Here is a 55,361-nt window from a genome sequence, read left to right on the forward strand (position 1 = left end):
CTTCAAAGGGGGCTGGAAATGCAGCTTGGGAATGCGGCCTGCCCGGGGCCGACCAAACAATGCGGGCGATGACGCATGTCTGTCTCCTACTTTTGCCCTCCCCCTGTGGGGAGGGTCGCGAGCGATAGCGAGCGGGGGGTAATTGCGATGATCGACGGCCCGCCGCTCCCCTCACCGCTCCAGCGGCGCGACCGACACTTCGCCCATGCCGCTGCGCCTGAGCGCATCGGCCACGAAGCCCGAGGCCTTCATGTCCTCGACGAAGCGCTTGAGATAAGCGAGCCCGGCCGGCTTGTTCTTCGGCGTCACCATCGCCTGGCGGATCTGCTGAAAGCTGCCGGTCATGACGCGAACGTCGGGATGATCCTTGGCGTAGGCATCGAGCGCCTGGCGCACGCCGGCAGCGGCTTCAAGCTTCTGCTCGACGAACACCGGCACGCCGGCCGAGGCGCCGCCCACCGCGGCATGAACCAGCGTGGCATGCTTGATCTCGCGCCTCAGGAAAAGATCGTAGACCGAGTTGAGGCCGACGCCGATGCGAACGCCCGGCTTGTCGACGTCGCCGACATCCTTGAGCGGCGAATCCGCCGGCACCATGTAGGTGCCTTCGATGACGACATAGGGCGCGGTGAAATCGATCTGTTGCGCGCGCTCGGGGTCGATGGCGACGAAGCCGATATCGACCGCGCCGCCGGCGATCGCCTCGAACGCCTTGCCGGCGGCCTCGAACGTCACATAGTCGACCGGCACGCCGAGCCGTTTCGCCAGCGCCGCCGCCAGATCGACCGAGACACCGCGCGGCTCGCCGTTCGGGCCGCGCTGCGCCAGCACGGTGTTGCCGAAGTTGATCGCGGCGCGCAGTCTGCCGGTCGGCGCCAGGTCGCGCATCACCTCGTCACTGACGTCGGCCATCGTGTTCTCCGACCGGTGCGGCGGTCGCATGGAAAACCCGGCCGCGACGGGCGCGGCCGGGCCTGTCGCCTCGTCTCAGATCTGCTTCAGCAGCGCGTCGCCGCTGGTCAGCTCGCACTTGCCGGGGCCCTCTTCGACGTTGAGGGCTTTCACCGTGCCGTCCTCGACGAACATCGAGTAGCGCTTGGAGCGCAGGCCAAGCACCGGCATCGCGCCGTCGAATTCCATACCCACCGCTTTGGTGAATTCGGCGCTGCCGTCGGCGAGAAATTCGATCTTGCCGTCGCCGCCGCTCTTCTCGGCCCAGGCCTTCATGACGAAGGGGTCGTTCACCGCCACCACGGCCACGGAGTCGACGCCCTTGGCTTTGAAGTTGGCGATGTTGTTGAGGAAGCTCGGCATGTGCAGGTTCGAGCACGTCGGCGTAAAGGCGCCGGGCACCGCGAACAGCGCCACCTTCTTGCCCTTGAATACCTCGTCGGTGGTTTTCGGCTTGGGGCCTTCGCCGGTCATGACGCGGAACGTTGCCGATGGGAGCTTGTCGCCGACCTTGATAGCCATGGGTTTCCTCTCGCTTGGCGGATTGTGATACCGGGCGACAACCTAGGCCGCCGACGCCCGTTAGTCGAGATGGGTCGTTACTTCCATGGCGCGGCCGCCCTCGACCACGGTGAAGGTCAGGTCGAACGAGCCTTTCGGACTCACGCCCGGCGGCAGGCCGTCGAGATCGAAAGCGAAGTGGCGATGGCCGGTCGGCGCGCCGGGCGCCGGCTTCGGGATCGGCAAGGCCCATTCCGGCCCCGGCCCCTCGACGAAAATCTGCATCGGCCCTTGGTCGCGGGCAATGACATCGATGGCGACCAGCGGCTTTGCCGCGTCGTTGACGCGGCGCGCCGTCAGGCCGATGTCGGCAGCGGATACCTTCTTCGGCACGCGCGCTTCCGCTTCGGTCAGCGCCGTGTCCTCGGTGCCCGGCCCCGGCGCGATCGCAAGCTCCGCCTTGCCTTCGGCGGGAATGCACATCTTCTCGCACACCGCATATTCGATCTTCAGACGGGCGTTGACCGGCCTGGCCGGATCCTTGGCCACGATGGTGACCGGAAAGATCACGCCGTCTTTGTAACCGATCGAACTACCGGTCTCGTCGGTGAACAGGTGCGGCGCCGGAAAGCTTACGGTCGCCAACTTTACATTGTCCGACCCGGAAAAATCGAAGCGCGGCGGCACGCCCGCGTCGCCGGGGTAGCGCCAGTAGGTATGCCAGCCCGGCTGCAGTTTGATTTCGATGCCGGCGCGCAGCGGCGCGCCGCTCTTGCTGGTGCCGCCGATCAGCCGCACCGCCGACTTGGTATCCTGGCTCCATGCCGACGCATTCTCGGCTCGCGCCGGCGCGTGCTGGAGGGTCACAAGGAGAAACGCCGCGGCCCAGAGCGCGGCATGGCAACGATCAAATTTCATATCGTCAGCCTTTATGGAAGAAGTCCGCCCCGCGCCATTGAATTCATCGTGAGCAACCCTGAACAGGTTCTAGGCAATTTCGCGGACGCGACGGCGTTTTTTGCCACATTTCTGCGCCAGAATGCAGTGTCACAGGCCCGCTATTTGCATCGCCGCTTCGTTGGCAAAGAACGGCCGATCGGATAGCATTAAACAATGACAATATCGCGCACCGGCAAAGCACCTCGGAAAGCCTCCCGCCGCTCCACGGCGTCGGCGGCGCCGCAGGCGCGCGGCTATCTCGACGGCCAGATGCTGATCGCGATGCCGGCGATGAGCGACGAGCGCTTCGCCCGCGCGGTGATCTATGTGTGTGCGCATTCGAGCGAAGGCGCGATGGGCATCGTCGTCAATCAGCCGGCCAGCAACATCAAGTTTCCCGATCTCCTGGTCCAGCTCGAAGTCATCCCGGCCGAGGAACGCATCCAGTTGCCGGTCGAAGCCGGCGACGTGAAGGTGCTCAAGGGCGGACCGGTCGAAACCGGCCGCGGCTTCGTGTTGCACTCGGCCGATTTCTTCATTGAGAATTCGACCCTGCCGATCGACGAGGATGTCTGTCTGACGGCGACGCTCGACATTCTCAAGGCGATCGCCCACGGCGAGGGTCCGGAGAGCGCGATCCTCGCGCTCGGCTATGCCGGCTGGGCGCCGGGGCAGCTCGAGCAGGAGATTCAGCAGAACGGCTGGCTGCATTGCTCGGCTGATACCGAACTGATCTTCGGCAAGGACACCACCGGCAAGTACGACAAGGCGTTGCGCAAGATCGGCATCGACCTCAGCCATCTGTCCAACGAGGCCGGGCACGCCTGATCTCGGGAGCTTTACTCCGAGGCGATCTTGAGCGTTCGCGGACGCGCCGGCTTTTCGATCAGCAGGTCCAGCGCCTCTTCCGAGGTCATCGGCTCGCCAAAGGCGAAGCCCTGCGCGTATTCGCAGCCCATCTGATAGAGCTCGACCGCATCGCTGTCGGTCTCCGCGCCTTCGGCGACGACCTCCATCCCTAGGTCGTGGGCGAGCGCGATGATCGAGCGCAGCAGCACGGGGCGCGTCCCCCGCGACGTCGTGCGCACGAAGGACTGATCGATCTTGATGGTGTCGAACGGGAAACGCTGCAGATAGGCCAGCGAAGAATGTCCGGTGCCGAAGTCGTCGAGCGACAGGCCGGCGCCGAGCTCCTTGATACGGCTCAGCATCTGCGCCGCATGCTCGGGATTCTCCATCACCAGCGACTCGGTGATCTCGAGCTTGAGCGTGCCGCGCGTCAGCGGCGTCCGCGACAGCACTCCGCGCAGGTCCTGAATGAGGTCGTGACGCAGAAGCTGACGCGACGAGACATTGACGCTGGCGAAGACCGGCTCATGGCCCTTCGGTAGTTCGGCCTGCCAATGCGACAGTTGCTTGGCGGTGTGATCGAGCACGAACAGGCCGAGGTCGACGATCAGACCGATCTCTTCCGCGATCGAGATGAACTCGGCCGGCGACAACCTCCCCATCTTCGGATGATCCCAGCGCGCCAGCGCCTCGAAGCCGGCAATGGCACGGTCCTCGAGACGGACGATCGGCTGGAACAGCACCTTGATTTCCTGGCGCTCGATGGCGCGGCGCAGCTCGGATTCCATCGTCAGGCGATCCGTCTTGCGCGCGCGCATCGCCGGCTTGAAGATTTCGATGCGGTCGCCGCCGATCCGCTTGGCGTAGTACATCGCCAGTTCGGCGTCCTTGAGCAGTTCTTCAGTGCGATGCGGCGCGCCCTCGGCGAGCGCAAGGCCGATCGATGCGGTGAGGAAGATTTCGCGGTCGTTGAACACGATCGGCGCGCGCAACGCGCGGCGCAGCGTTTCCGAGAAGGCGACAATGCGCGCCGGCTCGCGCTCTGAGAGCAGGATGACGGCAAACTGATCGCCGGACAAACGCGCCAGCGTGTCCTGCGGCTTGAGCAGGCGGCCGAGGCGGCGGGCGATGGTGAGCAGAATTGAATCGCCAACGGCGATACCGACCGAGTCGTTGACCTGCTTGAAGCGGTCGAGGTCGATCACCATCACCGACGGGCGGATATTGCTGTCGGAGCGCGCAAAGGCGAAGGCCGCTTCCATGCGGTCGATGAACAATTCGCGGTTCGGCAGGCCCGTCAGATTGTCATGCACGGCGTCGAACAGTAGCCGCTCTTCGGCATTCTTGAAGTCGTTGACATCGGTCAGGGTGCCGACGACGCGAACGACTTCGCCGTCGGAGCCGACGACTGGACGAGCTTTCAGGGTGAACCAGACATAATGACCGTCGGCGGAGCGCAGACGGAAATCCTGGGTCAGTCGGCCGCGGCGCTGCTCCAGCACGCTGTCGAGCGAGGTGCGGAAGCGGTCGCGGTCTAGCGAATGCAGGATGTCGAGCCAGTTCGCCGCCGGACCTTCTAGCGAGCCGCGCTTCAGCCCAAGCGCCTGCTCGGTCTCGGGACTGGTGAAGATCTTGTCCGCGGAGACGTCCCAGTCCCAGATCATGTCGCCAGCGCCCGTCAGCGCCAGCGCGCGCCGTTCCACATCGGACACGATGCCGTGGGTGATGCCGCCGGCAAAGGCGTGCTGCATCACCGTGAAGCCGATGAGCATGACGATCAGCACCAGGCCGCCGAGCAGCGCGGGGCCGATGATGTCGTTGGTGACCGCGCCGGTCACCGCAAGCCCGGCGGCGAAAGTCCAGACCACGAGCAGGATCCAGGTCGGGATCAACAGCACGGCGCGATCGAAACCGTGGGTCGATAGATAGATGACCAGCGCCAGCCCCAGCACGGCGATGCCGGCCAGCGAGATGCGGGCGATGCCCGAGGCGATGGCCGGATCGAATACCGCGACCGCGACCAGCGCGCCGAGCGCCGCCAGCCAGGCGATGGTGATGTGCGCATAGCGCACATGCCAGCGCGACAAATTGAGATACGCGAACAGGAACACCAGCAAGGTCGCCGACAAGATTGCCTCGCCCGAGGCGCGCCAGACGCGCTCGGCGCCGGCCGACATGTCGAAGACCTTGCCCCAGAAGCCGAAATCGATGCCGATGTAGATCAGCACCGCCCAGCCAAGCGCCGCGGCAGCAGGAAACATCACCGAACCCTTCACCACGAAGAGAATGGTGAGGAATAGCGCCAGCAGGCCGGCGATGCCGATGACGATGCCCTGATAGAGCGTGAAGGAGTTGACCTTGTCCTTGTAGGCGTCGGGCTCCCACAGATAGATCTGCGGCAGCTTGTTGGTGCGAAGCTCGGCGACGAAGGTGATGACGGTGCCCGGGTCGAGCGTGACGCGGAAGATATCGGCCGCGGTGCTCTCCTGGCGCACGGGGCGATCGCCGGAGGATGGCGTGATGCCCACGACACGCGAAAGGCCGAGATCCGGCCAGATCAGCCCGGAGCCGACCATGCGGTAATGCGGGACGACGATCAGGCGGTCGATCTGCTCGTCTGAATTATTGGTGAGCGCGAATACCGCCCAGTTGTTGTTGGCTTCGCGGGCGCGCACTTCGATGCGGCGGACGATGCCATCGGGACCGGGCGCGGTGGAGACCTGGATGCGGTCGCCCTCGGTCCGCTGCTGCTGGGTTGCCGCGGTGAGATCGATGGCCGGAGTATCGAGGCGGACATTGACGGCTTCGACGGCATGCGCGGTGGCGCTCGCCGCCAGCGCGACAGCGAGCACGAGCGCAGTCACCAATCCGTGCACGGCACTCTTCAAAACTTACCCATCCTTCCGGCTGGCCAATCCGCCAGCCCCCCGCCCAGCCATGATGAGTAGCGGGCCATCGGGGTCGCGGGCAAGCACTTAGCGATTAACCATGATTGTGGCGGCCGATGGGCTTACCGCGAAAACGCACGATATTCGCGCGCTTTGCGGCAATACCCGGCTCGGCCGGCCTTTTTCAGCCGCCGATCAGGCCTCGAGCACGATCTTGCCGATATGGGCGCTCGATTCCATCAATGCGTGCGCCGCGGCGGCCTCACGCAACGGGAAGGTCTTGTAGATGATCGGGCGCACCGAGCCCGACGCCAGAAGCGGGAGAACGCGGGTCTCGATGGCGTCCCGGATCGCGCTTTTGTCGGCGACCGCCCGGGCGCGCAGCGTCGACCCGGTGTGATGCAGCCGCTTGAGCATCAGGCGGCGGAAATCCACCGTGGCCTTCGGCGAACCCTGGAATGCGATCTGCACGATGCGGCCTTCGACCGCGGCCGCTTCGTAATTGCGTTCGATGTAGTCGCCGCCGACCATGTCGAGTATGAGTTCAACACCTCGCTTTTCAGTCGCCTTTTTGACCTCGGCAACGAAGTCCTGGGTCTTGTAATTGATGGCCAGGTCGGCGCCGAGCTTGAGGCAGGCCTCGCACTTGTCCTCCGAACCGGCGGTGACGAAGACCCGCGCGCCGAAATGCTTGGCAAGCTGAATTGCCGTGGTGCCGATACCGGATGAACCGCCGTGGACCAGCAGGGTCTCGCCCTCCTTGAGGGCGCCGCGCTCGAATACGTTATGCCAAACGGTGAAGAAGGTTTCCGGCACCGCCGCGGCTTCGACCATCGGCATGCCACTCACCGGCAGTATGTGGGAGACATGCGCGATGCAGTACTCGGCATATCCGCCGCCCGAGACCAAGCCCATGACGCGATCGCCGACCGCCCAGCGTTTGACCGCTGACCCGACCGCGGCGATCTCGCCGGCGATCTCGAGCCCGGGAATGTCCGACGCGCCCGGCGGCGGCGGATAAACGCCCTGGCGCTGCGCCACATCCGGCCGATTGACGCCCGCGGCCGCCACCCTGATCAGCACCTCGTCCGCCGCCGGTTGCGGCACGTCGCGCTGTTCCGGGACAAGCACCTCGGGTCCGCCGGGCGATTTGATGCCGATGGCGGTCATACGGGACGGAATCGAGGACATTCGGGATCCTTTCAGCGGCTGAACGGCCAGACATTCGGCATTCTGTTTAGGCAGGCGACGGCAGTGTGACAACCCGGGCCGCGGCCGCTAGTTTCGGCTCGATCAGGAGACGAGCCATGCCCATTTTCGACGAAGACGAACGGCCGAAGAAAAAAATCGCGCACGAGATCGGACAGGATCTCAGCCTGTTGTCCGTCGACGAGTTGATGGCGCGGGTCGCCCTGCTGCAGGACGAAATAAAACGGCTCGAGGCCGACATGGTGCGCAAGCGCGACAAGCGCGCCGCCGCCGACCAGTTCTTCAAGCGCTGAAATTTATAAACACCAGTGTTTATAAAGAGGTAACCGAAGAGACCGGAAGCCGCGTGTACTGGCGTCTTGGCGGGCTTCTTTAACGCCACATTAAGCTTTCCCGACTATTACTCATTTCTGTCCATCTTCATGGACTTGAGTGGCTCCTGTCCACTCTGTTTGACGCCTCCCTGTTATCTTACTGAGCCGCCAGTATTGGCGGCTCTTTTTTTGATTAACGCCGTCACATTTATAGTTAACGCCTGAAAACCCGCCTGTTCTGTACCGTTTTGGCGCAAGGGACCGATCTGAGCTGTGGTTTAACCAGCCGTGGCAACTATGTCGCAAGCTTTGTGACGCCAGCATATGGACAGGACGGCCACACCCGCGCATGCTTACTCAATCGTGAACGGCGCCGTCTGAACCGATAAAAAGCGGCAACGGCAAAGTGAGGGCGCCCCGAATTACGCGCCCAGCACGAGTGACAGGTGTCGCGTCAGCGTTGAGTGAGGCGTAGGTTATGTCTGAACAAAGCATGGTTAATTCGCCGGCACCGGTGTCGTTCGGCGAGCGGCTCGCCAACTCGCAAGCATTCTCACTTCTGTTTCGCGACGGCATGGCGCTGGTCGAGGAAACCGCGACCTATCTCGACGGACCGGGCCGCGCCGAATCCAAGGATCTCAGCCGCGCCGCGGCACTGGCTTACGCCACCGAGAGCATGCGTCTGACGACCCGCCTGATGCAGATCGCGTCCTGGCTGCTGTTGCACCGCGCGGTGAAGGAAGGCGAGATGTCGCTGGCCCAGGCCAACAAGGAAAAGACCAAGGTGAAGTTGTCCACCATGGACAACCACGACCCGAACAACATGGCGATCCTGCCGGCGCGGCTGCGCGATCTCATCGACCGCGCCCAGAAGCTGAAGATGCAGGTGCGCCGCCTCGACACCACCATTCACACTTTGCCGGCCGAGCAGGCCCCGTCGATCAATCCGGTCGAGCATCAGCTCGGTCTGTTGAAGGCGGCCTTCAATCAGGACAGCTTCTGAACGACGCTCCGTCCGCAGCGCGAACGCACAAAAAAACCCCGGGTCCAACCCGGGGTTTTTCTTTGGCGAGGCGATAGCGCCTTACTTCTTGTCTTCCTTGAGGAAGCCCGAGAACTTCTTCTGGAAGCGCGACACGCGCCCGGCGCGGTCCATGATCTGAGCCTGACCGCCCGTCCAGGCCGGGTGCGACTTGGGATCGATGTCGAGATTCATCGTGTCCCCGTCCTTGCCCCAGGTCGAGCGGGTGGTGAATTCGCTGCCATCAGTCATGACGATCTTGATGGTGTGGTAGTCGGGATGGATATCGGCCTTCATCTTAGGGTTCCGTCAAACTGGGTCGGGGCCGGTCGGCGTCCCGAAATTCGGTCAAAATGGCTTGGAATTGGCGGGCTCTATACATGATTGAACCCACTGCGGCAAGCCGCCGGAATTGACCCATGACAAGACCTCGGGGCATGGTCCGCGGTATCCGGGGCATCCGACGCCAGGGCGAGGCGTTTTAGCGCAAGATTCCGAAAAGCGGGAAGCCGGTTTTCGGGCAAGACTTGCGTCAGAAAGAACGAAAAGGCGTCACGTCTCATGAGTTTTGCCAGTGAAGGACGGGGTTTGGGAACTCCGCTGCCGGGAGCTCCCGCTCAAACCCGCCGGGTCAACGTCAAGCCGCTTCGAAGGCTCGTTCCCTATCTGGGCCGCTACCGCGGCCGCGCCGCGGCCGCCCTGGTCGCGCTGGTCGTGGCCGCACTGACCACCCTGGTGGTGCCGATCGCAGTCCGCCGAATGATCGATTTCGGCTTCTCCGCCCAAGCGGTGGAGATGATCAACTCCTATTTCAGCGTGCTGATCGCTGTCGTCGGCGTGCTCGCGGTGTCGAGCGCCATGCGCTACTACCTCGTCACCACGCTCGGCGAGCGCATCGTTGCCGACCTGCGTGCCGACGTCTTCGCCCATCTGACGCGCCTCTCGTCGAGCTTCTTCGATACGGCCAAGACCGGCGAGATGATCTCGCGGCTCACCGCCGACACCACGCAGATCAAGTCGGCGGTCGGAGCGTCAGTGTCGATCGCGCTGCGCAACCTGGTTTTGTTCATCGGCGGCGCGGCGATGATGGTGGTGACCAGCCCTCGCCTGTCGCTGTTCGTCCTCGGCGCCATCCCGATCATCGTGCTGCCGCTCGTCGGTTATGGCCGCGCGGTGCGCAAGAAGAGCCGTACCGCGCAGGATACGCTGGCCGACGCCTCGAGCTATGCCGGTGAACTGATCGGCGCGATCCGCACGCTGCAGGCCTTCACCAATGAACTGATGGCGCGCAAGCGGTTTTCCCGCGCGGTCGAAGGCGCCTACGAAGCCGCCCGCGGCGCTACCCAGGCCCGCTCGATCCTCACGGCGATCGCGCTGTTCCTGATCTTCGGAAGCATCGTGCTTGTCCTGTGGGTCGGCGCGCAGGACGTGCTGGCCGGGGACATCACGCCGGGCCGGCTCGGCCAGTTCGTGCTCTACGCCGTGTTCGCCGCCGGCGGCCTCGGCGAACTCAGCCAGGTCTGGGGCGAAATCGCGCAGGCTTCCGGCGCCGCCGAGCGGCTGTTCGAAATCCTCGACGTCGAACCTGAGATCAAGGCACCGGCGAAGCCGGTGGCGCTGCCCTCGCCGGCGCGCGGTGCGGTCGCCTTCGACCGCGTGCGTTTTGCCTATCCGACACGGCCCGAGACCGCGGTCCTCGACGACCTGTCATTCACGGTCAAGCCCGGCGAGCGGCTGGCGCTGGTCGGCCCCTCCGGCGCCGGCAAGAGCACCATCTTTCACCTGATTCTGCGCTTCTACGATCCGAAAAGCGGCAGGATCAGCTTCGACGGCGTCGACCTGCCGCAGGCCGATCCCGCCGACCTGCGCCAGCACATCGCGCTGGTGCCGCAAGATGCCGTGGTGTTCGCGTCCAGCGTTGCCGACAACATCCGTTTCGGCAATCCCGACGCCAGCGATGATCAGGTGCGGCGCGCGGCGCAAGCGGCCCACGCCGCCGAGTTCATTGACCGACTGCCCGATGGCTACGATACGCAACTCGGTGAGCGCGGCATTACACTGTCCGGCGGCCAGCGCCAGCGCATTGCGATTGCCCGCGCCATCCTGCGCGACGCGCCATTGCTTCTACTCGACGAAGCGACCTCGTCGCTCGACGCTGAAAGCGAGACCCTGGTGCAAAAGGCGCTGACGCAACTAATGCAGCAACGCACCTCGATCGTCATCGCCCATCGGCTGGCGACCGTGCTGTCCTGCGATCGCATCCTGGTGATCGACCAGGGCCGTATCGTCGAGGAAGGCACCCACGCGCAGCTCTCGGCATCGGGCGGCCTCTATGCGCGGCTGGCCAAGCTGCAGTTCGAGGCGGCGTAACCCTCCGTCACCGCCCCGCCAGAAACGCCCGCGCCGCCTCGCGCGTGTCGAACCGCTTCACCGCGCGCCAATTGGGTCCGCGCTTGGTCACCTTCGTGCATTGCATGACGACAAATCGTGTGCCGTCGCGATCGATCACGCGCGAGAAGTCCTCGCTGCGGTATGGGGCCACGTCGAAGGTCCGGCAATGCGGGCAGTTGGCGGCGTCAGATTCCGCCGCTTCGGCGAGCCAATGGCCTTCGCAGACCGTGCAGACATAATGATTGCGGAACCAGGGCATTGGAACTCTCAACTGTAAAAAACGAATCAGTTGAGAAAATCAGAGCACAAAAGTGGTGGGAGAAAAGGGCAGCGGCCGGGACGAGGCCGGCCATGACGAATTAACGAGTGCCGTTTCTCTACGTCTTGCTCATCGCGCCCTTGGCGCCGGCGCGGGCGGCGACGATGCCTTCGCGCGCCAGTTCATCGGCGCGCTCGTTCATCGGATGGCCGGCGTGGCCCTTGACCCAGTGCCACTCCACTTTGTGCGGCTTGAGCGCCTCATCGAGCCGCTGCCAAAGATCGACGTTCTTCACCGGCTTCTTGTCGGCGGTGCGCCAGCCGTTGCGCTTCCAGCCATGGATCCAGCTCATGATGCCGTTGCGCAGATACTGGCTGTCGGTGTGCAGGTCGACGGTGCATGACCGCTTCAAGGCTTCCAGCGACGCGATCGCCGCCATCAGTTCCATGCGGTTGTTGGTGGTGTGCTCTTCGCCCCCGAACATTTCCTTGCGAGTATCGCCGAAAGTGAGGATCGCACCCCAGCCGCCAGGGCCTGGATTGCCCGAACAGGCGCCGTCCGTATAGATCGTGACACGCTGATCACTCATGGCTCTTCTTTGCCCATGATCTTGTCGGAAAACCGATGACGACTTTCCGGGATCATGCGTCCAATCCATAGTCGCTCGCACTGCGCACCGTCTGGTGGAATCGCAGCTTGCGAAAATATTCGAGCGGATCCTTCGGCTTGACCAGTGCGCCTTCCGGTACCGACAGCCAGTCGACCAGCCGCGTCAGCAGAAAGCGCATCGCCGCGCCGCGCGCCAGGATCGGCAACGCATCGCGTTCGGCTGCCGACAGCGGCCGCACCGCCTGATAAGCCTTCAGCAGCGCGCGGCCCTTGGTGACGTTGTAGGACGAGTCCGGCTCGAAGCACCAGCAGTTGAGGCAGATGGCGACGTCGTAGGCCAGCGTGTCGGTGCAGGCGAAATAGAAATCGATCAGCCCCGACAAGGTCTCACCGAGGAAGAAGACGTTGTCTGGAAAGAGATCGGCGTGGATGACGCCCTGCGGCAGATCGCGCGGCCAGGAGGTTTCCAGAACACCCAGCTCGTTAACGATCTCGTTGCACAGGCCGGGATGCACGTCGTCGCCGCGCGGACCGGCATGCTCGAACAACGGCCGCCAACTCGCCACCGACAGCGCGTTGGGGCGCTTCATGGCAAAATCGCTGCCCGCGACATGCAACTTCGCCAGCGCCTCGCCGACCGCGGCGCAGTTCTTGGCGCTCGGTCGGCGCATCCACGTGCCTTCGAGGAAAGTCACGATCGCCGCCGGTCGGCCGGCGAGCACGCCCAGCGCAACGCCTTGCCTGTTCTTCACCGGCTGCGGGCAGGTGAGCCCACGCGCGGCCAGATGCTCCATCAACGCAAGAAAGAACGGCAGGTCGGCTTCCGCCACGCGCTTTTCATAAAGCGTGAGGATGAAATTGCCCTGCGAGGTATGGACCAGAAAGTTCGAATTCTCGACGCCCTCGGCGATACCCTTGTAGGACAGCAAATCGCCGATGTCGTACGTGGCGAGAAAGCGCGACAGATCGTCGGTCGAGACGTCGGTATAGACGGCCATGCGGCGTTACTCCGCCGCCTGGTTCTCGCGCAACGCGCGGGGCAGCGGGAAAAACACGCCCTCCTCCGCCGCTGAGACGGTTTCGACGCTGACATTGAAGCGCGCGGCAAAGGCGTCGATGATTTCCTCGACCAGGATTTCCGGAGCCGAAGCGCCGGCGGTGATGCCGAGGCTCGCTATGTTGCCGAAATCGTTCCAGTCGATATCGGCGGCGCGCTGTACCAGCGCGGCGTGACGGCAGCCGGCGCGCTCGGCGACTTCGCGCAGGCGCTGCGAATTCGACGAGTTCGGCGCGCCGACCACAATCAGCGCGTCGACGATCGGGGCGACGCGCTGCACCGCTTCCTGCCGGTTGGTGGTGGCGTAGCAGATGTCTTCCTTGTGCGGGCCGACGATTGCCGGGAAGCGCTGCTTCAGCCGCTCGACGATCGCCGCAGTGTCCTGCACCGACAGCGTGGTCTGCGTCACGTAAGCCAGTTGATGGGCGTCGCGCGGCGCGAAGCGGTCGGCGTCTTCGAGCGTTTCGATCAGGCTCACGGCGCCCACAGGCAGTTGCCCCATGGTGCCGATCACCTCCGGATGGCCGGCATGGCCGATCAGCACGATCTCGCGGCCGCGGCGGTAGTGGATCTCGGCCTCGCGGTGCACCTTGGTGACCAGCGGACAGGTGGCGTCGAGCGCGAACAGATTGCGGCCGGCGGCTTCGTCCGGCACCGCCTTGGGCACGCCATGGGCGGAGAAGATCACGGGCGCTTTGGTGCCTTCCGGCACCTCGGAAAGCTCCTCGACGAAAATCGCACCCTTGGCGCGCAGGCTCTCGACCACGTAGCGGTTATGGACGATCTCGTGCCGGACATAGACCGGCGGCCCGTAGATCTTGAGCGCCTGCTCGACCGAATCGATGGCCCGGACCACCCCGGCGCAGAAACCGCGGGGCGAGCACAGGATCACCTTCAGCGCCGGTTTCGCGGCACCGCTGGCTACGCTGTTTTCGCCCTGGATGGCCATCGGAACCTCGATAAAACCCGGCTTTTCCGGCCGGTTCGCCCGCCCCGACATGGGGTTGATGGGCCTTTCCTGTCAAGCCGGAACGGTTGCGCCGCCCGGTCTGGGACCTTATATTCGCGGCACTTTCCGATCATCGCCGATGATCTTTGCTCCGGGCCGCGAGGATTTCTCGGCCGGAGCGCTAGAGGAGATTTGCCTTATGGCCAGCGCAGCCCCCCTGATGCCGAAAGCCACGGCCGTGTGGCTTCTGGACAATACCGCGCTGTCGTTCGACCAGATCGCGGAATTTTGCAAGCTGCACCCGCTCGAGGTCAAAGCCATCGCCGACGGCGATTCCGCTCAGGGCATCAAGGGCCTCGACCCGGTCGCCACCGGCCAGCTGACGCGCGAGCAGATCGCCGCGGCGGAAGCCGATCCGGCGGCCTCGCTCAAGCTGGTCGATCCCAAGGTGCCGCTGACCGGCAGCGCCAGCGGCAAGAAGAGCCCGCGCTACACGCCGGTGTCGCGCCGCCAGGATCGCCCCAACGCGATCCTGTGGCTGGTGCGCAACCATCCCGAACTCAAGGACGCGCAGATCATGCGCCTCGTCGGCACCACCAAGTCGACGATCGCCGCGATCCGCGACCGCACGCACTGGAACGCCGCCAACCTGGCGCCGATGGATCCAGTGACGCTCGGCCTCACCTCGCAGATCGAGCTCGATATGGAAGTCGGACGCGCCAACAAGGAGAAGCCGCAGGCGGCGCATGCCGGCGCGACCTTGCTGCCGGCCGCGGAGACCACGCGCAAGGAAGCCGAAGTCGCCACCGCCGCCGAAGAGAAGGAAAAGGCCAGCGGCGACATGGACGTCAACGCCGTGTTCGCCAAGCTCAAGCAGATCGGCGGCAAGGGGCAGGACGACGACGAGGAGTAAGCTTCTCCGCCGCATCGCCAATTCAAAACGGCCGGGCAAAACCCGGCCGTTTTCTTTTGCGGCGTGGATAGCGCCGAACAAAAAAATTCGGCCGGGCTTCCGCCCGGCCGGTCAGCTTCTGGAGTTCGTGTCAGCTCAGGAATTATGCCGCGAGCTTGGTCTGATCCTGCGCCGCCTTGTGCACCTTGGAAGCGTGGAAGACGTCATAGACGAGGCCCAGCTTCTCGAGTCCGAGAATGATCAGGCCGTTGAGATCGAACTCGTACCAGGCGTGCGACAGATAAGCGTCGCGCGGGAATCGATGATGGTTGTTGTGCAGCCCTTCGCCGAAGGTCAGCGCCGTCATGATCAGGTTGTTGGTCGACTCATCCTTGGCGTCGTCGAAGCGGCGATAGCCGATCTTGTGGCACACCGAGTTCACCGTCGCGGTCGCCATGACCGAGAGATAAGTGCGCAGGAAACCGGCGAACAGGATGCAGCCCACCATCGCGTGCCAGCCGCCGAAGGCATAGCCCCAGATCGCCGGGAAACCGACCATCGACAGGAAGTACCAGAACCAGCGCGTGCGGGTGAAGAACATCACCATCTTGTCTTCGAGCATGTCCTTGGCGAACACGTCGTTGTCGGTCAGCGTGTCGTCGAACAGCCAGCCATTGTTGGCGTACATCCAGGCGCGCAGCTTGTTGGTGAAGCGGCGGCCGTGGCTGTCGATGTGGGGCGAGTGACAGTCGCCGACGTCGTCTGTGTAGAGATGGTGGCGGCGGTGATTGCCGACCCACTTCAACAGCGAACCCTGGCAAGTCAGCTGGCCCATGGCGCAGAGCACGAACTTGGTGATCGGGCCACACTTGAACGAGCGGTGCACCAGCATGCGATGGACGGTGATGCCGAGACCGAGCGTCGTCACGATGTAGCCGAGCGCGAACATCGACCATTCGACCCAGGTCAGGCCTTGCGTCACTGCCCAGTACACGCCGGCGATCGAGCCGGCCATGAAGATGAAGAACAGCAGCATGCTCTCGCGCTGCTTGGCGCGCACTTTCGGACCGCCGACGATGATGCCGCGCGGCAGAGGTGGAAGCGGCTGATTGTGGAGGTTCTCGTTAATAAGCGCGGCGTGGTCGTCGTACGAGGCGACGGACATGACCGTTAACTCCAGGTTACGCTACATACTTAACAAGTCGTTAATGTACCTGAATGTGCGGCGAACGACAATGCGCGCACAACGCAGACGCGTCCTGCGCGCGCCCGTCCCGCGGGTTCCCTCCCGGCAAATTTTCTCTGATATAACAAAGGCTAGGGAGTTTTACGCGGCACCGCGGAGGTTAACCATGCGCGCAGATGGCAGTGCGGAGCGCATCTGGCTGCGCACCCTTTGATCGCGCCCCTCCTCCTGGAAAACGACCTCCCCGGCCCCGACTGCAGTCCAAAGGGTGTGGGCTCGCCATGTCTCCGGGCGACCGCCGCGGCCTCCGGGACGTCGAACGACGCCCCTGCGTCTGCAGCCTGCGCATGCCCCAGGATCGAAACCCTTCGGCGGACCGGCCGGCAGGAAAATTGAGAACGGATTTCGGTCTCGTGAAGACGATCAGGACTTGCGGAGAAACTCGGTGCGCAGCACCAGGCCCTTCACTTTGTCGGTGCGGCCTTCGATCTCGTCTTCGCTGCCGTTGAAGCGGATGTTCTTGATCACCGTACCGCGCTTGATGACGGTGGACGAGCCCTTCAGCTTCAGATCCTTGATGACGGTGACGGTGTCGCCTTCGCTGAGCGGCGTGCCGTTCGAATCCTTGACGACGATGTCCATCGGCGAAGTCTTTCAGTGAAGTGTGATGCGGAATGTTGCGCGTATCTGCGCGGCCGGGCGGGGTGATGTCAATTGGCGGAAGGCGGCGCGGACGGTATCCCCGCGGAATGCCGCACTCCGTCATGAGTTTAAATTAGGCGTTTCGGGCTAATTAACTCCCCACCCCGTGGCCCTTCAGCGCGTCGCCGATTTCGCCGAGCACGGCCGGATCGTCGATCGTCGCCGGCATGGTCCACTGATCGCCGTCGGCGATCTTCTTCATGGTGCCGCGCAGTATTTTACCGGAGCGCGTCTTCGGCAGCCGCTGCACGGTGATGACCAGCTTGAACGCCGCCACCGGACCGATCTTGTCGCGCACCAATTGCACGATCTCCTTCTCGATCGTCGCGTGATCGCGATCGACGCCGGCCTTGAGCACGATGAAGCCGCACGGCACTTCGCCCTTGAGGTTGTCGCGCACGCCGAGCACGGCGCATTCGGCGACATCCTTGTGCGCGGCCAGCACCTCCTCCATGCCGCCGGTCGACAGGCGATGGCCGGCGACGTTGATGATGTCGTCGGTGCGGCCCATGACGAAGATATAGCCGTCGTCGTCCTTGTAGCCGGCGTCCGCCGTCTTGTAGTAGCCGGGAAATTCCGTGGTGTAGGCTTCGCGGAAGCGTTCGTCGTTCTGCCATAGCGTCGGAAACGCGCCGGGCGGCATCGGCAGCTTTATGACGATGGAGCCGATCTTGTTCGCCGGCACCGGGTGACAGGCTTCATCGACGACATCGACCTGATAGCCCGGCATCGGCACGCAGGCCGAGCCATGCTTCACCGGCAACAGGCCGAGGCCGAGCGGATTGCCGGCGATGCACCAGCCGGTTTCCGTCTGCCACCAGTGATCGATCACCGGCACGCCGAGCACCTGTTCGGCCCATTCCAGCGTCGGCGGGTCGGCGCGCTCGCCGGCGAGGAACAGCGCGCGGAATTTCGACAGATCGTGCTGCTTGAGCAGCCTGGCGTCCGGGTCCTCCTTGCGGATGGCGCGGAAGGCGGTCGGCGCCGTGAACAGCGACACAACGCCATGATCGGAGGCGACGCGCCAGAACGCCCCCGCATCCGGCGTGCCGACCGGCTTGCCCTCGTACATCACCGAAGTCGCGCCGTGTAAGAGCGGCGCATAGACGATGTAGGAATGGCCGACCACCCAGCCGATGTCTGAGGCACACCACCACACCTCGCCGGGGTCGATGTCGTAGAGATTCTTCATCGACCATTTCAGCGCGACCATGTGGCCGCCATTGTCACGCACCACGCCTTTGGGAATGCCGGTGGTGCCGGAGGTGTAGAGAATATACAGCGGATCGGTCGCCTTCACCGGCACGCACTCGCTCGTCTTGGCGTAGTTGACGGCGTGCTCCCAGGTCTTGCGCCAGTCGTGATCGCGTCCGTCGGTGAGGCGCGCCTCGCATTGCGGGCGCTGCAGGATCATGCACTTGTCCGGCTTGTGGTTCGCGAGCTTGATCGCCTCATCGAGCAGCGGTTTGTAGGCGATGACGCGCTGGCCCTCGATGCCGCAGCTCGCCGACAGGATCAGTTTCGGCTTGCAGTCGTCGATGCGGGTAGCGAGCTCCTTGGGCGCGAAGCCGCCGAACACCACGGAATGCACGGCGCCGACGCGTGCGCAGGCCAGCATCGCGAACACCGCTTCCGGCACCATCGGCATGTAAATGATGACGGTATCGCCCTTGCGGATGCCGAAATCGGTGAGGATGGCGCCGAGGATCTGCACCTCGGACAGCATGCGGCCGTAGGTGTAGGTGATTTTCTGGCCGGTAACCGGCGAGTCATAGATCAGCGCCGCCTGCTGGCCGCGCCCGGCCGCGACCTGACGGTCGAGTGCATTGTAACAGGTGTTGCACACGCCATCCGGGAACCAGCGGCCATAGATGCCGGCATCCTTGTCGAAGATGGTCTTCGGCTTTTCGATCCAGTCGATCGCCTCGGCGGCCTGTCGCCAGAAGCCTTCCGGATCCGTGCGCCATTGCGCGTAGATCTGGTGATAGCGGCTGGTCGTGGCGTTCATGGCGTTCCCTCTCTCTCCGGGGCGCGCGGCAATTTTGCTGCGCTGCGACGGGCTGTTGCCTTCGATTGTGTCCCGCCCGTCATGCGCAAACAAGGCTGGCGCGGCTACGGGTGATTGCGTAGGGAAAAAGTTGGAGAGAACCGCCGCCCGTGACCGTCATCACCGACCCTCTGTTCTACGCACTGGCGATACCGGCGGTGATCGCGCTCGGCCTGTCGAAAGGCGGCTTTGCCGGCATGGGCCAGATGGCGACGCCGATGCTGGCACTGGTCATGCCGCCGCTCGAGGCCGCGGCGATCATGCTGCCGATCATGATCATCCAGGACGCCAACGCAATCTGGGTCTACCGCAAGGACTGGAGCGGGCGCATCGTCGCCATCTTCGTGTCCGGCTCGCTCGTAGGTATCGGCATCGCCTGGCTGCTCGCGACCCATATTTCGGACGCGGCCGTGCGCATCCTGATCGGTGGCTTCACCATCGCCTTCGTCGCCTATTCGGTCGTCGGCTTCTTCCGCGTGCCGCGCGAGCCGAGCCAGCCCGGTATCCCCTCGGGCCTGTTCTGGGGTGCGCTGTCCGGCTTTACCTCCACCATCTGCCAGGCCGGCAGCCCGCCCTACCAGATGTATGCGCTGCGCCTGCGCCTGCCGAAGATGACCTTCGTCGGCACCACGGCGATGGTGTTCGCGCTGATCAACTGGATCAAGGTGGTGCCCTACGTGGCGCTCGGCAATTTCACCACCAAGGGCCTCGGCACCTCGCTGGTGCTGCTGCCGCTGGCGCTGGCCGCCAACTGGTTCGGCTTCTGGCTGGTCAAAGTGACGCCGCAAGAGCGCTTCTACAAGATCATGCTCGTCGTCATGCTGCTGCTGTCGATCGAACTGACGCGCGAGGGCGCCATCGACCTCTGGTTTCGCTAGTCATTGATCGCGGCGCGGCGGCCTCGTAACCTCTCGGGATTGAGGGGAAGCGACCAATGGCGAAAACGCCTTACGATACCGATCTCGACCGCAACCCGGCGAACTTCCAGCCGCTGACGCCGCTCGGCTTTCTCGAGCGCGCGGCGAGCGTCTATCCCGCCCACACTGCGATCATCCATGGCCGCCTGCGGCGGAGTTATGCGGAGTTTTATGCGCGGTCGCGGCGGCTGGCCTCGGCGCTGGCGAAGCGCGGCATCAAGCGCGGCGATACCGTGTCGGTGATGCTGGCCAATACGCCGGCCATGCTGGAATGCCACTACGGCGTGCCGATGTGCCAGGGCGTCCTCAACACGCTGAACACGCGGCTCGACGCCGCCATTATCGCCTTCTCGCTTGACCATGCCGAAGCCAAGGTCGTCATCACCGACCGCGAGTTTTCCAAGGTGATGAAGGAGGCCCTTAGCCTCGCCAAGGTGAAGCCGCTGGTCATCGATTACGACGATCCGGAATATTCGGGTCCCGGCGACCGCCTCGGCACCGTCGAATACGAGGACTTCATCGCGCAAGGCGATCCGGGTTACTCATGGCATATGCCCGACGACGAGTGGGATGCCATCACGCTCAATTACACAAGCGGCACCACCGGCGATCCGAAGGGCGTGGTCTATCACCACCGCGGCGCGCATCTGCTTGCCGTCGGCAATGTCGTCACCTGTTCGATGGGCAAGCATCCGGTCTACCTGTGGACGCTGCCGATGTTCCACTGCAACGGCTGGTGCTTCCCGTGGTCGATCTCGGTTACCGCGGGCACCCATGTGTGCCTGCGCTATGTGCGCGCGGCCGCAATGTACGACGCCATTGCCAGCCACAAGGTGACGCATCTGTGCGGCGCGCCCATCGTCATGTCGGTGCTGCTCAATGCGACCGACGCCGAGAAAAAGCCGCTGCCGCACGTCGTCGAATTCTTCACCGCGGCGGCGCCGCCGCCGGAAGCGGTGCTGGCGGCGATGAAGGACGCCGGCTTCAGCGTCACGCATCTCTACGGCCTGACCGAATGCTACGGGCCCGCCGTGGTCAATGACTGGCACGCCGAATGGAACGATCTGCCCGCCGCCGAGCAGGCGGCGAAGAAGGCGCGCCAGGGCGTGCGCTACGGCGCGCTGGAAGCGCTCGACGTGCGCGATCCCGAAACCATGGCGCCGGTGCCGCGTGACGGCACGACCATGGGCGAGGTGATGATGCGCGGCAACGTGGTGATGAAAGGCTATCTCAAGAACCGGAAGTCCACCGACGCCGCTTTCGCCGGCGGCTGGTTCCACACCGGCGATCTCGGCGTGATGCATGCCGACGGCTATATCCAGCTCAAGGATCGCTCCAAGGACATCATCATCTCCGGCGGCGAGAACATCTCGTCGATCGAGGTGGAGGATGCGCTATACAAGCACCCGGCGGTGATGGCGGTCGCGGTCGTGGCCAAGCACGATGACAAATGGGGCGAGACGCCCTGCGCCTTCGTCGAGCTCAAGCCCGGCGCGCAGGCCAGCGCCGACGACCTCACCGCGTGGTGCAAAAAACACCTCGCCGGCTACAAGGTGCCGCGCCACATCGTGTTCGCCGAAATCCCGAAGACGAGCACGGGGAAAATCCAGAAATTCAAGCTGAGAGAGATGACGAAGGCGGTGTGAGTTCGCCCGTCATCCAGCCAGCACCCCCGCTAATCGCCGCGGCTGAACGGCTTGAGCGCACTGTCGTTGGTCATGCCATCGAGCATCCGTTGATAGCCGCGGGTGCCGCTGGCGTGCTCGTTGGCCAGCCGCTTGCGGCAATCATTGTACTCCGCCGAGCCCGGTGCACCGGATGGTCGGCACTTGGCATCATCGGCTGCCACCTGGTCCCGCCCTGCGGCTTCCAGGTTGGCGTTGCGCGTCGCGTCATATTGCGCGCAGCCGGCGAGAGACGTGAGAACCACAAGCGCCATCGCAAACCGCATCTTCAAATCTCCTTAAACGACCCTCACGGGGCGCCTCTCGGCATCAGCCGCGACAGGCTGCACCTTTCGGGGCCGGCGCGCTAGACGTGCTCGCCGGGATAGACGCCCCACAAGCGGGTCTGCCGCACATAGCCGCTGCGCGATTTCACGTCGACCTCGCACCAGTTGCCGTCGCAGCTTTCGATTTTGACCAGCACCTTGCGCTGCAGATAAGCGACCACCGGGGCCTCGGCTGAAGCCTCGTCGCGCAGGGGCACCATGCCCGAGCCCGACCACGGCGCGACGACGCCGAAGCGCCGGCCGCTGAGCAACACGGCGTTGATCCAGCCTTCCTTGCCGTCCCAGTCGCGGATGCGGCGCCAATGGCCGTATTCGGCCGTGACTTCGACCGGGAGCGACCGGCGCACGAAGGTCCAGCGAATCCCATAGCCGGTGCCGGGCCCGACGCGCACATTGGCCGGCCGCGCCTTCACCGAGACGAAACGTGGCATCGGATAGCCGGTGACCGGGCCGAGCTCGACGCCATTGGCGGCCAGCGCCGCCGGCAGCGCCATCAACATGGCAAGCACGGCGGCGGCGTTCAGAATACAACGATTCATTGGGATGACTTATAGCGGCTTCTCGGCCGCGTCATAGAACCATGAAGTCGCGATGGAACTATGGCCGCGCCGGCGTTAAGAATGACGCTGGGAGAAAAATATGTCCGACATTCTCATTAGCGACGAAGGTTCGGTCCGTGTCATCCGGATGAACCGCCCCGAGAAGAAGAACGCGCTGACGCTGCCGATGTACTCAGCGATGGCGGACGCGATCGCGAGCGCCGCCACGACGGATTCGCTTCGCTGTCTGATGCTGGCCGGCGCGCCGGCGGCATTTTGCGCCGGAAACGATATCGGCGACTTCATCGCCATGGCACAGAGCGGTGCACTCGGCCAGCCGATCCTGGATTTCCTGTACGCACTGGTGCGCAGCGACAAGCCGGTCGTCGCCGCGGTGAATGGCAACGCGGTTGGCGTCGGCACCACCATGCTCCTGCACTGCGACTACGTCGTCGCCGGCACCGACGCCAGACTGTCGACGCCCTTCGTCGGGCTGGGGCTGGTGCCGGAAGCGGCCTCGAGCCTCATCGCGCCGCGGCTGATGGGACAGGCGCGCGCCTTCGCGCTGCTGGTGATGGGTCAGCCCTTGAGCGCGGCCGAGGCGAGGGAGGCTGGCATCGTCAACGTGCTGTGTGATCCAGGCGAAACCGACGCCACCGCGCTCGCCGCCGCGCAGCGCATCGCGGCGCTGCCGGCGCAGGGCGTGCTGATGTCGCGCCGGCTGATGCGCGGCGCGCCGGACGAGATCATTCGGCGAATCGACGAGGAAGCCGATGCGTTCAAGATGCGGTTGAAGTCGCCGGAAGCGCAGGCCGCGTTCATGGCCTTCATGACGCGGAAGAAGTGACGGCGTGCGTTTTGCGGCGCCACGACGGAACGACTCGAAAGGCTACTTGCCCATCAGGTAGTTGGGCGTGAAGTAGCTATCCGGGTTCACGTTGCGGCTGCTGAAACCGCCCGCCGGCCCGAACTGCAGCGTCGTGTTGCCGTTCTGGTAGGCCTTGTTGCCATTGTCGTTGCGCGTCGGCTTTTTGTTCGGGTCGTCGTAGTTGAGATCGACCCAGCCATTGGCACTGCCGCCGCTGGCGCCCTGATAATTTTCGAAGGTCAAAGCCCGAGCCGGCGCGGCGGCAAAACCGGCGACGACAACCGCCGTGGCGATTCCGGCAAATGCGAGGAAAATGGTCGAGCGAACGGTCATAACGGCGCCCCTGCGCGAACGAATAGTCCGACCATACTGCAAAAAAACGTGGCGGCAAGGCGGCGCATCGCCGCCCCGCCTCAGCCCGCCGCGAGGCTATAAACCGGCCCTGGAACCGTCTTACTCGACTTTCAGCCCGAGTTTGCGGACCAGGCCACCCCATTTCTGTTCCTCCGCGGCCATGTCGGCGGCGTATTCAGCCGGGGTGGAGGTCATCGGGTCACCGCCCTCCAGGTGGATGCGCTTCTTAACCTCCTCGTCGGCGACCAGCTTGCGCAGTTCGGCGCTGAGCTTGTCGATAATCTCCGGCGGGGTGCCGGCCGGCGCCAGGAGGCCGTAATGCAGCACCGCGGAGAAACCCGGCATACCGGTTTCCTGGAAGGTCGGCGTGTCCGGCAGCATGGAGAAGCGCTTCTCGCTCGCGACGGCCATCGCTCGCAGATTACCAGCCGCCAGATTGCCGAGCGCCGGCGGCAGCACGCCGAAGGCGATGGCGACATGGCCGCCGATCAGGTCGTTGATCACCGGCGCGGTGCCTTTGTAGGGAATGATCGTGGCCTCGATGCCGGACATCGATTTGAACAGTTCGGCGGCCATATAGCCGCCGGTGCCGACCGCGGAGGTGCCGATGTTCAGCTTGCCGGGGTCCTTCTTGGCGAGCGCGATGAAGTCGGCGACCGTCTTGGCGGGGAACGCAGGGTTCGCCAGCAACACGACCGGCATCGAGGCAACAAGTCCGATCGGCGCGAAGTCCTTTTGCGGATTCATGCCGAGATTGACGTAGATCGCCGGGTTGATCGAGATGGTTCCGGTATGACCGAGCAGCAGCGTGTAGCCGTCCGGCGCCGCACGCGACACAATGCGAGTGCCGATGGTGCCACCGCCACCACCGCGGTTCTCGACGAGAAACTGCTGCTTGAGAGCGTCCGACAGTTTCAGCGCCACCACACGCGCCATGGCATCGACGCCGCCACCGGCAGGATAAGGCACGACGATTGTGACCGGGCGGGTCGGATAATCCGAGGCCATGGCTGCCGGATTAGCGAAGGCGCTCGTGAACAGCAATGCGCACGCGACAACAGTGGGCGCCGCGCGACGCGCGACATCAAGCAACCAGTCCATCATGACGTTTCCCCAGCAAGTTTTTGCTTATCTCGACGACCGATCGGCCGCATGCGATATCGGCTTTGCGGCCGCATCTCATCCGTATGAATACATTAAACGTGCGAAAGAAAAGCAACCGCACCGGCGACGAAAATTGCGGCGCCGGTTGCGGTGCAGCACTCAACGACCCGGGCCGACCCGGGCGATGGCAAGCGATTGGATGTCGCTGGACTGATAGCGCGTGATCAGCCGGGCTAGTGCAGGCTAATCGGCTCGCCCTGTCTCAGGCGTTCGATCTCGTCCTTGACCAGTAATTTTTTGCGTTTGAGTTCGACCACTTCGAGGTCGTCGACGGCGGGATGAGTTTGGCAGTCGTGAATCTGGGCTTCGAGGGCCCGGTGCTTCTTTTCGAGTTCCGCAAGATGCGATTGCAGCGACATTGTCCTATGTCTCCTCAATCCTTGGTTCTTCGATCAGTCTTCAGCTGCTCTAGGCCAGTCGATTGGGCACTCCGAAAGTGACTTTTTTATTGTCGCATTGTCAGTCTAACGCGGGATCGTCGCAAGGGCGATGATAGGCCGCAGTTAAGTTTCCATCAATCACGAGGAAAGCCGTTGATCCGCTACGCTTTTTCGGCGCGCTTGTGCGGTTCTGTGGAAAACACGATAATTATTGTCGCATCGGGGTGGATATTACCTCTCATGGTTCCCTGCTGCGGGAACCTGCTTCCGTCCGCTGCCGGAGCGCCCCGCGCCATTCGAAACGACGCGACCCATGAACGACAATGACGAGACCGCGCTGCGCGCCTTGCTGGCTCGGCTCGAGCAGGAGCATCGCGACCTCGACGCGGCGATCGAGGCGCTCGCCACCTCGCCCGGCTCCGATCTTATCCAGGTGCAGCGATTGAAAAAGCGCAAGCTCGTGCTGCGCGACAAGATTCGGCAGATTGAGGATCAGATCACGCCGGACATTATCGCGTGAAAGCGTATGTGGTCGCGAGCGAGCGCAGCGAAGCGCGAGCCGGGACCCCCTAGCCACCGCGTCGTCGATAGCGCACTGCGCAGGGCCCCCGCGTTCGCGGGCACGACAAGGGTGTCATCCCCGCTTCGCCTTCTTGCGCGCGTACATGGCGCGGTCGGCGTCCGCGATGATGTCTGCCGCGGTGGCACTGGAGCGCAGCACGACACCGCCGGCGCTGGCGCCGACCGACAGTTCGACGCCGGTATATTCGGCACGAGCGCGGGATATCACCGATTCGAGATCGGCAGCCTTGGCCAGCATCGCCCCTTCATTGGCATTCCACATCAGAACACCGAACTCGTCGCCGCCAAGCCGGGCAACGACGTCGGACGCGCGGACATGGGCGGCTAGGCTTGTGGCAACCGCCTTCAGCAGCACGTCGCCGGCGGCATGGCCATACCGATCGTTGATCGGCTTGAAGCCATCGAGATCGATGAACAGCAGTGCCGCGCCGGTGCCGTAGCGCTTGAGATAGGCGAGCGAGCGAGTCAGTTCCCGCTCGAAGCCGCGTCGGTTGAGTATCTCGAGCAAGGGGTCGACGTCGGCACGAGCCTCGAGCTCGGCGATCCGCTGCTCGGCGCGCGCCAGGTCGCGCCGCAGGCGAGCCACCTCCGCCATAAGTTCTTTCGGCGGGGTCTGCGAAAGATCGCTGGTCATGAGCCGTTGAAGCTTGTGAGCCCGCCCGGTCCGCGCCGGACACATAAGGGATAGCCGATTCGCTTAGGGATCATAGTGTCCGGCGAAGGCAGAACGCCCGGTTTCGCCTTGCCAGCGGGGGTTCAAAACCTATAATCCGCCGCTTTCCTGCGCCGGGGGTGGCGCTGTACGGGGAGCAATTCAACGTGGCAAAGCCGGTCGCCGTGATCATGGGCAGTCAGTCCGACTGGGCCACAATGAAACATGCCACCGATACGCTCGACGCCCTCGGCATCGGCCATGAGGCGCTGATCGTATCGGCGCACCGTACGCCGAAGCGGCTTTACGACTTTGCCCATTCTGCTCGCGACAAGGGCTTCAAGGTGGTGATCGCCGGCGCCGGCGGCGCGGCGCACCTGCCCGGCATGGCGGCCTCGATGACGCCGCTGCCCGTGCTCGGCGTACCGATGAACACCCATGCGCTCGAGGGCAAGGATTCGCTGCTGTCGATCCTGCAAATGCCTGGCGGCATTCCGGTCGGCACCTTGGCGATCGGCAAGGCCGGCGCCATCAACGCTGCGCTGCTCGCCGCGGCCATCCTCGCGCTGTCGGATGCCAAGATCGCCAAGCGCCTCGATGCGTGGCGTGCCAAGCAGACCAAGGCCGTGGCGAAGAAGCCGAAAGACTGATGCGGATGCCCCAGATTCCGTTCATTCCCGCGCAAGCGGGAATCCAGCGCTATAATTTATCGAAGAACCTGGTCCCCGCTTTCGCGGGGACGAACGGCTAGGTGTTCATGCTCAAACCCGGATCCACCATCGGCATTCTCGGCGGCGGCCAACTCGGGCGCATGCTCGCGCTCGCGGCCGCGCGGCTCGGCCTGCACTGCCATATCTATTCGCCGGAGAAAGACTCCGGCGCGTTCGAAGTGGCGAAGGCCTACACCTGCGCGGCTTACGAAGACGAAGCCGCGCTCACCAAGTTCGCGGCATCGGTGGATGTCATCACCTATGAGTTCGAGAACATCCCGGCACGCACCGCCGAGGTGCTGTCGAAGCGCAAGCCGGTACATCCCAATCCGAAGGTGCTGCAGACGACGCAGGATCGCCTGGTTGAAAAGAATTTCGTCTCCAGTCTGAAGATTTCGGTCGCGCCCTACGCGCCGGTGCATTCGGCGGCGCAACTCGTCGCCGGCATCGAGAAAGTCGGCCTGCCCGCGGTGCTCAAGACCACGACCATGGGGTATGACGGCAAGGGTCAGGTCAAGATCATGCCGGGCGACGATGCCAACGCGGCCTGGCGTTCGCTGAAGAACAAGCCTTGCGTGCTTGAAGGCTTCGTCAAGTTCCAGCGCGAAGTATCGGTCATCGCCGCGCGTTCGGCGGACGGCAAGGTCGAATGTTTCGAGGTGACCGAGAACGATCACCAGAACCACATTCTCAAGACGTCGACGGTGCCAGCCAAGGTCACCGAAGAAACCGCCAAGGAAGCCGAGAGGATCGCGGCGCGGATCGCCAAGGCGCTCGATTATGTCGGTGTGCTCGGCGTCGAGATGTTCGTCGTCAAGGTCAAGGGCAAGCAGGCGCTGATGGTCAACGAGATCGCGCCGCGCGTGCACAATTCCGGGCACTGGACGCTCGACGGTGCAACCGTCTCGCAATTCGAACAGCACATCCGCGCCGTAGCTGGCTGGCCGCTGGCGAAACCGCTGCGCCTCGGCCGCAAGGTGCAGATGACCAATTTGATTGGCGATGAAGTGCACGATCTCGAACCGTGGCTCGCCCTGTCCGGCACCTCGCTGCACCTCTACGGCAAGACGGAAGCGCGCGCCGGCCGCAAAATGGGCCACATCACGCGGGTGTGGCCGGCGAAGTAGCGCCTCGGTTCGGCTTTCGCTTGCTCCGCACAGCGTCGTAGGCTTCCTGCAATTGCCACCTGCCGGAGCGTTCCATGTCGAAACTGCGCGTCGCCTGTTTCTCCGTATCGCTCGACGGCTTTGGCGCCGGCCCCGAGCAGAGCCTCGACAATCCGATGGGTGCGGGCGGCATGGCGCTGCACGAATGGGTGCTTGGCACCCGCACCTTCCAGGCGATGATGGGGCTGGATGGCGGCTCGACCGGCGACGACGACGCCTTCGCCGCGCGCGGCTTCGACAATGTCGGCAGTTGGATCCTCGGCCGTAACATGTTCGGTCCGGTCCGCGGCGACTGGCCGGACGAGAACTGGAAAGGCTGGTGGGGCACCAACCCGCCCTATCACGGCCCGGTCTTCATCCTCACCCATTACCCGCGCGCGCCGATCGCGATGGAAGGCGGCACCACGTTCCATTTCGTCACCGATGGCATTGAGACGGCGCTGAAGCGCTCCAGGGAGGCCGCCGGCGGCCGCGATGTCCGCGTCGGCGGCGGCGCGTCCACGGTCCGCCAGTACCTGCAGGCGGGCCTGATCGACGAGATGCACCTCGTCTTCTCGCCGGTGTTCCTCGGTTCGGGGGAACCCCTGCTCGCCGGTATCGACCTGCCGAAGCTGGGCTTCGAGCGCCGCGAGCATGTGCAGACCCCACTGGCCACCCACGTCGTGCTGGAGCGCCAAGCCAAGGCGTGACATGGAACGCCCTGTCCGGCCGTGCCGCCAGGCCGAGAAATCCCGAAAACTCAACGATTTCGGTGGGGGTGGCGCCCTCCGAGGCCCATTCCCATATAGAAACAGAGGCAGGCGGTCCGAAAAGCGCGGTTTTGCCGCCTTTTGTTGGACTCGGGTCGCCAAGCCTGCTATAGGCACCCGACTCGAAAGCCCTGCGATTACGCGGTTTTCGACCCGAATTTCGAACCCTCGACCGATATCGGCCAGATTGGCCTCAGCTAAGGAGCAAGCGTGCAAGTTCTCGTTCGCGATAACAACGTCGATCAGGCCCTCAAGGCGCTCAAGAAAAAGATGCAGCGTGAGGGCATCTTCCGCGAGATGAAGCTTCGCGGTCATTACGAAAAACCCTCCGAAAAGAAGGCCCGGGAAAAGGCGGAAGCGGTCCGCCGCGCCCGCAAGCTCGCGCGCAAGAAGATGCAGCGCGAAGGCCTCCTGCCCATGAAGCCGAAGCCGGTAATGGGTGCTGCTGGCGGTCGTGGCGGCGAAGGCCGTGGCGCCGGTGCCGGCGGCCGTGGCGGCGCGCCGCGCTTCTAGGCGACCGACGCTGACATTCGGCGAATCGTCGGCTATCCTTCGATCAGATTTGTAACGCGGGCGTTTCCAACGCCCGCGTTTTCGTTTTTGCGAGGTCACGTTCCGCCGCGCCAGCAAGGGAGAAACAACGTGACCACCAAGCCCTGGACCCTTGGCGCCATTCGCGACATGAACCTGCAGCTCGAAGCGGCGTGCGCCGAGCCGGGCTGCGGCTGGTTCACCACTTACGATATCGACAAGATGGTCTCCGAGTTCGGCGCCGACTGCGAGCTGCCGACCGACGCTGGCGGTCTCACCTGCGGCCAGTGCGGCGCGCCGGTTGATTTCGGCCTCGCCGCAAAGGCGAAGCGCGCTGCAGCAGGTTGACGATCTCACCTGGCGTATGGCGGCTTCGGGCGGCGGCTATATCGGCATCTGGCCGGAAATCCGCATCGGCGATCGCGTCTTACGTACGCGCAGCCGCCTGACGATTAGCGCACCACGACGTAGACCGTGCGGCCGGCCTGCACCACCGGACGATAAACGATCGTGCCACAGCGCCACATCTTCACGCCATTGACGACGACGGCAACGCACCCCTTCGGCAGAACATAGAGCGGCGCGCCCGGCGCGACGCCGACCCCCGGCGCACCGAGCGCCGGACGCACGCCCGGCCCAGCGCGGCCAACGCCGAAGCCCGGATCGACCGCGTTGGCGGTACCGGCCATCAGCGCCATGAAGCCGGCACCAAGCGCAAAGACTGCCAAGGTGCCGCGAACTGTCTTTTCCTCAATCATGCTGATCTCCTATGGCGCGGATGATCCGCGCAATGGGAGGAGTTTCGTCAGATCCGCCGCGGCGAGAAGTGAAACTCTTTGGTTGGATCGCGGCGATTTATTTTTGGTTGGATCTCCGACCGCCATCCTACGGCTGTCTCACGACGGCCGCGGCCGGCTGAGCGCATCCAATCCCTCACGATAAGTCGGGTACCGCAACGTCACGCCGAGCACCGACTTCAGGCGATCGTTCCGCGCACGCCGGCAATCGGCATAGAAGCTGACTGCCATGGGCGACATGGATTCGCGCGCGACCTCAAAGGGGATCGAGGGCGGCGGCGCCACGCCGAGAAGCCTTGACGCATAGACGACCGGATCGCCAGGGGGCGTCGGCTCGTCGTCGCAGACATTGAAGATTCCACCGACACGGCGAGCGAACGCGGCCTCGATTGCCTGTGCAATGTCGACGACATGAATGCGGTTGAAGACCTGGCCCGGCTTGTCGATGATCCGCGCGGTGCCGGCCCGTACATTGTCGAGCGCGCTGCGGCCCGGACCGTAAATGCCGGCAAGCCGCAGGATGGTGACCACCGCGCCGGTACGTCGTCCGAATTCCAGCCATGCCTGTTCGGCATCGAAGCGGCGTCGCGTGCGGCCGTCCTTGGTGCGGCATTCGCTGGTCTCATCGACCCAGGCGCCGTCATAATTGCCGTAGACACCCAGCGTCGACAGATACACGACGTCACGCAGCCGCCCTGCCCGCATGAGGCGATCGTCGCAACAGGCAAGGACCGGATCGCCGCCCTCGCCGGGAGGGGCCGACAGTAGCAAAGCACTGGCTTGATCGACTGCCGCAGCCAGCTCCGGCGACACCGTACGGCCAGCGAATGTCAGAACGGTACAGTTGGCTGGCGTCGCGGCGCCGAGCGCAGCAGCGCGGGCCGGATCTCGCACGGTGCCGACGATCGACGTCCACCGCGCGGCATCACGCGCAAGATAGTGCTGAGCCGAAAAGCCGAGGCCGATTACGAGGAGGCTTGTCATGGCCGCAGCGTTGGTCACGCCAAGGCGAAGCGCAAGCCTTACATCGCCTTGACGATCTGCTCGGTCATCTTCTTGGCGTCGCCCAGCAGCATCATCGTGTTGTCGCGATAGAACAGCGGATTGTCGATGCCGGCATAGCCCGAGGCGAGCGAGCGCTTGATGAACATCACGGTGCCGGCCTTCCAGACCTGAAGCACGGGCATGCCGTAGATCGGCGAGGTCTTGTCCTCTTCCGCCGCCGGGTTGGTGACGTCGTTGGCGCCGATGACGAAGGCGACGTCCGCTTGGGCGAACTCCGAGTTGATGTCCTCGAGCTCAAATACCTCGTCGTACGGCACATTGGCTTCGGCCAGCAGCACGTTCATGTGGCCCGGCATACGGCCGGCGACGGGGTGAATGGCGTATTTCACTTCGACGCCTTCGGCCTTGAGCTTGTCCGCCATTTCCTTGAGCGCGTGCTGCGCCTGCGCCACCGCCATGCCGTAGCCCGGCACGATGATGACTTTCTGCGCGTTCTTCATGATGTAGGCGGCATCGTCCGCCGAGCCGAGCTTGACCGGACGCTGCTCAGCCGTGCCGCCGGCAGCCGCGGTTTCACCGCCGAAGCCGCCGAGGATCACCGAAATGAACGAGCGGTTCATCGCGTGGCACATGATATAGGACAGAATCGCGCCGGACGAACCGACCAGCGCGCCGGTGATGATCAGCGCCGAATTGCCAAGCGTGAAGCCGATGCCGGCGGCGGCCCAGCCCGAATAGGAATTGAGCATCGAGATCACGACCGGCATGTCGGCGCCGCCGATCGGGATGATCATCAGCACGCCGAGCAGCAGCGACAGCGCGACGATGATCCAGAAATCCAAGGCGCTCTGCGACACGCAGAAGCCGTAGATGAAGAACACCAGCGCCAGCGCGATGACGATGTTGATGATGTGGCGAAACGGCAGCGTAATCGGCTTGCCGCTCATGCGGGCAGACAGTTTGAGGAAGGCGATCACCGAGCCGGTGAAGGTCAATGCGCCGATGGCGACGCCGAGTGACATTTCGATCAGGCTCTGCGCGTGGATGTGGCCTTCGCTGCCGATGCCGAAGGCTTCGGGCGCGTAGAAGGCGCCAGCGGCGACCAGCACCGCCGCCATGCCGACCAGCGAATGGAAGGCGGCGACCAGTTCCGGCATCGAGGTCATCGGCACGCGGCGGGCGATCACCGCGCCGATGCCGCCGCCGATGGCGATGCCGCCGATCACCAGCGCCCAGGACACGGCACTCGCCGGCGGATGCGAGCCGAGCGTGGTCAGCACCGCGATGGTCATGCCGACCATGCCGAGAATGTTGCCTCGGCGCGAGCTATCCGGGCTCGACAGGCCGCGCAGCGCCAGGATGAACAGGACGCCGGCGACGAGATAGAGAAGTGCGACGAGATTGGCGCTCATGACCCCCGGCCCCCAGCCGTTATTTCTTTTTCTTCTGGTACATCGCGAGCATGCGCGAGGTGACCAGGAAGCCGCCGAAAATATTGATCGAGGCGAAGATCAGCGCGACGAAGCCGAAGGCACGGGCCCAGATCGGGCCGTTGTCGTTGGTGACCAGGCCGACGCCAACCGCAAGCAGCGCGCCGACGACGATGACCGAGGAAATCGCGTTGGTGACCGACATCAGCGGCGTATGCAGCGCCGGCGTCACCGACCAGACCACGTAATAGCCGACGAACACGGCGAGAACGAAGATCGATAGGCGGAAGACGAAGGGATCGACCGCGGTCGCAAGCTCGTGCATGGGGCCCCGTTCCTTATTTGCTCATTCCAGGGCGCGCGACAGGCGCAGACCCGGAACGCTGAAGTACGCACTCTGCCACCCGCCGGATTCCGGGTTCGCGGCTTTCAGCCGCGTCCCGGAATGACAGGGGGTGGATCGGCAACATCTTACGCCGCCGTCTTCGGCATGAAATTCGGATGCACGACCGCGCCGTCGCGCGTCAGCATGGTGGCCTTGATCAGCTCGTCGTCCCAATTGATCGCAAGCTTGTGCTCTTTCTTGTCGATCATGGTGTCGATGAAAGTGAGAAGGTTTTTGGCATAGAGCGCCGACGCCGACGCCGCGAGGCGGCCGGGCACGTTGAGATGGCCGACGATCTTGGCGGGGCCGACCTGGACCACCTGCCCCGGCACCGCGCCTTCGACATTGCCGCCGCGTTCGACCGCGAGATCGACGATCACCGAACCAGGCTTCATCGAAGCGACCATCTCGGCGGTGACGAGCCGCGGCGCTGGACGGCCCGGAATCAGCGCGGTGGTGATGACGATGTCCTGCTTCTTGATGTGTTCAGCGACCAGAGCGGCCTGCTTGGCCTGATATTCTTTCGACATTTCCTTGGCGTAGCCGCCGGCGGTCTGCGCGTTCTTGAATTCCTCGTCTTCAACGGCGAGGAATTTGGCGCCGAGGCTTTCCACCTGCTCCTTGGTCGCCGGCCGCACGTCCGTCGCGGTGACGACAGCGCCGAGGCGCTTGGCAGTCGCGATCGCCTGAAGGCCGGCAACGCCGACACCCATGATAAACGCTCTCGCCGCCGGCACGGTGCCGGCCGCAGTCATCATCATCGGCATGGCGCGGCCATATTCGGCGGCGCCATCGATCACGGCACGATAGCCGGCGAGGTTCGCTTGGCTCGACAGCACGTCCATCGACTGCGCGCGGGTGATGCGCGGCATCAATTCCATGGCAAAGGAAGTCAGCCCGGCATCGGCCATCGCCTTGAGCGCGGCATCGTTGCCGTAGGGATCCATGATGGCAACGACGATGGCGCCCTTCTTGTAGGACGCGATTTCGCCGGCTGAGGGCCGACGCACCTTGAGGACCATGTCGGCGTCACCGCCGACCTGATCGGCCAGCGTCGCGCCGGCGGCCTCATATTCGGCGTCGGGAATGCCGGAGGCGATGCCCGCGCCGCGGGCGATCACCACCTCGGCGCCGAGCGCCTTGAACTTCTTGACGGTCTCCGGCGTCGCCGCAACGCGCGGTTCGTTGGCCTCGGTTTCCCGTGCTACCGCGATACGCATCGACAATGCCTCCGCTCGCCCCGCGCGAGGTCTGACGTGTTAATCCCCGCCAGCCCCAGCGGCGATGATTATGCGTGATTACGACAGGGCGGTGAAGCCGAAGATGAGGAAGGAGAGCGCGAAGGCCACGTAGCTCGGCGTCTTCGAGCCCGAACCCAGCGCGGCGATCAGACCGATGATCGCGATCAGGAACACCGGGATCGCCATGAACCAGTGACCGAGCACGCCGCCGACCGTCAGACCCAGCAGCAGATTGATGACGTGGATCGAGCCGTCGAAAGCGTATTTGACGAAGCTTTCGTAGGTCTGCTCGTGCGCCGGGTAGTCGTTGCCGGTCGCGGTGGCGTATTCGACGGTGCCGTGGTCGGCCATGACGGGAGGTCTCCGAATAACTGGTTCCAGCGCCTTGGGGTTACCGCAATCGGGGCCGCAGGGCAACGGCCGTACCGCCGCCGGGGCTGTGGATGGACCCGTCCCGGAGCTAGTCGCGGGCCAGCCCGGCCGCGTCCAGCGCCGCGCCCTGCCGGGCCGCGACCTCCTCGACGGAAAAATTCTCAATGGCCTCGTTGAACAGGCGATAAAAATTCAATTCCGCCGCCAGATGGAGAAAGACCGCCCCCAGGCCGACGGCGGCGCGGTCCATGAACACAAACTCGCGCGGCACCTGAACCGGGCCGAGTTTCTTCAACGCCTGGTGGACGCGGAAGGCTTCCTTGCGGCCATAGTCCGACGGCTTGACGCCGTCGGCAATCGAGCGGACGCGGTCGTCGAGCAGCGGCCCGTAGATGAAGCGCGCCCAGATATTGAGGGCGTCGATCAGTTCGCGGGTGAGCCCGCGGAAGCCCCAGGTCTCGTAGGCCTTGACCACCCTCGCCTCGTCGCCGTCGAGCAGGCCGCGATAGAGATCGACCACGCCGGCGACAAAGCGCGGCGGGAAGATGCGGATGCAGCCGTAGTCCAGAAGGTTGATGCCGGCCGGTGCGCCGTTCTCGGCGAACACCGAATAATTGCCGAGATGCGGGTCGCCATGGATGACGCCGAAACGGCTGAACGGGAACCACCAGGCGGTGAACATCGCGGTGGCGAGGCGGTTGCGAATCTCGAGGCTGTCGTCCTTGTGCGACAGCATCTTCGTGCCGTCCATCCAGTCCATGGTCAGCAAACGGCCGCTCGACAATTCCGGCCGGACGTTCGGGACGCGGATCAGCGGCTCGTCCTTGAGCATGTGCTGGTACAGCGCGACGTGCTTGGCCTCGCGCGCGTAATCGAGCTCCTCGCGGAGGCGTGCCGCGATTTCGATCGCGATCTCGTCGGTGTCGATCGCCGGATCGAAACGCTTGCGCAGCGCGAACAGCAGTTGAAGCTGCTTGAGGTCCGCTTCAACCGCGGACTGCATATCGGGATATTGGAGCTTGCAGGCGAGCGCCGTGCCGTCGAGCGCCTGCGCCCGATGCACCTGGCCGAGCGAGGCGGCGGCCGCCGGCTCATGCTCGAAGGACTTGAACTTCTTTTGCCAGTCCGCTCCCAATTCTGCGGACATGCGGCGCTTGACGAAGGCCCAGCCCATCGGCGGCGCCTGGCTCTGCAGCTTCATCAATTCGCTGGCGTATTCCGGCGGCACCGCATCGGGGATGGTGGCGAGCAGTTGCGCCACCTTCATGATCGGGCCTTTCAGGCCGCCGAGCGCGCTCGCCAGCGCCAAGGCGTTGCCGCCGCGCGTATCCTGCGCGCCGACCAAGCGTTGACCGGCCATGCGGGCGGCCACACCGCCTACCTTGGTACCCACACTGGCATAGCGGCGGGCACGGGCCGAGAAACGGTTTCGTTCGGAATCGGACATGAAATTGGATAACCTTGCGTCCATTCCATATTGGGATCGGCGGAGAGCTTATCAATGCGCCAGGGCATCGCAGGGATGGCCGCAGGCCTGCTTATGCTCGGAACTGCGAGCGCGCAGGCCGCCAGTTGGGCCTGGGGCTGCCAGGGGCAGCTCACCGCCCCCGATCAGAGCGTGATCTTCACGCGCTACCAGATGGTGGTGCTGGACGGCAAACGGCCGCCCATGCCGCCGGACAGGCTCCTCGGCGACGCGGCGCTGAACCCGCTGATCAATGGCGATAGTGCCGGCTACGATCCGAACAATATCAACGACGGCCTGGTGAACACGATTATCTTCACGCGCGATGCCGCGACGAAAGCGACGATCACGTTGACCGAGCTGTCGTCGCGGCGGTTGTCGCATAAGGCCAAGGTGATCTGCGGCCGCGACGAAGTCACCGACACCTTCCGCAAGGTCTATCGCTACGAACGCGACAACGAGACGCCGCGCACGCTGACGATGCAATGCATCGAATACACGCTCTCGACACGTGGCGGGCGCAAAGGCTGCGATTAGCGGCCGAGCGCCTTGTCCGCCGCGGCGCAGGCGGCACGAACATCGGCCGGGCTTGCCGGCTCACCACCCGCGGCACGAACCAGCTTCACGGCCTCCTCGACAAGACCGCGGTTGGTTTCATCGACGCCGAACGGACGGTCCTCCAGACCAACGCGAACATGGCCGCCTTTGGCAACTGCCGGCGCAATCAGCGGCCTTAAGTCGAGACCGAGCCCGGCCACCATCCACGGCGCGCCGGGCGCCATCTCGGTGAGCAGCGCGAGATGCGCATCGAGATAGGTTTCCTTCGGCGGATAGCCGAAGCAGAACTCTTGCGAGAACATGAAGCGATAAATCGGCGTCGGCACAGCCGGCATCGCGCTGGCGGTGGCGGCACCGAGGCGCAGGCAGCCCGGTTCATAGATGGCGTAGCTCGGCCGCACCCTGTATTGCGCGGCGATGCGCATGCCTTCGCGGAAGTGATCGTCGGGATTCAGATAGGTGAAGCCCGGTTCACCGCGCGCCACCTGCTCGAAGCGGGTGAACACCGCAGAGCCGGGATCGATTACCGCCCATTCCAGAAGCCCCGCTTTGGCAAGCTGTTCGACATGGGCGTAGCGCTCCTTGGCGGGCGTGAGATCGCCGGCATAGCCGGAGCCAGCGATCGGCAAGGTCGGATAGACAATGGCATCGACTTTGGCGCGGATGCCTTCGATCACCGGAGCGTAGAGCTCGTAGGCGTCGCGCTGCCGGCCGGTCGACGGATCGTAGGCGTGGAAGTGGATGATCGCGGCACCCGCTTCCGCCACTGCGATGCCGTCGGCAATGATCTCATCGATGGCGACTGGAATCGCCGGCTGACGCTCACGCGTCCAGGCGCCGTTGATCGCTGCTTCGATAAAGACCTTGGGCATGCGCCCGCCCTACCCCAGCCCCTCCAACTCCTCGATCAGGCTGGCGATGACCGAGAGGCCGCCGTCCCAGAACTTCGGATCGGTGGCATCGAGGCCGAAGGGCGCCAGCAGTTCAGAGTGGTGTTTCGTGCCGCCAGCCGACAGCATGGCGAGATAGCGCTCGGCAAAACCGCTCTCCGACTTTTCGTAGACCGCGTAGAGAGAGTTCACCAGGCAATCGCCGAAGGCATAGGCGTAGACGTAGAACGGCGAATGGATGAAGTGCGGGATGTAGACCCAGAAGGTCTCGTAACCCGGCTTCAGGTCGATCGCCGGGCCGAGGCTTTCCGCCTGCACGGACATCCACAACTCGCACAACTTGTCGGCAGTGAGTTCGCCGTTGCGTCGTTCGGTGTGGACCTTGCGTTCGAAGGTGTAGAACGCGATCTGCCGCACCACGGTGTTGATCATGTCCTCGACCTTGGCGGCGAGCATGGCCTTGCGCTGCTTCTTGTCGGCGGTGTTGGCGAGCAGCTTCTTGAAGGTCAGCATTTCGCCGAACACGCTCGCGGTCTCAGCCAGCGTCAGCGGGGTCGGCGCCATCAGCGCGCCGTTCGGCGCGGCGAGCACCTGGTGCACGCCGTGGCCGAGTTCATGCGCCAGGGTCATGACGTCGCGCGGCTTGCCCTGGTAGTTGAGCAGCACATAAGGATGCGCCGACGGCACTGTCGGATGCGAGAAGGCGCCGGGCTGCTTGCCCGGGCGCACGCCGGCGTCGATCCAGTTCTTTTCGAAGAAGCGGTCGGCGACCTCGGCCATCTTCGGCGAGAAGGCGCCGTAAGCCGTCAGCACCGTCGCGCGCGCGTCGCTCCATGGAATGCTGCGCTGCTCGACCTTGGGCAGCGGCGCATTGCGATCCCAGTGCGCCAGCTTCTTCTTGCCGAACCACTTCGCTTTCAACGCGTAATAGCGGTGCGACAGCTTCGGATAGGCAGCGCGCACCGCCGAGACCAATGCCTCGACCACTTCCGGCTCGACGCGGTTCGACAGATGTCGCGCATCGGCGACATCCTTGAACCCGCGCCAGCGGTCCGAGATCTCCTTGTCCTTGGCCAGAGTATTGGTGATCAGGGTGAACGGCCGCAGATTGGCCTTGAAGGTCGTCGCCAGCGCCTCGGCCGCGTCCTTGCGCTTGGCGCCGTCCGAGTCCTGCATGAAATTCAGCGCCGGCTCGATGGAAAGTTCCTTGCCGCGGATACGGAAGCGCAGCGCCGCGATGGTGTCATCGAACAGACGATTCCAGGCCGAATACGCGGTCAGCGACTTCTCATGAAAAAGCTGCTCGATGCGGTCCTCGAGCTGATACGGCTTTTCCTTGCGCACATCCTCGATCCACGGCCGATAGTGCCCGAGCGGTCCCGACGACATCGCGGAATCGATGACCTTGTCATCGACGCGGTTGAGTTCGAGATCGAAAAACAACAGGTGCGAATAGGCGGTGGTAATGCGCTCGTTCATGTCGCCGTAAAACTTGGCGATGGCGGCGTCGGTCGAATTGCCGGCATGCAGCAGCCCGGCATAGGAGCCGATACGGCCCAGCACGTCGCCGATCTTCTCGTAGCGCTTCACCGCTTCGCAGAGTTGTTCGCTGGCGCCGGGCTGCGCCGCGATGGCGCCGAGCTTGCCTTTGTAGAGCTCCTCGAAGGCCACACACTCGCTGTCGACCCAGGCCAGATCCTGCTTCAGCGCCGAGCTTTCGATGCCCGGATAAAGATCGTTCAAATTCCAGTCCGGCAGGTCACCCAGTTTCGGCAGAGTGGCTGAGCGCGCCTTGGCGGTGGCTTTCGGCTTGGCTGCCGGTTTGCGTGCCGGCTTTGCGGACTTGCGGGCGACGGATTTCTTCTTGAGCGCGGTTCTGGCCATTTTGGAGATACGTTTCGTTAGGGAAAAGAAATCGGGTGGAATCGGGCGTCCGGCCCGCATTATCTAGGCTTTCCCGCATGGCGGCGCGATGGCAATTCGGACAATTTTTCCGTCTTTTTCACCTTATCGGGAGCCCGCCTCAGGCGCCGCAACCCGTTTAAGAGCCCCTTAAGGGCGCCTCCCGATACTGCGCCAAATCGGCACAGCCAGAAAATGCGATTGAGCGCCGGCGGCCGTTTGGGGAAGTGTCATGTCGCAAGTTGTGTTGATCGTCGATGACGATCCGGTTCAGCGTCGTCTGCTCGAAGCGATGGTCGAGCGATACGGCTACCGTGCGCTCACCGCCGATGGCGGCGACGCCGCGCTTGGCCTGCTGCTCGGCGACACCCCCGCGTCCATCGACTGCGTCATTCTCGATCTCGTCATGCCGGATCTCGACGGCCTCGGCGTCATGTCGCGGCTGCGCCAAGCCGGCATCGATATTCCCGTCATCGTACAGACCGCGCATGGCGGCATCGATAACGTCGTCTCCGCGATGCGCGCCGGCGCGATCGACTTCGTCGTCAAGCCGGCCAGCCCGGAGCGTCTCGAAGTATCGCTACGCAATGCGCTGACCACGAAGGCGCTGGCCGGCGAACTGTCGCGCGTGAAGCGCAGCCGCGACGGCACCCTCACTTTGGCCGATGTCATCACCCGATCGCCGGCGATGGCGCCGGTGATCAAGTCGGCGGAGAAAACCGCCGCCTCCGACATCCCGGTTCTGCTCGAAGGCGAGAGCGGCGTCGGCAAGGAATTGATGGCGCGCGCCATCCACGGCTCGAGCGCGCGACGCGCCAGGCCCTTCATCGCCGTGAACTGCGGCGCGCTGCCGGAGAACCTCGTCGAATCCATTCTGTTCGGACACGAGAAAGGCGCCTTCACCGGCGCCACCGAAAAGCACACCGGCAAGTTCGTCGAGGCCGATGGCGGCACATTGTTCCTCGACGAAGTCGGCGAACTGCCGCCGGCGGCGCAGGTCAAGCTGCTCCGCGCCCTGCAGGAGAGCGAGGTCGAACCGGTCGGCTCACGCAAGAGCGTCAAGGTCGATGTCCGCATCATCTCGGCGACCAATCGCGATCTGATTGCCGAAGTGAAGGCCGGCCGCTTCCGCGAAGACCTGTTCTATCGCCTGCACGTCTTCCCGATCATGATTCCGCCGCTGCGCCAGCGTCCCGAAGACATCGCCGAACTGACGCGCCACTTCGTTGCCCGCATTGCCGCCGAACAGGGCAAGCGCATTCGCGGCCTGGACGCCGGCACGCTTGCCAAGCTGGCCGGCTTTCGCTGGCCGGGCAACGTGCGCCAGTTGGAGAACGCGGTGTACCGTGCTGTCGTGCTTGCCGAGGGCGACACCATCGGCATCGATGAATTCCCACAGGTCATAGCCGCCGCTTCGCCCCATGCCGGGATCCCGACGATCGAACTGGGCAGCGCGCCGCATACCGCGCCCGACCTGGTGAACGACGTGCACGCCGCCGGCGAACGCATCAGCCTTCAGGAGCGCATGCATCGGGTCAATCCGATCGCGATGACGCAGACGCAGTCGATGCTGACATTAACCGACGATCACAACGACGTGAGACCGCTCGATGACATTGAGCGAGAGGTCATCCGCTTTGCCATTGCGCATTACCGCGGACAGATGTCGGAAGTGGCGCGGCGTCTCAAAATCGGACGTTCGACCCTCTATCGAAAGCTCGAAAGCCTGCAATTGCATGGTGAATCGGCCGACGCGCCGGTTAACGAGACGGCCGACGCTGGTTAATATTTAAAATTTTAGCGATCGGGCGCCGCAGTTCACCGTGATGGGAAGTAAGCGGTACCCGACCACGTTTTTCATTCGTCTCGCCTGCGTTTCGGCAGCATAATGCCGGCCAATGTCCGTTAACAGACTGCATCGCATTCGATGCATCTTGGCGATGAGCGCGCGAGTGGAGTGCAAGCGTGATGCGTAAAGTCAGGTTCGACCATTTACTGGCCGGCACGATGCTGGCCGTTGTGACGGCAGCGCCGTCTTTCGCGGCGCCCGATGGCATTCGTCAGGTCGCGCCATTGCCGCCGTCGTTGAACGGCGCACGCATCATTCAGCGCCGGCCTGAGCCGATGCCGGAGCCGCCCCCGGCGCCTGTGCGCAACACCGCCGAGCAGCAGGTGCCGCTGCCGCCGCAAGCGGCACGACAAGAAGTTGTGCGCCAGGAGTCGCCGCGCCCGCCGGAGCCGGTGCGCGTCCAACCCGCCCATGTCGAGCCGGTGCGCGCCGAAGCCGTGCGTGTCGAAATTCCGCGCGACGAGCCCGTTGCCCAGGCCTCGGCCAACGAAGATCGCAGTTTCGTCGTCAGCTCCCTCGACCGGCCACTTGGCGCATCCGACTCGCAGATCGCGGAGCGGTTGCGCGGCGCCCTCGCCGGCAAGGCCGACAAGGGTGATGCCGAGCGCAAGGCGATCGGCTCTTTCTATGCCTCGCGCAATTACGCGCCGCTGTGGATTCATGACGGCCGCCTCACCGCCGGCGCCAAGTCCGCCATCGTCCGCCTGAAGAATGCCCAGGCCGACGCGCTCGAACCGGCGGACTACCCGCTGCCGAATTTCGACAACGTCGCCGGCGCCGACCAACTCGCCGCCGCCGATCTCAAGCTGACGCTGTCGGCGCTGACCTTCGCCCGCCATCTCGCCGTCGGCCGCATCGCGCCGACACGCGTGTCGGCGGAAGTCGACTATGGCCAGCACGGTCCCGACAACGGCGACATCCTCAAGAAGCTCGCCGACGCGCGCGACGCCAACGCCGCCTTCGACAGCTTCGAACCGCCGCAGCCCGCCTTCAAGGCGCTCAAGCGCAAGCTCGCCGAATTGCGTAGCGGCGGCGCGCACGCCGACGCCGATGAACGCATCGCCAACGGTCCGGCGATCAAACCCGGCGACAAGGACGCGCGCGTGCCGCAACTGCGCCAGCATCTCAACGTCCGCCTTACGGCGCAAGGCCCGCGTACCATGCAGGTGCGCGACCACAGGACCGGCCGCATCAAGGTGGTCAAGGTGCCGGCGGAAGATCCGAAGGCGCTGGAGCTCGTTTACGACAAGGCGCTGTTCAACGCCGTCAAGAACGTGCAGGCCCGCGCTGACATCAAGCCGACCGGCGTCATCGACAACAGGACGATTGCCGCCATCAACGGGCCGACGCCGCGGCAGCAGATCGATACCGTCATGGCCAACATGGAGCGCTGGCGCTGGCTGCCGCGCGACCTCGGTCGCAATTACGTGATGGTCAACATTCCCGATTACACGCTCAAGGTCGTGCGCGACGGTTCCGTCGTGTGGCGCACCAAGATCGTCGCCGGCAAGCCGCAGACGCCGACGCCGCTGCTCACCGCGGCGATGGACAACGTCGTCGTCAATCCGTCGTGGTACGTGCCGCAGTCGATCATTCAGAACGAACTGCTGCCGCAATACGCCAGCGACCCGAACATCTTCGACCGCATGGGTCTCGAAGTGAAGCGCGGCCCGGACGGCCACATCAACGTGGTGCAGCCGCCGGGCATGGCGAACGCGCTCGGCCGCATCAAGTTCAACTTCCCGAACAAGTATCAGGTCTATCTGCACGACACGCCGGAGAAGCGGCTGTTCGCCGCCGACCGCCGCGCCTTCAGCCATGGCTGCATGCGCGTCGAGAATCCGACCAAGTTCGGCGAGGTGATGCTGGCGATGGCGATCCCCGGGCAGACGCCGACGCAGCCGCAACTCGAGAAGCTGGTGGGTCACGACGAGAAGATCTTCAAGATGGTCAACCGGCCGATGGTGCATCTGACCTACCAGACCGCGTTCGTCGATGACGACGGCAAGCTCGAAGTGCGCGACGACATCTACGGCTTCGACAAGCGCATCCACGCCATCATGACCAGCGACGAACGCCGCGTCGCCGACGTCGCGCCGCCGCAGGACAAGACGCGCGATGCGGCGACCATGAAGAGCAACCAGGAAATCCTCAGCCGCGTCGAGCGGCGCGAGGCGGGCAATCCATTCCAGTTCTTCGAGAAGATTTTCCGGTAATTCCTTCCGCAGGAAAAATGCCGCATGGCCGGAGCGACGCTCCGGCCATTTTTCGTCATGCGCGAAAAGTTCCTTCCGGCGCGAACCTTTTTTCGCCAAGTTTCCTGTGTATCCAAATTGCCGCAGGGGGAACTTTGCCCGCCGCAAGGGACAGTTAACGAAATCCCGCCAACACTGAAGCCGTCATCGCAGCGGCTGTAACCGGGCGTGCCGATGGCTTTCGGACGAAATTCACGGAACTTGCCAGTGTCGGTTCGCCGCGGCCCACGCCATTACAAAATGCCATCGACCCTGCGCCGCGCCGGTATCCGCCTCAGCGCGTCGGTAGCGCTCGCGGGCATCCTGCTGCTCGGCGTCAACAACGCGCTGCAGCCGGCCTCGGCCGAAGGCGACACGCGCACGCTGAGCTTCCGCCACCTGCATACCAACGAGACCATCACCGTCACCTTCAAGCGCAACGGCAGCTACGACCAGGATGCGTTGAAGAAGCTCGACTGGTTCATGCGCGACTGGCGCAAGAACGAAGACGTCAAGATGGACCCCAAGCTCTTCGACATTCTCTGGCAGGTCTATCGCGACGTCGGCGGCACGCAGCCGATCGAGATCATCTGCGGCTACCGCGCGCCGGCTACCAACAACATGCTGCGCGCGCGCTCGACCGGCGTTGCCGAGAATTCCAATCACACCCACGGCCAGGCCATCGATTTCGAGATCCCGGGCGTGCCGCTGGAGAAAATCCGCGAAGTCGGCCTTCGCCTGCAGCGCGGCGGCGTCGGCTTCTATCCGACCTCGGGCTCGCCCTTCGTCCATCTCGACACTGGCACCATCCGTCACTGGCCGCGCATGACGCGCGACCAACTGGTCAAGGTGTTCCCCGACGGGCGCACCGTGCATATTCCCACCGACGGCAAGCCGCTCGCCGGCTACGCGCTGGCGCTGGCCGATGTCGAGAAGCGTGGCAACGAGCCGTCGCGCGTGATCATGGCGCAGGCCCGCGAGGCCGGCGTGACCGGGGCGGCGGAGGCCGGTGCGACGGCGCAGAAGCCGCGCAATTTCCTGGCGAGCCTGTTTGGCGGCAACCTGAAGTCCGATGCGGAGGAATCTGCCAAGCCGGAGAAGGCCGCGGTGGTGCTGGCCAGCGCCAAGCCGAAGCCGGTCGCCACGGCGCGCGTGGTGCCGATGCCATCGGCGCGGCCGAAGCTGATCGAGGTCGCCTCGGCTGAGCCGGCCCCGCAGACCGCAGCCAATGTCATCGCCACCCGGAGCGGCGTCTGGACCAGCGCGGTCGACAGCGGCGAAGTGGCGCCGGCGGTGGCGCAGTCGCCCTTCACATTCGCCGACACCATGACTACGGCGAGCCTGCCGGAGGCCGCACTCGCCTACGCCGCGACGCCGGCAACGACCAAGGTCACGGAAGCCACACCGCTGCCCCGCCCCGCCCGGGCGCGACCGATGGGCGCCAATATTCCGGCGCTGCCGCCGACGGCATCGCTGATGCCCCAGGCGTCCGCCACAATCGCGTCAGCCACCCCACCAGGCATCGCCGGCGGCGGCCAGCGCACCGACAGCCCATGGCTGCGCGCGGCAGTGCTGACGCCGAACATGACGACCCACATGACGGCCACGCATATGGGCGACCTCGATACCGCACCGCTGGCGCATTTGTTCCAGAAGCCGGCGCAGGCTTTGGTGATGACCTTCTCGGCGGATCCGGGGCTAGGCATTGTCGCCGACCGGTTCAGCGGCCACGCTATCGCTTTCCTCGCGACCGCGAGCTTCGTCACGCAGACGACGGCGTCGCTGCGCTAGAGACGACTTGTCCCGGACGCGATGCAGCGTAAAACGCTGCGCCGCAGAGCCGGGACCGTCCCACATTTGGAATTCGCGAAGGTCCCGATTCAGCAGCGCACGACTGCGTCGCGCGCTGCGTCCGGGACAAGAGGGCCCTACTGGAGCATGCCCAGCGCATGCATGTAGGTTTCCAGGATCTCTTCCTGTTCGCGGCGCTCGTTCGAATCCATCTTGCGCAGGCGCACGATGGTGCGCAGCGCCTTGGCGTCATAGCCGTTGCTCTTGGCTTCGGCGTAAACGTCCTTGATGTCGTCGGAAGTCGCCTTCTTCTCTTCCTCCAGCCGCTCGATGCGCTCGATGATCGCCTTGAGCTGATCCTTCGCGAAGCGGTGCGAGGTTTCTTCTTTATCGGCCGCTGCGGGCATCGACATAGCCTTGAACTCCCTGAATGCGCGTGCGGCAGCCTCGCGACATGAATAGCCGTGCGGACTGGTGCAGCGTCTCGTCAGGCAGCTTTCGGAATTCGCGCGCTCAAGGTCAAGGCGGGCCTGCGGTCATCCACGTTGTTCACAAGCCAGGGTCATCAGCCTGTCACGGAATGGCTTTTTTCAGTGCTGCGGTCTGGACTTTTCGAAGGCGGCCTTCTGCTCGGGCGAGGCCTCCTTCTGGTGCTTGGCGCGCCACTGGTCGTAGGGCTCGCCATAGACGATTTCACGGCTTTCGTCCTTGGACATGGCAACGCCGCGCGCATCCGCGGCGTCCTTCATCCAGTTCGACAGGCAATTGCGGCAGAAGCCGGCCAGATTCATCAGGTCGATGTTCTGCACATCGGCGCGCTGGCGCAGATGCTCGACCAAACGCCGGTACACGGCGGCCTCCAGTTCAGTGCGGGTCTTGTCGTCCATGGCGTGAAAAGCCTCCGATATCGGCCCTCAACATAGGGGCGAGCAAAACGTCTTGCCATAGCCGCAAAAAATCGGCGGTATCCGCCCCATGACCGAATTGCGTCCTTTCCTCGAATCACTTTTTCGCACCGCGGTAGCGGCCGCCCACCCCGGCACCTTCCTGCCGCCGCTGTTGCCGGTGCCGAAAGGCCGCGTCATCCTGCTGGCCGCCGGCAAGGCGGCCGGCTCCATGGCTGAAACCGCGGAAAATCATTACCTCGACACGCTCGGCCTGCCGGCCAAGCGGCTGACCGGCGTCGCCGTGGCGCGGCACGGCTACGGGCGGCCGACGCGGCTGGTGACCATGATCGAGGCCGGGCACCCGGTCCCGGACGAAGCGGGCTTGAAGGGCGCAGCGCGCGCGCTCGAACTGGCCAGCGGCGCGGGCGCCGGCGATCTTGTCCTGGTGCTGATGTCTGGCGGCGCCTCGGCCAACTGGATCGCCCCGGCGGACGGCGTGTCATTCGCCGACAAACAGGCCGTGACGCGCGCGCTGCTGCGATCCGGCGCGCATATCGGCGAAATCAATACGGTGCGCAAGCATCTGTCGCGCATCAAGGGCGGACGCCTCGCAAAGCGAGCTGCGCCTGCCGAGGTCATCACCATCGCCATCTCGGACGTGCCGGGCGACGATCCTTCGGCGATCGGCTCGGGGCCGACGGTGCCCGATCCGACGACGCTCGATGACGCGCTCGCCATTGTCGCCAAATACGACCTCGATCTGCCCGCATCGATCATGCATGCATTGAACGACGCGGCCAATGAATCGCCGAAGCCCGGCGATCCTGCCTTTGCCAATGCGCGCTTCGTGCTCGCGGCGCGGCCGCGCGATGCGCTCGAAGCGGCGGAGAAGGCGGTGATCGCCGCCGGTTACGAATGCATCTCGCTCGGCCCTGATGTCGAAGGCGAGGCGCGTGAAGTAGCGGCGACGCATGCTGCCGTGGCCCGCGAGTTGCGCGCGCAGCGCAAGCGCGCCGTGATCATTTCCGGCGGCGAACTGACGGTCACCATGCGCGGCCAGGGTCGTGGCGGCCCCAATCAGGAATATGCGCTGGGTCTGGTCGATCAGCTCGCCGGCCTCGACAATGTGGCGGCGATTGCGGGCGATACCGACGGCACCGACGGCGGCGGCGGCGCCGCCACCGATCCCGCCGGCGCGCTGGTCGACGGCCATTCGGCAGCCCGCGCCAAGGCCCTTGGCCTCGATCCTGCCGCGTTTCTTGCCGATAATAATTCGACCGAATTTTTCGCCCGGCTCGGCGATCTGCTCGAACCCGGCCCTACCTTCACCAACGTCAACGACTTTCGTGCGATCGTCGTCGACACGCCATGACGGTCTGCTTACATTTCAATCGACTCGAACACGCCGGCTCCGTGAACGCTTTGCCCGTCTTTTTCGCCAAACGCCGCGTTCTTCGCACCTTGCTCGCAGCCCTGCCGGCACTGTTCATCGGCCTGATGGCGCTCAGCGAGCCCGCCCACGCCGACTTCCGACTCTGCAACAACACCGGCAGCCGTGTTGGCGTCGCCATCGGCTACAAGGACGCCGAAGGATGGACCACCGAAGGCTGGTGGAATATTTCGGCGCGGAGTTGCGACACGCTGCTGCGCGGCGCGCTTGTTGCGCGTTACTATTATATTTATGCGGTCGACTACGACCGCGGCGGCGAATGGTCCGGGCACGCCTTCATGTGCTCGCGCGAGAAGGAATTCACCATTCGCGGTACCGAGAATTGCCTGGCGCGCGGCTACGACCGAACCGGATACTTCGAAGTCGACACGCAGGAGCAGCGCTCCTGGACCGTGCAATTGACCGACACCGCGGAACAACCGGTCGATCGGCCGCTGCCACCGCGCGGCGGGCCCCCGCCACGTATGCCGCCCGGCGCAGGACCACCGCCACCGCCGGGCGTAGGATTGTCGCCGCCACCCCCGCTTGGCACCAACAAGGAAGGACTGCGACGATGAGACGTCACCGCCGCGCCAAGATCGTCGCCACGCTGGGCCCCGCTTCGTCCAGCCCGGAAATGATCGGCAAGCTGTTCAAGGCCGGCGCGGATGTCTTCCGCATCAACATGAGTCATACGAGCCAGGATCGCATGCGCGAACTGGTCGCGATGATCCGGCAGATCGAAGCCGAGAACGATCGGCCGATCGGCATCCTGGTCGATCTGCAGGGACCGAAACTGCGGCTGGGCACAATCCAGGGCGGTTCGATCATGGTGAAGCAAGGCGACACCGTCGTTCTCGACTCCAATCCTGCAATTGGCGGCGCTGACCGCATCTATCTGCCGCATCCGGAAATTCTCGCCGCTGTAGAGCCCGGACATACCCTCCTCATCGACGACGGCAAGGTGCGGTTGACCGTGACCAAAGTCGAGCCGGACCGCGTGACGACACGCGTCGAAGTCGCGGGCAAGCTGTCCGATCGCAAGGGCGTGAGCGTGCCGGATTCGACGATCCCGCTGTCCGCACTCACCGGCAAGGATCTGTCCGATCTCGAAGCTTCGCTGGAAGCCGGCATCGACTGGATCGCGCTGTCCTTCGTGCAGCGGCCTGAAGACGTCGCCGAAGCCAAAAAGCTGACGCGCGGCCGCGCGTTGGTCATGGTGAAGGTCGAAAAGCCGCAGGCGGTCGCCCGCCTCCCCGAGATCATCGAGATTGCTGATGCGCTGATGGTGGCGCGCGGCGATCTCGGCGTCGAGATGCCGCTCGAGAAGGTACCGGGCGTGCAGAAGCAGATGACGCGCCTCGGTCGTGCCACTGGCAAGCCGGTGGTGGTCGCGACGCAGATGCTGGAGTCGATGATTTCCTCACCGGTGCCGACGCGTGCCGAAGTCTCCGACGTCGCCACCGCAATCTTCGAAGGCGCCGACGCGGTCATGCTGTCGGCGGAATCGGCAGCCGGGCAGTACCCGCTGGAAGCCGTCAGCACGATGAGCCGCATCGCCGAGCAGGTCGAAAGCGACCCGCCCTATCGCGAAATCATCAACGCGCAGCGCACCCAGCCGGAGGCCACCGGCGCCGATGCCATCGCCGATGCGGCTCGCCACATCGCCGATACGCTCGATCTGGCCGCGGTGATCTGCTGGACTTCGTCGGGTTCGACCGCACTGCGCGTCGCGCGCGAGCGGCCGCGCCCGCCGATCGTGGCGCTGTCGCCGAACAGCGAAACCGGGCGCCGCCTGGCCGTCGTCTGGGGCGTGCATTGCGTCGTCACCGAGGACGCTCACGATCAGGACGATATGGTCGATCGGGCCTGCCGCATCGCGTTCCGGGAAGGTTTCGCCAAGCCGGGTCAGCGCGTCATCGTCGTCGCGGGCGTGCCGCTCGGCACCCCCGGCGCGACCAACATGCTGCGCATTGCTTATGTCGGGGATGACGACATCGAAAGCTGACGCCGGGCGCTTGCTCCAGATCAAGTGCCGCCCCGCAAAGTGCGATAGATGAGATCATCGCCATAGCCGAGCGGGTAACGATACGATGGGCGTCATCATTCAGTTTTGCGGCGCCGCGCGCACGGTGACCGGTTCCTGCCACTGGTTCAAGTCGACGGCCGGCAATGTGCTGGTCGATTGCGGCCTGTATCAGGGGTCGAAGACCCTCAAGGAGCTGAACTACGGCGCCTTCCCGTTCAATCCGGCCGATATCGATGCGGTGCTGCTGACGCATGCGCACATCGATCACAGCGGACTGCTGCCGAAGCTGGTTCGCGCGGGTTTCCGTGGCCGCATCTTGGCGACGCGCGGCACCATCGACCTGTGTTCGTATATGCTGCCCGACGCCGGCAGCATTCAGGAGTCCGAAGTCGCCGCGCTCAACCGCCGCAACGCGGCTCGCGGCCGGCGCGAGGTCAGCCCGATCTACACACAAGCCGACGCCTATGCCGCGCTCGGTTCTTTTCATCCGGTCGAATACGAAACCTGGATCGACGTGATCCCTGGCGTGCGTGCACGCTACTGGAATGCCGGTCACCTGCTCGGCTCGGCTTCCATCGAGATCGAGTTCGCCGGCGAGGGCAAAAACGGTGAAGCGCTGCGCGTGCTCGCATCGGGCGATGTCGGCCCCGACGCCAAATTGCTGCAGCCGAACCCCGAAGCGCCGGCGGGCCTGGATTACGTCATCTCAGAATCGACCTACGGCCATGTCGAACGGCCAGCGGTCACGCCGGAATCGCGGCGCGAGAAACTCGCCGAAATGGTGCGCGACGCGCAACGCCTTGAGGGGCCGCTGCTCATTCCCGCCTTCGCCGTCGAGCGCACGCAGGAGCTCGTCATCGATCTGATCGATCTGATGGAGAAAGGCCGCGTGCCGGCGGCGCCGATCTTTCTCGATTCGCCCCTGGCCATCCGCGCCACCGAAGTCTTTCGCCAGCATGCTTCGGCGCTCAACTCCGATATCGACGTCACCCGCGTGCTGAATTCGCCGCATCTGCGTTCGACCGAGACTGTCGACGAGAGCAAGGCGATCGCCAAATTTTCCGGCTTTCACATCATCATCGCCGGCAGCGGCATGTGCGATGCCGGTCGCATCCGCCATCATCTCAAGCGTTGGCTCTGGCATCCGAACGCGACGGTATTGCTGTCGGGGTTCCAGGCGCAGGGCACGCTGGGACGCTTTCTCGCCGAGGGCGCCAAGGCCGTGCGCATTCAGGGCGAGGAGATCAAGGTCGCCGCGCACATCGTCTCGTTTGATGAATATTCCGGCCACGCCGACGGTCCGGAGCTGGCGCGCTGGATCGCCGGGCGGCGGCCGATTCGACGTGGTGTGTTCTTAGTTCACGGCGAAGAGCCCGCCCTCACCGCCCTGTCCGGCCGCATTGCCGAGCGGCTGGTGCCGGCAGCCAAGGTGTATGTGCCCGTCCTCGACGACAACTATGAACTGACAACCAGTGCCCCGACACCGCTGACCGGGGCGCAGCGCCGGCGACTGGCGCCGGAAGCGGTCATTTCGCTCGACTGGCATAACGACATGTCGAAGCTCATTCTCGATATTAATGACAAGATCGAGGCCGCTGCGGACGATCGCGCCCGTGGTGTCATCGTGCGGCGGCTGCGCCGTGCGCTCGATGCCGAGGAATGAGACCGTTTTTCGCCACGTTGTCTCTTCCGGCTGCCGGCCGCCACTCCAGGTATTGATCGAATCCGATTGCAACGTTAAGGACCGTGGGTCCACACCGATTTACCGTTCGGCAAGGACGTTCGCAGACCACAACCTGAGGTAAGCCCCTGTTAAGTGGCGCGGGCGTCTTTGTCCCCCCGAAGGGGGAGTCCATGAACAGCGAATCCCGAGTCTACAGTCTGCCCCGCTGGCGGTTGACCCGCTGGCTGGTCGATGTCGGACCCGGAATTCCCGACGATATTCGCATTGCGCTGGTCGGCGGCCTGTTTGGCGGGCTGCCGGTGTTCGCGGGCGGCGTCATCAACACGACCCTGGTATCGGCGGCCGTCGCCTGGCGCATGCAAACCGCGCCTTTCGTCGCGTGGTTCGTGTTCGAAGCGACGATCTGTTTTGCCCGGCTCGTTGTCCTGCTGGCGGCGCGGCGCGCTGCGCTGAAGCAACGCAAAACTCCGACTGACATCCATATAGTCCTGGCGCTGCTCTGGAGCTGCGGCGTCGGATTCGGCGCCGTCATCAGCCTGGCCAGCGGCGACTGGGTCATTGCCACGATGGCATGCCTGTCGGGCGCGGCCATGGTCGGTGGCATTTGTTTCCGCAATTTCGGCGCGCCACGTCTTGCCAGCACGATGATCCTGACCAGCATCGGCCCCTGCCTCGTCGGCGCCGTGCTATCGCGAGAGCCGCTGCTGTACATCGTATTGCTGCAGGCGCCGATGTATTTCGTGGCAATGACGGCGGCGGCCTTCAAACTCAACAAGATGCTGGTCGCAACCATGCGGGCCGAACGCGAGAACGATCACCGCGCGCGCCACGATGCTCTCACCGGGCTGTCGAACCGGCGCGGCCTGATCGACGCTGTTGAGGACAAACTGAAGAGCGCGCGTCCCGGCGACGACTCGCTGGCGTTGCTGTTCCTCGATCTCGACGGCTTCAAGACCGTGAACGACACCTATGGCCATGCCGCCGGTGACGAGTTGCTCAAGATGGCCGCCGAACGCCTACAACGCGCCTTGCGAGGACCTGATATTGCCGCGCGCATCGGCGGCGACGAATTCGTCGTTCTGATCGGAAACTTGAACAAAGAACGCGCGCTGGAGCTCGGTGAGCACCTGATTGCGGCGATCGCCAGTCAGTACGAATTCAAGAATGGCATGACGGCAAGCATCGGCGTCAGCGTCGGCATCGCGATGGCGCCCGAGCATGGCACTGATTTCATCGATCTTCTCGCGGTCGCCGACGCGGCGCTATACGAAGCCAAATCGAGTGGCAAATCGCGCTGCTGCATGGCATCGGCGCTGACCAACGTGGCGGCGTTGCGCCGCCTGCACGGGCACTACGGCGCGGCCAAGAAAGTCGTCGCGGCTTAGCGAAAAGAAGTCGGCGCCGGTGAAGCCAAATAGCCGAGCCTGATTCGGACTCAGACAGCGCGCCCCCGGCACGGCAAATGGCATCGCAGCCCTGTTGAAATATCGATCACATTTCGTCACGGATTGCCGCAATCGCTCATAACCGCGGTTCCATTGTGAACAAATCTGCGCGCGCTGGCATTGTCCCTAAACGTCCGATGTCAAATCCACGGAGCGAGGGAGCGGATCAATGGGACAGGCGACACCCTTCAAGCCGATGGCACTTGTGGTCGAAGATGATGAAATGCAGCGCGACGTCGTTTCGATGCTGCTGGAAGAATGCGAGATGGGCGTCATTCAATGCGAGAGCGCTGAAGCGGCGCTACAGGTCCTCGACCGCGTCGGCCCTTTGCTGACGATGATGTATACGGATGTAAGCCTCGCAGGCGAAGTCGACGGAATCGATCTCGCGCACGCCACGCGGGAGAATTATCCGCACATCCACATCATCGTCGCCTCAGGATACCAACTGAACAAGGATTTGCCGGAGCACACCTTGTTCATGCGCAAGCCGTTCCTGCCGCTCGACTTGTTGCGTGAGGCCGAGCGCGCGCAGCATTGAATTGTTTGGGACAAGTCGCCGGCCCGCTCAGATGTCGCGGCCCTCGACCTGTTCCTTGAGCTTCTTGACCACATCGGGGATGCGCTGCAGCCGCGGATAAACGGCGAGCGCGCGGCGATAGACTTCGAGCGCCTGTCTATCGTCGCCAATGTCCTGAAGAATGAGCCCGAGTCCGGCCAGCGCCCCAAAGTGGCGCGGCTCGCGCCTGAGCACCTCGCGGATATCGGCCAGGGCACGGCCGTAATCGTGCTTCATGTAATAGAGCGTGGCGCGGCGATTCCAGGCCTCGAGGTAATCGGGGCGAATTTTGACGATACCATCGAGCAGCTTGATGGCGAGATCGTTGTCCTTGGCTTCGACCGCGGCGACCACGCGCGACATCAGCAGATTGGTGGTGTCGCTCGAGGAGACCAGCCACTGCGCCCAGATGCGCTGCTCGATCGCCTTGGCACTGGCGTCGTCGGGCGCGACCTTCAGGGCGCCGAACAGAAAATCCAGATCTTCGCTGAACGGCCGCTTTTTCGGCAGCTTGGACGGCGCCTCGATCCAATCCCCTTTATCGGACTGCGCCGTAGCCGGCGACACGACAAAGCCCGCCGCGAACAGCGCAGCGAGGAGGGCAACAGACGTCCGGAATCGATCCATGGGCACGAGACTAGCGTCTCAACGCCTCATGGCAAATCTGCGGCTTTGGAAAGGAAACCGGCCCTAGGCCGGTTGAAGGGCCTGGTGGCGGTCGCCTTAGCCCTGACGGGCCTTAAAGCGCGGATTGGTCTTGTTGATGATGAAAACGCGGCCTTTGCGCCGAACAATCTTATTGTTCCGGTGGCGCGCCCGCAGCGATTTCAACGAGTTACGGACTTTCATCTCAATCTCACAGTGCGACTTTGGCTGGGTTTTTAGGGGTCGCAGGCCCCCCTGTCAACGCATGGGGTCCGGTAGTGGTTACGGATGGTTCCGTCTACAGTCCGTCCTGCCGAAGGCCCATCGTCAGAGGCCGATCCAGAGGACCCCCGAGGAGCTTACATGCAGCGCAGCCGTGACCGTTTCCTGACCACTCATACCGGCAGCCTGCCCCGCCCGGAAGACCTGATCCGGATGATGTATGCCAAGGAGGAAGGCGTTCCGGTCGAACCGCACGCGCTGGCGCAGCGCATCAGGACGGCGGTCGCCGAAGTGGTCAAGAAGCAGGCCGACGCCGGGGTCGATCTCATCAACGACGGCGAAATGTCGAAGCCGAGCTACGCGACCTATGTGAAGGACCGCCTCAACGGCTTCGGCGGCACCGGCAACACCTTCGTCTATCAAGACGTCCACGAATTCCCGGCGCTGGAAAAGAAAGTGTTCGGCGATCCCGGCCGCTCGCGCCGCAAGACGCCGGCCTGTAACGCCGACATCAGCGTCAGCGACAAGCAGGCGCCGCTCGACGACATCGCCAACCTGAAGGATGCGCTGAAGACCGTGCCGCATGTCGGCGGCTTCATGAGCGCCGCCTCGCCCGGCGTCGTGTCGCTGTTCTTCCGCAACGACCACTACAAGGACTTCGAGACCTACATCTACGCCATCGCCGACGCCATGCGTTACGAATACGAGGCGGTCGCCAAGGCCGGCTTCGTCCTGCAGATCGATTGCCCCGATCTCGGCATGGGGCGGCACATTCAATATGCTGATCTCGACCTTGCCGGCTTCCGCAAGCGCGCGCAGCTCCATGTCGAGGCGCTCAATCACGCGGTCGCCAACATCCCTGAAGAAAGCCTGCGCATGCATCTGTGCTGGGGCAACTACGAAGGCCCCCATCACTTCGACGTGCCGCTGTCCGACATCGTCGACATCGTTTTCAAGGCCAAGCCCTGCGCGATCTCGCTCGAGGCGGCCAATCCCCGCCACGCCCACGAATGGGCGGTGTTCGAAACGGTGAAACTGCCTGAGGGCAAGGTACTGATCCCCGGCGTGCTCGAATCCAAATCGAATTTCATCGAGCATCCGGAGCTGATCGCGCAGCGCATCGGCCGCTACGCCAAGCTGGTCGGGCGCGAGAAC

58 protein-coding genes (1 of these 58 only partly in view) are annotated in these 55,361 nt (G+C 64.2%); 26 read left to right on the plus strand and 32 right to left on the minus strand.

Annotation, left to right across the window (positions count from 1 at the left end; genetic code table 11):
- Window positions 1-171: 171 nt before the first annotated feature.
- The 3 genes from ASD45_RS15505 to ASD45_RS15515 form a co-directional block, all read right to left on the minus strand.
- Window positions 172-912 carry an ABC transporter substrate-binding protein gene (locus ASD45_RS15505; RefSeq protein ID WP_056912305.1) on the minus strand — a complete coding sequence of 247 codons (741 nt, stop codon included), beginning with the start codon at window positions 910-912 and terminating at the stop codon, window positions 172-174.
- Between the two features lie 75 nt (window positions 913-987).
- Window positions 988-1,473, minus strand: coding sequence for a peroxiredoxin (locus tag ASD45_RS15510; protein ID WP_056912306.1), 486 nt, complete (start codon window positions 1,471-1,473; stop codon window positions 988-990).
- Window positions 1,474-1,533: 60 nt separating this feature from the next.
- Window positions 1,534-2,370, minus strand: coding sequence for a protein-disulfide reductase DsbD domain-containing protein (locus tag ASD45_RS15515; protein ID WP_082540872.1), 837 nt, complete (start codon window positions 2,368-2,370; stop codon window positions 1,534-1,536).
- Between ASD45_RS15515 and ASD45_RS23580 the strand changes: the two genes are divergently transcribed.
- Both ASD45_RS23580 and ASD45_RS15525 read left to right on the plus strand, forming a co-directional pair.
- Window positions 2,350-2,556, plus strand: coding sequence for a hypothetical protein (locus ASD45_RS23580; RefSeq protein ID WP_056912308.1), 207 nt, complete (start codon window positions 2,350-2,352; stop codon window positions 2,554-2,556). The genes ASD45_RS15515 and ASD45_RS23580 overlap by 21 nt on opposite strands.
- A gap of 9 nt (window positions 2,557-2,565) precedes the next feature.
- Window positions 2,566-3,219, plus strand: coding sequence for a YqgE/AlgH family protein (locus tag ASD45_RS15525; RefSeq protein WP_056912309.1), 654 nt, complete (start codon window positions 2,566-2,568; stop codon window positions 3,217-3,219).
- Between the two features lie 11 nt (window positions 3,220-3,230).
- On the opposite strand, the gene ASD45_RS15530 is transcribed toward ASD45_RS15525, so the two are convergent.
- Together ASD45_RS15530 and ASD45_RS15535 are read right to left on the minus strand one after the other, a co-directional pair.
- Complete coding sequence (locus ASD45_RS15530) at window positions 3,231-6,116, minus strand: EAL domain-containing protein (RefSeq protein WP_056912814.1); 2,886 nt, start codon at window positions 6,114-6,116, stop codon at window positions 3,231-3,233.
- 207 nt (window positions 6,117-6,323) lie between these two features.
- On the minus strand, window positions 6,324-7,319 hold the full coding sequence (locus ASD45_RS15535) for an NAD(P)H-quinone oxidoreductase (RefSeq protein WP_056912310.1): 996 nt from the start codon (window positions 7,317-7,319) through the stop codon (window positions 6,324-6,326).
- Window positions 7,320-7,435: 116 nt separating this feature from the next.
- Between ASD45_RS15535 and ASD45_RS15540 the strand changes: the two genes are divergently transcribed.
- Both ASD45_RS15540 and ASD45_RS15545 read left to right on the plus strand, forming a co-directional pair.
- Complete coding sequence (locus ASD45_RS15540; protein ID WP_056912311.1) at window positions 7,436-7,630, plus strand: DUF1192 domain-containing protein; 195 nt, start codon at window positions 7,436-7,438, stop codon at window positions 7,628-7,630.
- 499 nt (window positions 7,631-8,129) lie between these two features.
- Window positions 8,130-8,654: a DUF1465 family protein gene (locus tag ASD45_RS15545; RefSeq protein WP_056912312.1), complete on the plus strand. Its 525-nt coding sequence runs from the start codon at window positions 8,130-8,132 to the stop codon at window positions 8,652-8,654.
- 81 nt (window positions 8,655-8,735) lie between these two features.
- Here the strand turns inward: ASD45_RS15545 and rpmE are convergent, their stop codons facing one another.
- Window positions 8,736-8,969 carry a 50S ribosomal protein L31 gene (gene rpmE, locus ASD45_RS15550; RefSeq protein WP_056912313.1) on the minus strand — a complete coding sequence of 78 codons (234 nt, stop codon included), beginning with the start codon at window positions 8,967-8,969 and terminating at the stop codon, window positions 8,736-8,738.
- A 264-nt stretch (window positions 8,970-9,233) separates the two neighbouring features.
- Between rpmE and ASD45_RS15555 the strand changes: the two genes are divergently transcribed.
- Window positions 9,234-11,042, plus strand: a complete 1,809-nt coding sequence (locus ASD45_RS15555) for an ABC transporter transmembrane domain-containing protein (protein ID WP_056912314.1) — start codon at window positions 9,234-9,236, stop codon at window positions 11,040-11,042.
- 7 nt (window positions 11,043-11,049) lie between these two features.
- On the opposite strand, the gene ASD45_RS15560 is transcribed toward ASD45_RS15555, so the two are convergent.
- From ASD45_RS15560 to ispH, 4 genes are all read right to left on the minus strand, one after another.
- Window positions 11,050-11,322, minus strand: a complete 273-nt coding sequence (locus tag ASD45_RS15560; protein WP_056912315.1) for a hypothetical protein — start codon at window positions 11,320-11,322, stop codon at window positions 11,050-11,052.
- Between the two features lie 118 nt (window positions 11,323-11,440).
- Window positions 11,441-11,911: a ribonuclease HI gene (rnhA, locus tag ASD45_RS15565; RefSeq protein ID WP_056912316.1), complete on the minus strand. Its 471-nt coding sequence runs from the start codon at window positions 11,909-11,911 to the stop codon at window positions 11,441-11,443.
- Window positions 11,912-11,963: 52 nt separating this feature from the next.
- Entirely contained in the window at window positions 11,964-12,929 is a 966-nt protein-coding gene (locus ASD45_RS15570; protein ID WP_056912317.1) for a homoserine kinase, read from the minus strand.
- A gap of 6 nt (window positions 12,930-12,935) precedes the next feature.
- Window positions 12,936-13,937: a 4-hydroxy-3-methylbut-2-enyl diphosphate reductase gene (gene ispH, locus ASD45_RS15575; RefSeq protein WP_056912815.1), complete on the minus strand. Its 1,002-nt coding sequence runs from the start codon at window positions 13,935-13,937 to the stop codon at window positions 12,936-12,938.
- A gap of 199 nt (window positions 13,938-14,136) precedes the next feature.
- Here ispH and ASD45_RS15580 point away from each other — a divergent pair, with 199 nt between their 5' ends.
- Complete coding sequence (locus ASD45_RS15580) at window positions 14,137-14,850, plus strand: cell cycle transcriptional regulator TrcR (RefSeq protein WP_056912318.1); 714 nt, start codon at window positions 14,137-14,139, stop codon at window positions 14,848-14,850.
- Between the two features lie 142 nt (window positions 14,851-14,992).
- Here ASD45_RS15580 and ASD45_RS15585 read toward each other — a convergent pair whose 3' ends face one another.
- The 3 genes from ASD45_RS15585 to ASD45_RS15595 all read right to left on the minus strand — a co-directional run bounded on the left by ASD45_RS15585 (window position 14,993) and on the right by ASD45_RS15595 (window position 18,725).
- Window positions 14,993-15,994 carry an acyl-CoA desaturase gene (locus ASD45_RS15585; protein WP_082540873.1) on the minus strand — a complete coding sequence of 334 codons (1,002 nt, stop codon included), beginning with the start codon at window positions 15,992-15,994 and terminating at the stop codon, window positions 14,993-14,995.
- A gap of 444 nt (window positions 15,995-16,438) precedes the next feature.
- A complete protein-coding gene (locus ASD45_RS15590) occupies window positions 16,439-16,657 on the minus strand; it encodes an alkylphosphonate utilization protein (protein WP_056912319.1) in 219 nt (72 codons plus the stop codon).
- A gap of 151 nt (window positions 16,658-16,808) precedes the next feature.
- Window positions 16,809-18,725, minus strand: a complete 1,917-nt coding sequence (locus ASD45_RS15595) for a propionyl-CoA synthetase (protein WP_056912320.1) — start codon at window positions 18,723-18,725, stop codon at window positions 16,809-16,811.
- 149 nt (window positions 18,726-18,874) lie between these two features.
- On the opposite strand from ASD45_RS15595, the gene ASD45_RS15600 reads away from it, so the two are divergent.
- Together ASD45_RS15600 and ASD45_RS15605 are read left to right on the plus strand one after the other, a co-directional pair.
- Window positions 18,875-19,642: a sulfite exporter TauE/SafE family protein gene (locus ASD45_RS15600; protein ID WP_056912321.1), complete on the plus strand. Its 768-nt coding sequence runs from the start codon at window positions 18,875-18,877 to the stop codon at window positions 19,640-19,642.
- 56 nt (window positions 19,643-19,698) lie between these two features.
- Window positions 19,699-21,327: an acyl-CoA synthetase gene (locus ASD45_RS15605; protein ID WP_056912322.1), complete on the plus strand. Its 1,629-nt coding sequence runs from the start codon at window positions 19,699-19,701 to the stop codon at window positions 21,325-21,327.
- A gap of 29 nt (window positions 21,328-21,356) precedes the next feature.
- On the opposite strand, the gene ASD45_RS15610 is transcribed toward ASD45_RS15605, so the two are convergent.
- Together ASD45_RS15610 and ASD45_RS15615 are read right to left on the minus strand one after the other, a co-directional pair.
- Window positions 21,357-21,632, minus strand: a complete 276-nt coding sequence (locus ASD45_RS15610) for a hypothetical protein (RefSeq protein ID WP_056912323.1) — start codon at window positions 21,630-21,632, stop codon at window positions 21,357-21,359.
- A gap of 80 nt (window positions 21,633-21,712) precedes the next feature.
- Window positions 21,713-22,231, minus strand: a complete 519-nt coding sequence (locus tag ASD45_RS15615; protein ID WP_056912324.1) for an SH3 domain-containing protein — start codon at window positions 22,229-22,231, stop codon at window positions 21,713-21,715.
- 100 nt (window positions 22,232-22,331) lie between these two features.
- Between ASD45_RS15615 and ASD45_RS15620 the strand changes: the two genes are divergently transcribed.
- Complete coding sequence (locus ASD45_RS15620; protein WP_056912325.1) at window positions 22,332-23,078, plus strand: crotonase/enoyl-CoA hydratase family protein; 747 nt, start codon at window positions 22,332-22,334, stop codon at window positions 23,076-23,078.
- Between the two features lie 42 nt (window positions 23,079-23,120).
- Here ASD45_RS15620 and ASD45_RS15625 read toward each other — a convergent pair whose 3' ends face one another.
- From ASD45_RS15625 to ASD45_RS15635, 3 genes are all read right to left on the minus strand, one after another.
- Window positions 23,121-23,432: a hypothetical protein gene (locus ASD45_RS15625; RefSeq protein ID WP_056912326.1), complete on the minus strand. Its 312-nt coding sequence runs from the start codon at window positions 23,430-23,432 to the stop codon at window positions 23,121-23,123.
- 120 nt (window positions 23,433-23,552) lie between these two features.
- Window positions 23,553-24,554, minus strand: a complete 1,002-nt coding sequence (locus tag ASD45_RS15630) for a tripartite tricarboxylate transporter substrate binding protein (RefSeq protein WP_162249441.1) — start codon at window positions 24,552-24,554, stop codon at window positions 23,553-23,555.
- A 236-nt stretch (window positions 24,555-24,790) separates the two neighbouring features.
- Complete coding sequence (locus ASD45_RS15635) at window positions 24,791-24,976, minus strand: DUF465 domain-containing protein (RefSeq protein ID WP_056912328.1); 186 nt, start codon at window positions 24,974-24,976, stop codon at window positions 24,791-24,793.
- A gap of 334 nt (window positions 24,977-25,310) precedes the next feature.
- Here ASD45_RS15635 and ASD45_RS15640 point away from each other — a divergent pair, with 334 nt between their 5' ends.
- Window positions 25,311-25,517 (plus strand): DUF465 domain-containing protein, encoded by a 207-nt coding sequence (locus ASD45_RS15640; RefSeq protein ID WP_056912329.1) that lies wholly within the window; start codon window positions 25,311-25,313, stop codon window positions 25,515-25,517.
- Between the two features lie 114 nt (window positions 25,518-25,631).
- Here the strand turns inward: ASD45_RS15640 and ASD45_RS15645 are convergent, their stop codons facing one another.
- On the minus strand, window positions 25,632-26,174 hold the full coding sequence (locus ASD45_RS15645) for a GGDEF domain-containing protein (RefSeq protein WP_162249442.1): 543 nt from the start codon (window positions 26,172-26,174) through the stop codon (window positions 25,632-25,634).
- 248 nt (window positions 26,175-26,422) lie between these two features.
- Between ASD45_RS15645 and purE the strand changes: the two genes are divergently transcribed.
- From purE to ASD45_RS15670, 5 genes are all read left to right on the plus strand, one after another.
- A complete protein-coding gene (purE, locus tag ASD45_RS15650; protein WP_056912817.1) occupies window positions 26,423-26,881 on the plus strand; it encodes a 5-(carboxyamino)imidazole ribonucleotide mutase in 459 nt (152 codons plus the stop codon).
- 107 nt (window positions 26,882-26,988) lie between these two features.
- The gene (locus ASD45_RS15655) at window positions 26,989-28,068 is read left to right on the plus strand and encodes a 5-(carboxyamino)imidazole ribonucleotide synthase (protein WP_056912818.1); all 1,080 of its coding nucleotides are present in this window, start codon (window positions 26,989-26,991) and stop codon (window positions 28,066-28,068) included.
- Between the two features lie 74 nt (window positions 28,069-28,142).
- Entirely contained in the window at window positions 28,143-28,796 is a 654-nt protein-coding gene (locus ASD45_RS15660) for a dihydrofolate reductase family protein (protein WP_056912331.1), read from the plus strand.
- 270 nt (window positions 28,797-29,066) lie between these two features.
- Window positions 29,067-29,369: a 30S ribosomal protein S21 gene (gene rpsU / locus ASD45_RS15665; protein ID WP_056912332.1), complete on the plus strand. Its 303-nt coding sequence runs from the start codon at window positions 29,067-29,069 to the stop codon at window positions 29,367-29,369.
- Window positions 29,370-29,498: 129 nt separating this feature from the next.
- A complete protein-coding gene (locus ASD45_RS15670) occupies window positions 29,499-29,735 on the plus strand; it encodes a hypothetical protein (protein ID WP_156380884.1) in 237 nt (78 codons plus the stop codon).
- A gap of 104 nt (window positions 29,736-29,839) precedes the next feature.
- Here the strand turns inward: ASD45_RS15670 and ASD45_RS15675 are convergent, their stop codons facing one another.
- The 7 genes from ASD45_RS15675 to ASD45_RS15705 all read right to left on the minus strand — a co-directional run bounded on the left by ASD45_RS15675 (window position 29,840) and on the right by ASD45_RS15705 (window position 36,064).
- Window positions 29,840-30,145, minus strand: a complete 306-nt coding sequence (locus ASD45_RS15675) for a hypothetical protein (protein WP_056912334.1) — start codon at window positions 30,143-30,145, stop codon at window positions 29,840-29,842.
- A gap of 138 nt (window positions 30,146-30,283) precedes the next feature.
- Window positions 30,284-31,168, minus strand: a complete 885-nt coding sequence (locus tag ASD45_RS15680) for an NAD-dependent epimerase/dehydratase family protein (protein ID WP_056912819.1) — start codon at window positions 31,166-31,168, stop codon at window positions 30,284-30,286.
- Window positions 31,169-31,206: 38 nt separating this feature from the next.
- A complete protein-coding gene (locus ASD45_RS15685; RefSeq protein WP_056912335.1) occupies window positions 31,207-32,601 on the minus strand; it encodes an NAD(P)(+) transhydrogenase (Re/Si-specific) subunit beta in 1,395 nt (464 codons plus the stop codon).
- 19 nt (window positions 32,602-32,620) lie between these two features.
- Window positions 32,621-32,944 (minus strand): proton-translocating transhydrogenase family protein, encoded by a 324-nt coding sequence (locus tag ASD45_RS15690; protein WP_056912336.1) that lies wholly within the window; start codon window positions 32,942-32,944, stop codon window positions 32,621-32,623.
- Window positions 32,945-33,090: 146 nt separating this feature from the next.
- Window positions 33,091-34,224 carry a Re/Si-specific NAD(P)(+) transhydrogenase subunit alpha gene (locus ASD45_RS15695; RefSeq protein WP_056912337.1) on the minus strand — a complete coding sequence of 378 codons (1,134 nt, stop codon included), beginning with the start codon at window positions 34,222-34,224 and terminating at the stop codon, window positions 33,091-33,093.
- A gap of 78 nt (window positions 34,225-34,302) precedes the next feature.
- On the minus strand, window positions 34,303-34,596 hold the full coding sequence (locus ASD45_RS15700; RefSeq protein ID WP_056912338.1) for an aa3-type cytochrome c oxidase subunit IV: 294 nt from the start codon (window positions 34,594-34,596) through the stop codon (window positions 34,303-34,305).
- Window positions 34,597-34,705: 109 nt separating this feature from the next.
- Window positions 34,706-36,064 (minus strand): AarF/UbiB family protein, encoded by a 1,359-nt coding sequence (locus ASD45_RS15705; protein ID WP_056912339.1) that lies wholly within the window; start codon window positions 36,062-36,064, stop codon window positions 34,706-34,708.
- 54 nt (window positions 36,065-36,118) lie between these two features.
- On the opposite strand from ASD45_RS15705, the gene ASD45_RS15710 reads away from it, so the two are divergent.
- A complete protein-coding gene (locus tag ASD45_RS15710; RefSeq protein ID WP_156380885.1) occupies window positions 36,119-36,619 on the plus strand; it encodes a hypothetical protein in 501 nt (166 codons plus the stop codon).
- On the opposite strand, the gene ASD45_RS15715 is transcribed toward ASD45_RS15710, so the two are convergent.
- Entirely contained in the window at window positions 36,616-37,512 is an 897-nt protein-coding gene (locus ASD45_RS15715) for a 3-keto-5-aminohexanoate cleavage protein (RefSeq protein WP_056912341.1), read from the minus strand. The two genes, ASD45_RS15710 and ASD45_RS15715, sit on opposite strands and share 4 nt — an antisense overlap.
- 9 nt (window positions 37,513-37,521) lie before the next feature.
- Window positions 37,522-39,414, minus strand: coding sequence for a M3 family oligoendopeptidase (locus tag ASD45_RS15720; RefSeq protein WP_056912342.1), 1,893 nt, complete (start codon window positions 39,412-39,414; stop codon window positions 37,522-37,524).
- Window positions 39,415-39,664: 250 nt separating this feature from the next.
- Between ASD45_RS15720 and ASD45_RS15725 the strand changes: the two genes are divergently transcribed.
- From ASD45_RS15725 to ASD45_RS15735, 3 genes are all read left to right on the plus strand, one after another.
- Window positions 39,665-41,218, plus strand: a complete 1,554-nt coding sequence (locus ASD45_RS15725; protein ID WP_056912343.1) for a sigma-54 dependent transcriptional regulator — start codon at window positions 39,665-39,667, stop codon at window positions 41,216-41,218.
- A gap of 182 nt (window positions 41,219-41,400) precedes the next feature.
- Window positions 41,401-43,497 carry a L,D-transpeptidase family protein gene (locus tag ASD45_RS15730; RefSeq protein ID WP_056912344.1) on the plus strand — a complete coding sequence of 699 codons (2,097 nt, stop codon included), beginning with the start codon at window positions 41,401-41,403 and terminating at the stop codon, window positions 43,495-43,497.
- A gap of 279 nt (window positions 43,498-43,776) precedes the next feature.
- The gene (locus ASD45_RS15735) at window positions 43,777-45,306 is read left to right on the plus strand and encodes a DUF882 domain-containing protein (RefSeq protein ID WP_056912345.1); all 1,530 of its coding nucleotides are present in this window, start codon (window positions 43,777-43,779) and stop codon (window positions 45,304-45,306) included.
- Window positions 45,307-45,443: 137 nt separating this feature from the next.
- On the opposite strand, the gene ASD45_RS15740 is transcribed toward ASD45_RS15735, so the two are convergent.
- A complete protein-coding gene (locus ASD45_RS15740; protein WP_056912346.1) occupies window positions 45,444-45,719 on the minus strand; it encodes a DUF2312 domain-containing protein in 276 nt (91 codons plus the stop codon).
- 177 nt (window positions 45,720-45,896) lie between these two features.
- On the minus strand, window positions 45,897-46,193 hold the full coding sequence (locus tag ASD45_RS15745) for a DUF1244 domain-containing protein (protein ID WP_056912347.1): 297 nt from the start codon (window positions 46,191-46,193) through the stop codon (window positions 45,897-45,899).
- An 88-nt stretch (window positions 46,194-46,281) separates the two neighbouring features.
- Here ASD45_RS15745 and ASD45_RS15750 point away from each other — a divergent pair, with 88 nt between their 5' ends.
- From ASD45_RS15750 to ASD45_RS15775, 6 genes are all read left to right on the plus strand, one after another.
- The gene (locus ASD45_RS15750) at window positions 46,282-47,565 is read left to right on the plus strand and encodes a glycerate kinase (RefSeq protein WP_056912348.1); all 1,284 of its coding nucleotides are present in this window, start codon (window positions 46,282-46,284) and stop codon (window positions 47,563-47,565) included.
- An 89-nt stretch (window positions 47,566-47,654) separates the two neighbouring features.
- Entirely contained in the window at window positions 47,655-48,200 is a 546-nt protein-coding gene (locus ASD45_RS15755) for a DUF1036 domain-containing protein (RefSeq protein ID WP_244485473.1), read from the plus strand.
- Window positions 48,197-49,630, plus strand: coding sequence for a pyruvate kinase (pyk, locus tag ASD45_RS15760; protein ID WP_056912349.1), 1,434 nt, complete (start codon window positions 48,197-48,199; stop codon window positions 49,628-49,630). Before ASD45_RS15755 ends, pyk begins: the two co-directional genes overlap by 4 nt.
- An 85-nt stretch (window positions 49,631-49,715) precedes the next feature.
- Window positions 49,716-51,314, plus strand: coding sequence for an MBL fold metallo-hydrolase (locus ASD45_RS15765; RefSeq protein WP_056912350.1), 1,599 nt, complete (start codon window positions 49,716-49,718; stop codon window positions 51,312-51,314).
- Between the two features lie 191 nt (window positions 51,315-51,505).
- Entirely contained in the window at window positions 51,506-52,720 is a 1,215-nt protein-coding gene (locus ASD45_RS15770) for a GGDEF domain-containing protein (protein ID WP_056912351.1), read from the plus strand.
- A gap of 229 nt (window positions 52,721-52,949) precedes the next feature.
- Entirely contained in the window at window positions 52,950-53,321 is a 372-nt protein-coding gene (locus ASD45_RS15775) for a response regulator (protein ID WP_056912352.1), read from the plus strand.
- A gap of 27 nt (window positions 53,322-53,348) precedes the next feature.
- On the opposite strand, the gene ASD45_RS15780 is transcribed toward ASD45_RS15775, so the two are convergent.
- Both ASD45_RS15780 and ykgO read right to left on the minus strand, forming a co-directional pair.
- The gene (locus ASD45_RS15780) at window positions 53,349-53,966 is read right to left on the minus strand and encodes a tetratricopeptide repeat protein (RefSeq protein ID WP_082540877.1); all 618 of its coding nucleotides are present in this window, start codon (window positions 53,964-53,966) and stop codon (window positions 53,349-53,351) included.
- A gap of 96 nt (window positions 53,967-54,062) precedes the next feature.
- Complete coding sequence (ykgO, locus tag ASD45_RS15785; protein WP_056912353.1) at window positions 54,063-54,188, minus strand: type B 50S ribosomal protein L36; 126 nt, start codon at window positions 54,186-54,188, stop codon at window positions 54,063-54,065.
- A gap of 159 nt (window positions 54,189-54,347) precedes the next feature.
- Between ykgO and ASD45_RS15790 the strand changes: the two genes are divergently transcribed.
- Window positions 54,348-55,361: the 5' portion of a cobalamin-independent methionine synthase II family protein gene (locus tag ASD45_RS15790; protein WP_056912354.1), read on the plus strand. Its footprint extends 129 nt past the window's final position; 1,014 of the gene's 1,143 nt are visible here — the first part of the coding sequence; its start codon is at window positions 54,348-54,350; its stop codon lies beyond the right edge, outside the window.

It is taken from the genome of Pseudolabrys sp. Root1462, from assembly GCF_001426945.1.
In the GTDB taxonomy this organism is placed as follows: Bacteria; Pseudomonadota; Alphaproteobacteria; order Rhizobiales; family Xanthobacteraceae; genus Pseudolabrys.

Coding starts and splice junctions, on each gene's coding strand:
- ASD45_RS15505 (WP_056912305.1), bottom strand. CDS start 912: ATGGCCGACGTCAGTGACGAGGTGATGCGCGACCTGGCGCCGACCGGC.
- ASD45_RS15510 (WP_056912306.1), bottom strand. CDS start 1,473: ATGGCTATCAAGGTCGGCGACAAGCTCCCATCGGCAACGTTCCGCGTC.
- ASD45_RS23580 (WP_056912308.1), top strand. CDS start 2,350: ATGGCAACGATCAAATTTCATATCGTCAGCCTTTATGGAAGAAGTCCG.
- ASD45_RS15515 (WP_082540872.1), bottom strand. CDS start 2,370: ATGAAATTTGATCGTTGCCATGCCGCGCTCTGGGCCGCGGCGTTTCTC.
- ASD45_RS15525 (WP_056912309.1), top strand. CDS start 2,566: ATGACAATATCGCGCACCGGCAAAGCACCTCGGAAAGCCTCCCGCCGC.
- ASD45_RS15535 (WP_056912310.1), bottom strand. CDS start 7,319: ATGTCCTCGATTCCGTCCCGTATGACCGCCATCGGCATCAAATCGCCC.
- ASD45_RS15540 (WP_056912311.1), top strand. CDS start 7,436: ATGCCCATTTTCGACGAAGACGAACGGCCGAAGAAAAAAATCGCGCAC.
- ASD45_RS15545 (WP_056912312.1), top strand. CDS start 8,130: ATGTCTGAACAAAGCATGGTTAATTCGCCGGCACCGGTGTCGTTCGGC.
- rpmE (WP_056912313.1), bottom strand. CDS start 8,969: ATGAAGGCCGATATCCATCCCGACTACCACACCATCAAGATCGTCATG.
- ASD45_RS15555 (WP_056912314.1), top strand. CDS start 9,234: ATGAGTTTTGCCAGTGAAGGACGGGGTTTGGGAACTCCGCTGCCGGGA.
- ASD45_RS15560 (WP_056912315.1), bottom strand. CDS start 11,322: ATGCCCTGGTTCCGCAATCATTATGTCTGCACGGTCTGCGAAGGCCAT.
- rnhA (WP_056912316.1), bottom strand. CDS start 11,911: ATGAGTGATCAGCGTGTCACGATCTATACGGACGGCGCCTGTTCGGGC.
- ASD45_RS15570 (WP_056912317.1), bottom strand. CDS start 12,929: ATGGCCGTCTATACCGACGTCTCGACCGACGATCTGTCGCGCTTTCTC.
- ispH (WP_056912815.1), bottom strand. CDS start 13,937: ATGGCCATCCAGGGCGAAAACAGCGTAGCCAGCGGTGCCGCGAAACCG.
- ASD45_RS15580 (WP_056912318.1), top strand. CDS start 14,137: ATGGCCAGCGCAGCCCCCCTGATGCCGAAAGCCACGGCCGTGTGGCTT.
- ASD45_RS15585 (WP_082540873.1), bottom strand. CDS start 15,994: ATGTCCGTCGCCTCGTACGACGACCACGCCGCGCTTATTAACGAGAAC.
- ASD45_RS15590 (WP_056912319.1), bottom strand. CDS start 16,657: ATGGACATCGTCGTCAAGGATTCGAACGGCACGCCGCTCAGCGAAGGC.
- ASD45_RS15595 (WP_056912320.1), bottom strand. CDS start 18,725: ATGAACGCCACGACCAGCCGCTATCACCAGATCTACGCGCAATGGCGC.
- ASD45_RS15605 (WP_056912322.1), top strand. CDS start 19,699: ATGGCGAAAACGCCTTACGATACCGATCTCGACCGCAACCCGGCGAAC.
- ASD45_RS15610 (WP_056912323.1), bottom strand. CDS start 21,632: ATGCGGTTTGCGATGGCGCTTGTGGTTCTCACGTCTCTCGCCGGCTGC.
- ASD45_RS15615 (WP_056912324.1), bottom strand. CDS start 22,231: ATGAATCGTTGTATTCTGAACGCCGCCGCCGTGCTTGCCATGTTGATG.
- ASD45_RS15620 (WP_056912325.1), top strand. CDS start 22,332: ATGTCCGACATTCTCATTAGCGACGAAGGTTCGGTCCGTGTCATCCGG.
- ASD45_RS15625 (WP_056912326.1), bottom strand. CDS start 23,432: ATGACCGTTCGCTCGACCATTTTCCTCGCATTTGCCGGAATCGCCACG.
- ASD45_RS15630 (WP_162249441.1), bottom strand. CDS start 24,554: ATGGACTGGTTGCTTGATGTCGCGCGTCGCGCGGCGCCCACTGTTGTC.
- ASD45_RS15635 (WP_056912328.1), bottom strand. CDS start 24,976: ATGTCGCTGCAATCGCATCTTGCGGAACTCGAAAAGAAGCACCGGGCC.
- ASD45_RS15640 (WP_056912329.1), top strand. CDS start 25,311: ATGAACGACAATGACGAGACCGCGCTGCGCGCCTTGCTGGCTCGGCTC.
- ASD45_RS15645 (WP_162249442.1), bottom strand. CDS start 26,174: ATGGCGGAGGTGGCTCGCCTGCGGCGCGACCTGGCGCGCGCCGAGCAG.
- purE (WP_056912817.1), top strand. CDS start 26,423: ATGGGCAGTCAGTCCGACTGGGCCACAATGAAACATGCCACCGATACG.
- ASD45_RS15655 (WP_056912818.1), top strand. CDS start 26,989: ATGCTCAAACCCGGATCCACCATCGGCATTCTCGGCGGCGGCCAACTC.
- ASD45_RS15660 (WP_056912331.1), top strand. CDS start 28,143: ATGTCGAAACTGCGCGTCGCCTGTTTCTCCGTATCGCTCGACGGCTTT.
- ASD45_RS15675 (WP_056912334.1), bottom strand. CDS start 30,145: ATGATTGAGGAAAAGACAGTTCGCGGCACCTTGGCAGTCTTTGCGCTT.
- ASD45_RS15680 (WP_056912819.1), bottom strand. CDS start 31,168: ATGACAAGCCTCCTCGTAATCGGCCTCGGCTTTTCGGCTCAGCACTAT.
- ASD45_RS15685 (WP_056912335.1), bottom strand. CDS start 32,601: ATGAGCGCCAATCTCGTCGCACTTCTCTATCTCGTCGCCGGCGTCCTG.
- ASD45_RS15690 (WP_056912336.1), bottom strand. CDS start 32,944: ATGCACGAGCTTGCGACCGCGGTCGATCCCTTCGTCTTCCGCCTATCG.
- ASD45_RS15695 (WP_056912337.1), bottom strand. CDS start 34,224: ATGCGTATCGCGGTAGCACGGGAAACCGAGGCCAACGAACCGCGCGTT.
- ASD45_RS15700 (WP_056912338.1), bottom strand. CDS start 34,596: ATGGCCGACCACGGCACCGTCGAATACGCCACCGCGACCGGCAACGAC.
- ASD45_RS15705 (WP_056912339.1), bottom strand. CDS start 36,064: ATGTCCGATTCCGAACGAAACCGTTTCTCGGCCCGTGCCCGCCGCTAT.
- ASD45_RS15710 (WP_156380885.1), top strand. CDS start 36,119: ATGCGCCAGGGCATCGCAGGGATGGCCGCAGGCCTGCTTATGCTCGGA.
- ASD45_RS15715 (WP_056912341.1), bottom strand. CDS start 37,512: ATGCCCAAGGTCTTTATCGAAGCAGCGATCAACGGCGCCTGGACGCGT.
- ASD45_RS15720 (WP_056912342.1), bottom strand. CDS start 39,414: ATGGCCAGAACCGCGCTCAAGAAGAAATCCGTCGCCCGCAAGTCCGCA.
- ASD45_RS15725 (WP_056912343.1), top strand. CDS start 39,665: ATGTCGCAAGTTGTGTTGATCGTCGATGACGATCCGGTTCAGCGTCGT.
- ASD45_RS15730 (WP_056912344.1), top strand. CDS start 41,401: ATGCGTAAAGTCAGGTTCGACCATTTACTGGCCGGCACGATGCTGGCC.
- ASD45_RS15735 (WP_056912345.1), top strand. CDS start 43,777: ATGCCATCGACCCTGCGCCGCGCCGGTATCCGCCTCAGCGCGTCGGTA.
- ASD45_RS15740 (WP_056912346.1), bottom strand. CDS start 45,719: ATGTCGATGCCCGCAGCGGCCGATAAAGAAGAAACCTCGCACCGCTTC.
- ASD45_RS15745 (WP_056912347.1), bottom strand. CDS start 46,193: ATGGACGACAAGACCCGCACTGAACTGGAGGCCGCCGTGTACCGGCGT.
- ASD45_RS15750 (WP_056912348.1), top strand. CDS start 46,282: ATGACCGAATTGCGTCCTTTCCTCGAATCACTTTTTCGCACCGCGGTA.
- pyk (WP_056912349.1), top strand. CDS start 48,197: ATGAGACGTCACCGCCGCGCCAAGATCGTCGCCACGCTGGGCCCCGCT.
- ASD45_RS15765 (WP_056912350.1), top strand. CDS start 49,716: ATGGGCGTCATCATTCAGTTTTGCGGCGCCGCGCGCACGGTGACCGGT.
- ASD45_RS15770 (WP_056912351.1), top strand. CDS start 51,506: ATGAACAGCGAATCCCGAGTCTACAGTCTGCCCCGCTGGCGGTTGACC.
- ASD45_RS15775 (WP_056912352.1), top strand. CDS start 52,950: ATGGGACAGGCGACACCCTTCAAGCCGATGGCACTTGTGGTCGAAGAT.
- ASD45_RS15780 (WP_082540877.1), bottom strand. CDS start 53,966: ATGGATCGATTCCGGACGTCTGTTGCCCTCCTCGCTGCGCTGTTCGCG.
- ykgO (WP_056912353.1), bottom strand. CDS start 54,188: ATGAAAGTCCGTAACTCGTTGAAATCGCTGCGGGCGCGCCACCGGAAC.